This is a genomic window from Desulfovibrio sp. JC010, from assembly GCF_010470675.1.
Classification (GTDB): Bacteria; Desulfobacterota; Desulfovibrionia; order Desulfovibrionales; family Desulfovibrionaceae; genus Maridesulfovibrio.
Genome location: NZ_VOIQ01000015.1, coordinates 1 through 54,782 on the forward strand (window position 1 = coordinate 1; position 54,782 = coordinate 54,782).

Annotated in this window: 62 protein-coding genes and 1 tRNA gene (1 of these 63 running past the window's edge); 34 read left to right on the plus strand and 29 right to left on the minus strand. The window is 46.1% G+C overall.

Annotated features, from left to right (window positions below; genetic code table 11):
- The 5 genes from FMR86_RS15890 to FMR86_RS15910 form a co-directional block, all read right to left on the minus strand.
- The coding region (locus FMR86_RS15890) for an ATPase, T2SS/T4P/T4SS family (protein ID WP_203544941.1) at window positions 1-659 on the minus strand (659 nt) is incomplete at its 3' end.
- Window positions 659-1,072 carry a hypothetical protein gene (locus FMR86_RS15895; RefSeq protein ID WP_163352395.1) on the minus strand — a complete coding sequence of 138 codons (414 nt, stop codon included), beginning with the start codon at window positions 1,070-1,072 and terminating at the stop codon, window positions 659-661. The genes FMR86_RS15890 and FMR86_RS15895, both read right to left, overlap by 1 nt.
- A gap of 7 nt (window positions 1,073-1,079) precedes the next feature.
- Window positions 1,080-1,799: a P-loop NTPase gene (locus FMR86_RS15900; RefSeq protein WP_163352396.1), complete on the minus strand. Its 720-nt coding sequence runs from the start codon at window positions 1,797-1,799 to the stop codon at window positions 1,080-1,082.
- A 15-nt stretch (window positions 1,800-1,814) separates the two neighbouring features.
- Entirely contained in the window at window positions 1,815-2,003 is a 189-nt protein-coding gene (locus FMR86_RS20880) for a TraK family protein (protein ID WP_163352397.1), read from the minus strand.
- Between the two features lie 430 nt (window positions 2,004-2,433).
- On the minus strand, window positions 2,434-2,583 hold the full coding sequence (locus tag FMR86_RS15910; protein ID WP_163352398.1) for a hypothetical protein: 150 nt from the start codon (window positions 2,581-2,583) through the stop codon (window positions 2,434-2,436).
- A 470-nt stretch (window positions 2,584-3,053) separates the two neighbouring features.
- Here FMR86_RS15910 and FMR86_RS15915 point away from each other — a divergent pair, with 470 nt between their 5' ends.
- Window positions 3,054-3,794, plus strand: a complete 741-nt coding sequence (locus FMR86_RS15915) for an ABC transporter substrate-binding protein (protein ID WP_163352399.1) — start codon at window positions 3,054-3,056, stop codon at window positions 3,792-3,794.
- A 183-nt stretch (window positions 3,795-3,977) separates the two neighbouring features.
- On the opposite strand, the gene FMR86_RS15920 is transcribed toward FMR86_RS15915, so the two are convergent.
- The 5 genes from FMR86_RS15920 to FMR86_RS15940 form a co-directional block, all read right to left on the minus strand.
- Complete coding sequence (locus tag FMR86_RS15920) at window positions 3,978-4,493, minus strand: carboxymuconolactone decarboxylase family protein (protein ID WP_163352400.1); 516 nt, start codon at window positions 4,491-4,493, stop codon at window positions 3,978-3,980.
- Window positions 4,494-4,583: 90 nt separating this feature from the next.
- The gene (locus tag FMR86_RS15925) at window positions 4,584-5,189 is read right to left on the minus strand and encodes a LysE family translocator (protein WP_163352401.1); all 606 of its coding nucleotides are present in this window, start codon (window positions 5,187-5,189) and stop codon (window positions 4,584-4,586) included.
- A gap of 217 nt (window positions 5,190-5,406) precedes the next feature.
- Complete coding sequence (locus FMR86_RS15930; protein ID WP_203544943.1) at window positions 5,407-5,835, minus strand: DsrE family protein; 429 nt, start codon at window positions 5,833-5,835, stop codon at window positions 5,407-5,409.
- Window positions 5,836-5,993: 158 nt separating this feature from the next.
- Window positions 5,994-6,509, minus strand: coding sequence for a carboxymuconolactone decarboxylase family protein (locus tag FMR86_RS15935; protein WP_163352402.1), 516 nt, complete (start codon window positions 6,507-6,509; stop codon window positions 5,994-5,996).
- Between the two features lie 90 nt (window positions 6,510-6,599).
- Window positions 6,600-7,205, minus strand: coding sequence for a LysE family translocator (locus tag FMR86_RS15940; RefSeq protein ID WP_163352403.1), 606 nt, complete (start codon window positions 7,203-7,205; stop codon window positions 6,600-6,602).
- A gap of 100 nt (window positions 7,206-7,305) precedes the next feature.
- Here FMR86_RS15940 and FMR86_RS15945 point away from each other — a divergent pair, with 100 nt between their 5' ends.
- A complete protein-coding gene (locus FMR86_RS15945; protein ID WP_203544945.1) occupies window positions 7,306-8,241 on the plus strand; it encodes an AraC family transcriptional regulator in 936 nt (311 codons plus the stop codon).
- A gap of 23 nt (window positions 8,242-8,264) precedes the next feature.
- Here FMR86_RS15945 and FMR86_RS15950 read toward each other — a convergent pair whose 3' ends face one another.
- Window positions 8,265-8,585 carry a TraK family protein gene (locus FMR86_RS15950; protein WP_163352405.1) on the minus strand — a complete coding sequence of 107 codons (321 nt, stop codon included), beginning with the start codon at window positions 8,583-8,585 and terminating at the stop codon, window positions 8,265-8,267.
- Window positions 8,586-8,705: 120 nt separating this feature from the next.
- Here FMR86_RS15950 and FMR86_RS15955 point away from each other — a divergent pair, with 120 nt between their 5' ends.
- Both FMR86_RS15955 and FMR86_RS15960 read left to right on the plus strand, forming a co-directional pair.
- Entirely contained in the window at window positions 8,706-8,978 is a 273-nt protein-coding gene (locus FMR86_RS15955; protein ID WP_163352406.1) for a hypothetical protein, read from the plus strand.
- A gap of 123 nt (window positions 8,979-9,101) precedes the next feature.
- Window positions 9,102-9,371, plus strand: a complete 270-nt coding sequence (locus tag FMR86_RS15960; RefSeq protein ID WP_239057265.1) for a hypothetical protein — start codon at window positions 9,102-9,104, stop codon at window positions 9,369-9,371.
- Window positions 9,372-9,403: 32 nt separating this feature from the next.
- On the opposite strand, the gene FMR86_RS15965 is transcribed toward FMR86_RS15960, so the two are convergent.
- Window positions 9,404-9,892, minus strand: a complete 489-nt coding sequence (locus FMR86_RS15965) for a hypothetical protein (protein WP_163352407.1) — start codon at window positions 9,890-9,892, stop codon at window positions 9,404-9,406.
- Complete coding sequence (locus FMR86_RS15970; protein WP_163352408.1) at window positions 9,883-10,419, minus strand: AHH domain-containing protein; 537 nt, start codon at window positions 10,417-10,419, stop codon at window positions 9,883-9,885. Before FMR86_RS15970 ends, FMR86_RS15965 begins: the two co-directional genes overlap by 10 nt.
- 196 nt (window positions 10,420-10,615) lie before the next feature.
- Here FMR86_RS15970 and FMR86_RS15975 point away from each other — a divergent pair, with 196 nt between their 5' ends.
- Together FMR86_RS15975 and FMR86_RS15980 are read left to right on the plus strand one after the other, a co-directional pair.
- Complete coding sequence (locus tag FMR86_RS15975; RefSeq protein WP_163352409.1) at window positions 10,616-10,936, plus strand: helix-turn-helix domain-containing protein; 321 nt, start codon at window positions 10,616-10,618, stop codon at window positions 10,934-10,936.
- A gap of 32 nt (window positions 10,937-10,968) precedes the next feature.
- Entirely contained in the window at window positions 10,969-11,262 is a 294-nt protein-coding gene (locus FMR86_RS15980) for a helix-turn-helix domain-containing protein (RefSeq protein WP_163352410.1), read from the plus strand.
- A gap of 273 nt (window positions 11,263-11,535) precedes the next feature.
- Here FMR86_RS15980 and FMR86_RS15985 read toward each other — a convergent pair whose 3' ends face one another.
- Entirely contained in the window at window positions 11,536-12,300 is a 765-nt protein-coding gene (locus FMR86_RS15985; protein WP_163352411.1) for a FadR/GntR family transcriptional regulator, read from the minus strand.
- A gap of 101 nt (window positions 12,301-12,401) precedes the next feature.
- Between FMR86_RS15985 and FMR86_RS15990 the strand changes: the two genes are divergently transcribed.
- Window positions 12,402-12,821 carry a PPC domain-containing DNA-binding protein gene (locus FMR86_RS15990; protein WP_163352412.1) on the plus strand — a complete coding sequence of 140 codons (420 nt, stop codon included), beginning with the start codon at window positions 12,402-12,404 and terminating at the stop codon, window positions 12,819-12,821.
- 126 nt (window positions 12,822-12,947) lie between these two features.
- On the opposite strand, the gene FMR86_RS15995 is transcribed toward FMR86_RS15990, so the two are convergent.
- The 4 genes from FMR86_RS15995 to FMR86_RS20450 are packed head-to-tail and all read right to left on the minus strand — an operon-like array spanning window position 12,948 to window position 16,314.
- On the minus strand, window positions 12,948-14,165 hold the full coding sequence (locus FMR86_RS15995) for an ABC transporter permease (RefSeq protein ID WP_163352413.1): 1,218 nt from the start codon (window positions 14,163-14,165) through the stop codon (window positions 12,948-12,950).
- Window positions 14,166-14,187: 22 nt separating this feature from the next.
- Complete coding sequence (locus FMR86_RS16000; protein ID WP_163352414.1) at window positions 14,188-14,907, minus strand: ABC transporter ATP-binding protein; 720 nt, start codon at window positions 14,905-14,907, stop codon at window positions 14,188-14,190.
- 23 nt (window positions 14,908-14,930) lie between these two features.
- Window positions 14,931-16,004, minus strand: a complete 1,074-nt coding sequence (locus tag FMR86_RS16005) for an efflux RND transporter periplasmic adaptor subunit (RefSeq protein ID WP_203544947.1) — start codon at window positions 16,002-16,004, stop codon at window positions 14,931-14,933.
- A gap of 40 nt (window positions 16,005-16,044) precedes the next feature.
- Entirely contained in the window at window positions 16,045-16,314 is a 270-nt protein-coding gene (locus FMR86_RS20450) for a hypothetical protein (protein WP_203544949.1), read from the minus strand.
- Window positions 16,315-16,364: 50 nt separating this feature from the next.
- On the opposite strand from FMR86_RS20450, the gene FMR86_RS16010 reads away from it, so the two are divergent.
- From FMR86_RS16010 to FMR86_RS16020, 3 genes are all read left to right on the plus strand, one after another.
- A complete protein-coding gene (locus FMR86_RS16010) occupies window positions 16,365-17,039 on the plus strand; it encodes a response regulator transcription factor (protein WP_239057266.1) in 675 nt (224 codons plus the stop codon).
- Entirely contained in the window at window positions 17,036-18,514 is a 1,479-nt protein-coding gene (locus FMR86_RS16015; protein ID WP_163352415.1) for a cell wall metabolism sensor histidine kinase WalK, read from the plus strand. Before FMR86_RS16010 ends, FMR86_RS16015 begins: the two co-directional genes overlap by 4 nt.
- Before the next feature lie 102 nt (window positions 18,515-18,616).
- Window positions 18,617-19,126, plus strand: coding sequence for a hypothetical protein (locus tag FMR86_RS16020; RefSeq protein WP_163352416.1), 510 nt, complete (start codon window positions 18,617-18,619; stop codon window positions 19,124-19,126).
- A 68-nt stretch (window positions 19,127-19,194) separates the two neighbouring features.
- Here the strand turns inward: FMR86_RS16020 and FMR86_RS16025 are convergent, their stop codons facing one another.
- The 5 genes from FMR86_RS16025 to FMR86_RS16045 all read right to left on the minus strand — a co-directional run bounded on the left by FMR86_RS16025 (window position 19,195) and on the right by FMR86_RS16045 (window position 25,819).
- A complete protein-coding gene (locus tag FMR86_RS16025; RefSeq protein ID WP_163352417.1) occupies window positions 19,195-20,004 on the minus strand; it encodes a Dam family site-specific DNA-(adenine-N6)-methyltransferase in 810 nt (269 codons plus the stop codon).
- The gene (locus FMR86_RS16030) at window positions 19,967-22,342 is read right to left on the minus strand and encodes a DGQHR domain-containing protein (protein WP_163352418.1); all 2,376 of its coding nucleotides are present in this window, start codon (window positions 22,340-22,342) and stop codon (window positions 19,967-19,969) included. Before FMR86_RS16030 ends, FMR86_RS16025 begins: the two co-directional genes overlap by 38 nt.
- A 320-nt stretch (window positions 22,343-22,662) precedes the next feature.
- Complete coding sequence (locus tag FMR86_RS16035) at window positions 22,663-23,898, minus strand: Fic family protein (protein WP_163352419.1); 1,236 nt, start codon at window positions 23,896-23,898, stop codon at window positions 22,663-22,665.
- 331 nt (window positions 23,899-24,229) lie between these two features.
- On the minus strand, window positions 24,230-24,529 hold the full coding sequence (locus FMR86_RS16040) for a HigA family addiction module antitoxin (protein ID WP_163352420.1): 300 nt from the start codon (window positions 24,527-24,529) through the stop codon (window positions 24,230-24,232).
- A 30-nt stretch (window positions 24,530-24,559) separates the two neighbouring features.
- The gene (locus FMR86_RS16045) at window positions 24,560-25,819 is read right to left on the minus strand and encodes a site-specific integrase (RefSeq protein WP_163352421.1); all 1,260 of its coding nucleotides are present in this window, start codon (window positions 25,817-25,819) and stop codon (window positions 24,560-24,562) included.
- Window positions 25,820-25,917: 98 nt separating this feature from the next.
- On the opposite strand from FMR86_RS16045, the gene FMR86_RS16050 reads away from it, so the two are divergent.
- From FMR86_RS16050 to FMR86_RS16075, 6 genes are all read left to right on the plus strand, one after another.
- Window positions 25,918-25,991: transfer RNA gene (locus tag FMR86_RS16050), tRNA-Leu, on the plus strand.
- A gap of 240 nt (window positions 25,992-26,231) precedes the next feature.
- The gene (locus FMR86_RS16055) at window positions 26,232-27,281 is read left to right on the plus strand and encodes a hypothetical protein (protein WP_163352422.1); all 1,050 of its coding nucleotides are present in this window, start codon (window positions 26,232-26,234) and stop codon (window positions 27,279-27,281) included.
- Window positions 27,282-27,643: 362 nt separating this feature from the next.
- On the plus strand, window positions 27,644-27,853 hold the full coding sequence (locus tag FMR86_RS16060; RefSeq protein ID WP_163352423.1) for an AlpA family transcriptional regulator: 210 nt from the start codon (window positions 27,644-27,646) through the stop codon (window positions 27,851-27,853).
- Window positions 27,850-29,484: a YfjI family protein gene (locus tag FMR86_RS16065; protein WP_163352424.1), complete on the plus strand. Its 1,635-nt coding sequence runs from the start codon at window positions 27,850-27,852 to the stop codon at window positions 29,482-29,484. Before FMR86_RS16060 ends, FMR86_RS16065 begins: the two co-directional genes overlap by 4 nt.
- Complete coding sequence (gene mobC, locus FMR86_RS16070) at window positions 29,481-29,777, plus strand: MobC family plasmid mobilization relaxosome protein (RefSeq protein WP_163352425.1); 297 nt, start codon at window positions 29,481-29,483, stop codon at window positions 29,775-29,777. Before FMR86_RS16065 ends, mobC begins: the two co-directional genes overlap by 4 nt.
- Window positions 29,768-31,219, plus strand: a complete 1,452-nt coding sequence (locus FMR86_RS16075) for a relaxase/mobilization nuclease domain-containing protein (protein WP_163352426.1) — start codon at window positions 29,768-29,770, stop codon at window positions 31,217-31,219. Before mobC ends, FMR86_RS16075 begins: the two co-directional genes overlap by 10 nt.
- Before the next feature lie 95 nt (window positions 31,220-31,314).
- On the opposite strand, the gene FMR86_RS20760 is transcribed toward FMR86_RS16075, so the two are convergent.
- The 5 genes from FMR86_RS20760 to FMR86_RS16100 all read right to left on the minus strand — a co-directional run bounded on the left by FMR86_RS20760 (window position 31,315) and on the right by FMR86_RS16100 (window position 35,442).
- Window positions 31,315-32,082 (minus strand): HNH endonuclease, encoded by a 768-nt coding sequence (locus tag FMR86_RS20760; RefSeq protein WP_203544951.1) that lies wholly within the window; start codon window positions 32,080-32,082, stop codon window positions 31,315-31,317.
- Window positions 32,083-32,294: 212 nt separating this feature from the next.
- Window positions 32,295-33,002 (minus strand): PIN domain-containing protein, encoded by a 708-nt coding sequence (locus tag FMR86_RS16085; RefSeq protein ID WP_163352427.1) that lies wholly within the window; start codon window positions 33,000-33,002, stop codon window positions 32,295-32,297.
- On the minus strand, window positions 32,992-33,645 hold the full coding sequence (locus FMR86_RS16090; RefSeq protein WP_163352428.1) for a hypothetical protein: 654 nt from the start codon (window positions 33,643-33,645) through the stop codon (window positions 32,992-32,994). The genes FMR86_RS16085 and FMR86_RS16090 overlap by 11 nt, the downstream gene beginning before the upstream one ends.
- A gap of 214 nt (window positions 33,646-33,859) precedes the next feature.
- Complete coding sequence (locus FMR86_RS16095) at window positions 33,860-34,204, minus strand: hypothetical protein (RefSeq protein ID WP_163295305.1); 345 nt, start codon at window positions 34,202-34,204, stop codon at window positions 33,860-33,862.
- A 92-nt stretch (window positions 34,205-34,296) separates the two neighbouring features.
- The gene (locus tag FMR86_RS16100; RefSeq protein WP_163352429.1) at window positions 34,297-35,442 is read right to left on the minus strand and encodes a site-specific integrase; all 1,146 of its coding nucleotides are present in this window, start codon (window positions 35,440-35,442) and stop codon (window positions 34,297-34,299) included.
- A gap of 797 nt (window positions 35,443-36,239) precedes the next feature.
- On the opposite strand from FMR86_RS16100, the gene FMR86_RS16105 reads away from it, so the two are divergent.
- The 16 genes from FMR86_RS16105 (at window position 36,240) to FMR86_RS16180 (ending at window position 51,792) form a co-directional block, all read left to right on the plus strand.
- Window positions 36,240-37,496, plus strand: coding sequence for a [FeFe] hydrogenase, group A (locus FMR86_RS16105; protein WP_203544953.1), 1,257 nt, complete (start codon window positions 36,240-36,242; stop codon window positions 37,494-37,496).
- Window positions 37,497-37,508: 12 nt separating this feature from the next.
- A complete protein-coding gene (locus FMR86_RS16110; protein ID WP_163352431.1) occupies window positions 37,509-37,847 on the plus strand; it encodes an iron hydrogenase small subunit in 339 nt (112 codons plus the stop codon).
- 211 nt (window positions 37,848-38,058) lie between these two features.
- Window positions 38,059-38,301 (plus strand): TM1266 family iron-only hydrogenase system putative regulator, encoded by a 243-nt coding sequence (locus FMR86_RS16115; protein WP_163352432.1) that lies wholly within the window; start codon window positions 38,059-38,061, stop codon window positions 38,299-38,301.
- Between the two features lie 14 nt (window positions 38,302-38,315).
- Window positions 38,316-39,740, plus strand: coding sequence for a [FeFe] hydrogenase H-cluster radical SAM maturase HydG (gene hydG, locus FMR86_RS16120; RefSeq protein WP_163352433.1), 1,425 nt, complete (start codon window positions 38,316-38,318; stop codon window positions 39,738-39,740).
- A gap of 18 nt (window positions 39,741-39,758) precedes the next feature.
- Window positions 39,759-41,198: an aspartate ammonia-lyase gene (locus FMR86_RS16125; protein ID WP_163352434.1), complete on the plus strand. Its 1,440-nt coding sequence runs from the start codon at window positions 39,759-39,761 to the stop codon at window positions 41,196-41,198.
- Entirely contained in the window at window positions 41,195-41,773 is a 579-nt protein-coding gene (locus FMR86_RS16130; RefSeq protein WP_163352435.1) for a hypothetical protein, read from the plus strand. Before FMR86_RS16125 ends, FMR86_RS16130 begins: the two co-directional genes overlap by 4 nt.
- Window positions 41,773-42,780, plus strand: coding sequence for a [FeFe] hydrogenase H-cluster radical SAM maturase HydE (gene hydE, locus FMR86_RS16135; protein ID WP_163352436.1), 1,008 nt, complete (start codon window positions 41,773-41,775; stop codon window positions 42,778-42,780). The genes FMR86_RS16130 and hydE overlap by 1 nt, the downstream gene beginning before the upstream one ends.
- Window positions 42,770-43,972, plus strand: coding sequence for a [FeFe] hydrogenase H-cluster maturation GTPase HydF (hydF, locus tag FMR86_RS16140; RefSeq protein ID WP_163352437.1), 1,203 nt, complete (start codon window positions 42,770-42,772; stop codon window positions 43,970-43,972). Before hydE ends, hydF begins: the two co-directional genes overlap by 11 nt.
- 440 nt (window positions 43,973-44,412) lie before the next feature.
- Entirely contained in the window at window positions 44,413-45,630 is a 1,218-nt protein-coding gene (locus tag FMR86_RS16145; RefSeq protein WP_163352438.1) for a PAS domain S-box protein, read from the plus strand.
- A 324-nt stretch (window positions 45,631-45,954) separates the two neighbouring features.
- A complete protein-coding gene (locus tag FMR86_RS16150; RefSeq protein WP_163352439.1) occupies window positions 45,955-46,740 on the plus strand; it encodes an ABC transporter substrate-binding protein in 786 nt (261 codons plus the stop codon).
- 53 nt (window positions 46,741-46,793) lie between these two features.
- On the plus strand, window positions 46,794-47,450 hold the full coding sequence (locus FMR86_RS16155; RefSeq protein WP_163352440.1) for an amino acid ABC transporter permease: 657 nt from the start codon (window positions 46,794-46,796) through the stop codon (window positions 47,448-47,450).
- Between the two features lie 9 nt (window positions 47,451-47,459).
- Complete coding sequence (locus tag FMR86_RS16160; RefSeq protein ID WP_163352441.1) at window positions 47,460-48,191, plus strand: amino acid ABC transporter ATP-binding protein; 732 nt, start codon at window positions 47,460-47,462, stop codon at window positions 48,189-48,191.
- A gap of 15 nt (window positions 48,192-48,206) precedes the next feature.
- Entirely contained in the window at window positions 48,207-49,520 is a 1,314-nt protein-coding gene (gene ablA / locus FMR86_RS16165; protein WP_163352442.1) for a lysine 2,3-aminomutase, read from the plus strand.
- Window positions 49,510-50,349, plus strand: a complete 840-nt coding sequence (gene ablB, locus FMR86_RS16170) for a putative beta-lysine N-acetyltransferase (protein ID WP_163352443.1) — start codon at window positions 49,510-49,512, stop codon at window positions 50,347-50,349. The genes ablA and ablB overlap by 11 nt, the downstream gene beginning before the upstream one ends.
- 166 nt (window positions 50,350-50,515) lie before the next feature.
- Window positions 50,516-51,397, plus strand: a complete 882-nt coding sequence (locus FMR86_RS16175; protein WP_163352444.1) for a hypothetical protein — start codon at window positions 50,516-50,518, stop codon at window positions 51,395-51,397.
- Between the two features lie 104 nt (window positions 51,398-51,501).
- A complete protein-coding gene (locus tag FMR86_RS16180; RefSeq protein WP_163352445.1) occupies window positions 51,502-51,792 on the plus strand; it encodes a hypothetical protein in 291 nt (96 codons plus the stop codon).
- On the opposite strand, the gene FMR86_RS16185 is transcribed toward FMR86_RS16180, so the two are convergent.
- Window positions 51,789-53,084 carry a glycosyltransferase family 4 protein gene (locus FMR86_RS16185; protein WP_373682492.1) on the minus strand — a complete coding sequence of 432 codons (1,296 nt, stop codon included), beginning with the start codon at window positions 53,082-53,084 and terminating at the stop codon, window positions 51,789-51,791. The genes FMR86_RS16180 and FMR86_RS16185 overlap by 4 nt on opposite strands.
- 98 nt (window positions 53,085-53,182) lie before the next feature.
- On the opposite strand from FMR86_RS16185, the gene FMR86_RS16190 reads away from it, so the two are divergent.
- Entirely contained in the window at window positions 53,183-53,989 is an 807-nt protein-coding gene (locus FMR86_RS16190; RefSeq protein ID WP_163352446.1) for a protein phosphatase 2C domain-containing protein, read from the plus strand.
- A 166-nt stretch (window positions 53,990-54,155) separates the two neighbouring features.
- Window positions 54,156-54,782: the 5' portion of an ABC transporter substrate-binding protein gene (locus FMR86_RS16195; RefSeq protein ID WP_163352447.1), read on the plus strand. Its footprint extends 120 nt past the window's final position; 627 of the gene's 747 nt are visible here — the first part of the coding sequence; it begins with the start codon at window positions 54,156-54,158; the stop codon falls past the right edge of the window.

Below are 54,782 nucleotides of genomic sequence, written 5' to 3' on the forward strand. Positions count from 1 at the left end.
ACAAGTATCCGGTCCGGGCGAAGCCTCATTGTCGCCCGGACCAATGACTGGATGGAGGTGTACGGAGTGGTGTGCAGAAAAATTGAGTTGCGGGACTGGCTTTGCAACTCAGCAGTGTCTTCGATGATGACCAGCCGGTCGGCAGGGGAGACTTCCGAAATTGATTTGATAATGCCGTTGACCAGCGTGGTCTTGCCGGACCCGGTCCCACCGATGACGACAATATTTTTCTTGTCCTTCACGGCGGCCAGAGTCCCTTTCATGACTTCATGATTCATGACCCCGCTGACCACGTAGTCTTCCAGAGGAATGACCCGGCTGGCCTTTTTCCTGATGGTAAAAGAAGCACTGCGCACGACTGGCGGATACAAGCCTTCAAAGCGACTGCCGTTGAGCGGTTTTTCGGCGGGCAATTCACCCTCAATGATGGGATTTTTGTCGGTAACGGTTGTGTCCAGAGCACTGGCAACCAATGAAATGATCATGGCGGTCTGACTGGAAGCAAGAGCACCGGCAACCGCCATTTCCTCACCGAGTTTTTCAATCCAGAGCTTGCCGTCCGGGTTGACCATGATTTCAACTACTTTTTCATCTTCAAGAGCTGAAACAATGGTCGGTCCCATGTTGTGCAACAGGTTTCTGACAAGCCGCTCATCCATCACGAACCCCACACAATAACTGAGACTGAAACGGCAATGGACAGCCCGAAAAGAATCCCGGAGAAAATAGCCATGGCCCGGATTGAGCTGATAAAACGGCTCATTTGCTTTTCATGTTCGCTGATCTGGGCCAGACAATTGTCGATGTTGGCTTTGACCGCTTTGCTCAACAGGCTGTTGGTGGATTTACGCACCTCAGCAGCAAAAGAAGCAACATGGCCGGACATGTCAGCGGAAAGCTTTTGCTGATGGTCGGCCAGCAGCAATTCATACTCATTCAGGGCGGCGCGATGCATGGTCACAGCCATGAGAATGGGATCATTCTCATCAAGCAACACATCGTGCTTTTCAGCGATCAAATCGCGCACGCCCTGAATGGTGAGGGGGGCATTTTCAGAAATCTGCTCAGACATACCGCTATTAAAGTCCACTGTTTGAAAGTTCCTGCTGAATTTCTTTCCAGATCATCTTCAAACGCTGACGGGTCATGATCGGAAGCGTTGAGTCTTGCGCTTCTTCGAACGACATTTTTGCGGTGAGAAGATTTTCAAGATCCTTGCCGAAGGTTTCTTTTTTCTTCTGGGGGATACGGATTAGCGCGGCAATGCGGTGTGAGTTGTCTTTATAGACCTTGAACTCTTCAAAGCCCTTGTCCTTTGCGCTGATGGGGCCGAAGTAGTGATTAATCCAGACATAGATGGGAACATTGAAGGTTTTGAACAGTGAACCAAGGCCGCTAAGGGTGTCCGGCAAGGCCTGACCGCCAGTAATGACCGTATGCAGGTTGATTTGGATTTCTGACTCGGCGAGCATCTGAAAAACTTGATTTCCGTCAAGGTAGCTCGCTAGAGGGACAAAAGTGGCCGCACCGTTATCAATGACCATGTCCGCTTCATCGGGAAGGGCCAGCATGAGTTCAACGAGTTTATCGAATCTTCTGGGATCAATGTCGTTATCTTTCATGATGTCCAGCGTAGTGACGTCAAAACTATTGTAACCGGCAAATGTAGCATTCACTGGATCTGTGTCCACACAGGATATTTCTTTCCCGGATTCCTGAAGATACTGGGTAAGCAGACTGGCTATAAAGCTTTTGCCTACACCGCCCTTGCCTTGCATGATCATGTTGATTGTCGCCATGGTTTCCCTTTGTTTTTAGCTGTTGGTTTCATTGGTTTTAGTTCGGTGATAGCGACAGTATGTTGGATAGGACATGGTTATTTTTTCTTCCTTTATCAGTGTCTTATAGATCATTTTTTTGTTGAATCCTTTCTCGTGAAGTCTGTTTATTACGCCCAAGTTGGCAATGAATTCGATTTTTGCGAAACCTTTATTTTTGTTCATCTGGTTCCTCCAATAGAAGCATCAGAGCTAATTTCCTTTTTGATTCAGGAAGCCCTTTCACAATTGCATTTCGGAAAGGGCGGTATCCCGAATATCCAAGAGCCTTTGCGGCCTTTTCATACGAGCTGAATTTCTCGCGTAGTTTTTTGGCTATGTATTCGTCGCTTATTGGCATGACTTCTTGCTATGCTAATTTAGCATTTTGTGTCAATGCTAAATTAGCAACAGTATTGGATCGGTTTTTGTCACAAGAACTAACTTGTGCCCAACTGGAAACGGGGGAGTTTGAAATAAAAAACACCGCCTAGTCGTGCGGACTAGACGGTGCTTTTTTCGACGTTTCAAGCGTAATTAGAGGTAGAAATAGAAATATTGGATGTGTTGTGATTTGGGATGTCTAAGTATGGCGGATTAGTTAAGGTGTTGTTTATTAATCAGAAGTGTCGTCTATCTTTTCTGTTGCCTTTTGGATTTCTTTGCCGAGAAGATATAGTAACAGACCCGTCTCCTCATTAACTATTTTTGATAAAAAGTTTATGGTTGCTGCGATATTATAGAGGGTTGATATTTCCTTTGTCATTAAGTTCTCCAGACTTAGGTTGTAAGTTGTTTTTGTTTTTATAATTATTCAAATTGATGCTAAAATAGCAAGGTGCTGTTTGTTTGAGATATGGAAATAAATTCAAAAAGTAAACAGTAAATTGTATATTGATTGTTTTTAATTTCTATAATTTAGTCGTTAATGAGTGTTTTGTTATCGCAAAACTGGTTGGTGTTTTCGTAAGTTAACAACCATTGCTTCTATCTCAATCGGCAATGGTTGTTACTCAGTCAAAGTCAATATCCCCGTCATAGCCAGAAAATCGATGCGAGAGGCTGTTGAATGGGTTGCTTTGGGCGTTGTTGCTAAATCTAATTCTTCGTTAGTCTAAGGATGACGGCGACGGAGGCCTTTTAATAATTCTGTATACGAAATGTTTGGGAAAATTTTTAAAACAACAGTACTAATTTATTCCTAAATAAACTATACTCTTGAATAAGGAGAGAATAATGAGATTAATATATACTATTATCACTACAATTTTTTTTGTTTTAGTTAATATCAATGTTCACGCTCAGTCTCTTGATCAAACAGTTTTTATGACAGAATTGCTTCCCCCATATAACTACATAAAAGATAACGCATTACAGGGTACTCATGTCGATATACTTTTAGAAGCTCTTGCAGCGGTCAATGTTCACAAAACATCATCTGATATAAAAATATACCCGTGGGCTAGAGCATATAAAAAATTAATTTCGACACCCAATACATGTACCTTAAGCACAATACGAAGTCCTAAAAGGGAAAAAGTCTTTAAGTGGGCTGGCCCTATAGGTGCTCACACATGTTCATTTATTAAAAAAACTAAGAATTACAATGTTAATACATATGCCGAGATAAAAAGAAATATAGTAGGAACAATAAGGGACAGTGTTGCAGAAGAATCAGCAACTCGCCACGGATACAGGGTAGATCAATCATCAACATTAGAACAGTTGGTTAAAAAAATTGAGCGAAACAGAATCAGCGTGATTTTCAGTAATGCCGATGCAGTGTTTGCGATGATGTCAAAGTTGGGCATAAATAAAGATGACTACATTGTTCTTCGGACACTTAACGTTGGGGAAATATATTTTGCCTGCAATATTCACACTGACGACTCTGTTATAAAAGAACTCCAGAAGGGGATTGATTTAATTCGTGCGCAAGGGATCATTGATAAAATCATAAATGGTAAAAATAAGTAGATTTCAAATATATCAAATTTAAAGCATTTTGTTTTTCTTGAATTTTTTCTGTTTTAGTATGTTTCAAAAGTTCAAGTTTCCATATTGTTTAGGATGTGGTTAATGACTATGCGAATCCCCTCCTTGCTTTAAGCTCAGAGGGGATCTGCGGGCTTGAGCTATGCTCAGAGGTGAAGCATAGAACTATATAGAAAAGGTCTTTGTCAGAACTTCGGTAGCACCAACAGACGCAGCGTGATAAACAGCATCGACAAGGTCAGATTCTTTCCAGCCTTCAGCTTTAATAGCTTCCAGTGTTTCTGCGTCAATTTCTTCCGGTCTGGTTACTGCCAGCTTCGCAAAATCCAGCAATGCGCGTTCATTGGGGGCAAAATTGCTTTTCAGGGGATCGGTTGCAAGTGTTTTAAGCTCTTCAGTATCCACTCCCATAGCCATGAGCAGTTTCTCATTGAAATCAATGCAAGCCTGATATCCTTTGAGGCTGGCTATTATGTAGCGGATTGCAGCGGGAATATAAGGTTCAAAGCTCTCGTGTGCGCCGAAGTAACTCATGGTTCCTGCCAGTTTCTCAAAAAGTCCTTCGCTGCCAGACATGACAAGCATCGGGGCCGGGATTTCGATTGTTTCTGGGATTCGTGAATAAAAATCCTTAACCAGACCTGTTGCATTTTCACGGGTGAGATGATCAATTATCAACATTAGAGACTCCTTTTGAATTTACAAATTATACTTGTAACCTATTGAAGTGTTTATATAATGATATAAACAAATCATCTTAAATATTTAAATTTATAAGTTTATAAGCATCGGTGCCATTGATGCGACTAACAACAATGCCATGCTTACGTTGAACACAACAATGCGTTTACCTTTTGAGAGATATTTACGTAGTGCCGAACCTGATAGTGCCCAAGCACTGATCGAAGGAAGAATAGTGATTGCCAAAAGTGGAATCATCATAACCAGACTGATTAAAAAATTATCTGGCGTGGTGTAGGTCGCGGTCACTATGAGTGCAACAGCCCATGCTTTAGGGTTCAGCAGTTGCAAAAGCGCACCCTGAATCATGCAGATAGGCTTATCCATTTTTTCGTTTTCGTCCGTGCCGAGAGATCTGCTTTTGGCGATTTGAAAAGCAAGCCACAGCACATAAATCCCGCATGCTATGCGCAGCAGGTCGTAGATAGTAGGGTTTTGCTCAAGAATTTGGTTTAAGCCAAGGCCAACGCAGAGCACCATTATCAAAAAACCTAAGCATATACCCAGAAGTAATGGGATAGTTCGGACAAAACCGAAATTCGCACCCGAAGCCATTAACAGGAAATTGCCTGGTCCGGGGGAAATTGCCGTTACAAAGGCAAAGCCGATGAGGGCAATTGCTGTTTCGAAAGTCATATTCTCCTCCTGAAATTTGAGGATATGTTGACCTATCCAGTGATTTAAACAATGCTCATTCGTCTACATTCTCTATCCAATCGTCCAGTTAGATTTTATTAATGAGTAAAATTAATGTCTTCTGAAAAGTTATAAGGCTTTTTCTAACGCATAAAAAACGCGCCCCGGATTTCTGTCCGAGGCGCGGTGAATTTGTAAGTAAATTGCTGGCAGTAGGCTAGAAGGTCACCACACTCCATCCTTTATCTTTCAGAGCCTGAGTAAGCGGCTGGGCCATGTAGTCCACTTCCAGTCCCATTTTTGCCAATTTGTCGGACACGCCGTATCCGTCAGAGCACCACTTGCAGACGAGAATTTTGATACCCATGTCCTGAAGTTTTTTTACAAAGCCTTGAAGCTCGGCATCTTCGGAGAGGAGTTTTGTTGACGCTCCCCACACCAGAACGCTGATGTCCGCGAACATCCCGTGCTCCTTGGCTACCATGGGGTAGGGCAGAGCGATTTTTTGAGCAACTTCTTTATCTCCGGAGCTCCATACCACCATCAGTTTACCGTCGGCTTTGGCTGCATGTGCATTAACGCTGCCCAGAGTGCCGGACAGAAAAACAGCAGCGACGAGCGCAATTATGGTTATCATTTTTTTCATAGTAAAATCCTTCCTTTGTTAAAGGTTAAGTTATGAACATTTTTCGGGCCAATCTGAATGAATAATTTTAAATGCTGAAAACTGTCGCCAGTTTGCTGCACAATTTAACGGGCAGGTGCCCGGATGTCTTTTAAGGAGTAGTGCGGTGTAATTTGGGATTAAACAGAGAAAGTGTCTGTCATGGCTTGGGTGACACTCACGGCCCCAGCCTGATAAACAGCATCAACAAGGTCAGACTCTTTCCAGCCTTCAGCCTTGAGGGCTTCAATAGTATCCTTGTTGATTTTTTCAGGAGCAATTGCGGCTGTCTTTGCAAAAGCCAGCAATGCCCGCTCTTTGGGAGCGAAATCAGTTTTCAGAGGATCTGTTGCGAGATTTGCAAGCTCATCAGCATCAACTCCCATAGCCCGGAGCAACTGGCCGTTGAAGTCAATACAGGCCGGATAATTTTTATGGCAGGCAACCATGTAGCGAATAGCTGCCGGAAGATGAGGTTCGAAGCTTTCATGAGTGGCGAAGTATCCCATGGTACCGGCCAGCTTTTCAAAAAGACCTCCGCTGGCAGACATGACAAGCATTGGGGCCGGGATTTCAATTGCTTCGGGAATTCGGGAGTAAAAATCTTTAACCATACCTGTTGCATTTTCACGTGTGAGATGATCGATCATTAGCATTAGAGACTCCTATTGGATTTACAAATTAGACTTGTCGTCTGTTAAAGTGTTTAAGAATAACCCAAATGAATCGGGTCAAGTACATCTTGCCTAAATATTTAAAAGCATTGATCCCATTGATACGACTAACAGCAATGCCATACTTGTGTTAAAAACAGTGATCCAATTGCCTTTTGAAAGACATTTACGCAGTGCTGAACCGGAAATAGCCCAGACACTGACTGACGGAATAATCGTCATTGCGAAAAGCGGAAGCAAAAGAATCAGACTCGGTATATAATTTGTAGGTGTAGTGTAAGTAGCTGTAATGATCAGAGACACAGTCCATGCCTTAGGATTTAGAAATTGCAATAGTGCGCCTTGAATCAGGCCAATAGGTTTGGCCATGTCTTCATCCTTTTCCGCGCCAAGTGATTTGCTGCGAGCAATTTGAAAAGCGAGCCACAGTACATAAATCCCACACGCCATGCGCAGCAGATCATAAATGGCAGGATATTGTTCTAGGATTTGACTCAAGCCGAGTCCTACACAGAACACCATTGTTACAGCACCGATGCATAGCCCGATAATTAAGGGCAGAGTTCGAGCGAAACCAAAGTTGGCCCCGGAGGTCATTAATAAAAAGTTGCCCGGGCCGGGTGATATTGCCATTGCAAAGGCAAAACTGATGAAAGCAACAGCAGTTTCGTAGGTCATATTTTCCTCCTGAAATTTGAAGTTATGTTGACTGACCCTGCAATTTTCGCAATGCTCATTCGTCTACATTTATTACCCAACAGTCCAGCGAGGTTTGTTTATGAGTAAAATTGATGTTCTTTCAGAGGTGTTTTCGACCTTAAGAATAAAAAGTGAACTATATTTTCGTGCGCATATGAATGGCCCTTTTTCAGTAAGCGTTCCTCAAGAACAGCGACGAATCAGATTTCATCTGGTTCTTCATGGAACTTGCTGGATAGAAACCGCAGGGGAGCAACCTTATTTTTTGCAGGAGGGAGATATTGCTTTGGTGCCCAATGGCAGCAGTCAGGTTTTATCCCTTGAGCCGGGGCTGCCTCATGTCGGGCTCGACAAGGCCATTGAGAGTGGGGTTTTGAAAGACGGTATGTTGACTTATGGCGATGGGCCAGAAAGGACCGTTATTCTATGTGGTTACTGTCGATTTGATGAAGACCTTGATCATCCAGCCGTTGGCGATTTGCCTTCGTTGATCTGCTTACGAAATGCAGATTTGGGGGGAGAGCCATGGGTTGCTGCTACTTTGAAACTTCTAGTCTTTGAAGCCAATCTAAATGCTCAGGGGACAACAGCGATTTTAAGTAGGTTGATTGAAATTGTGGTGATTCAAGCTACCCGACGTTTGAGTACGAGAAGTGAAACTGACGAAAGAGGGTTCATTGCAGCACTACGGGATTCGAACTTGTCTCGTGCGTTACAAGAGATCCACAGTTCGCCAGAGAAAAACTGGCGTGTCGGTGATTTGGCGGTACTGACTGGAATGTCCAGAGCTGGCTTTGCTGATCGATTCACAGCTGTTGTTGGGGTTCCACCTATTGAGTATCTGACCAATTGGAGATTGATGAGGGCACGTTTTTTTCTGTCTGAAACAAATCTAACCCTCGATGAGATTGCCGAGCGATGTGGCTATGCTTCTTTGCCATCATTTTCCCGCCGTTTTAAGAAATCTTTTGGAACAGGTCCGGGAGCCTATAGGAGAATGGCTGTCACAAATTAGAAGATGCAATTTGTTTGAGTCTTTCAGCCGATTAGCTCATCAAAGTCTTCTTTGGTAACAACGTTGTTATGCGAAAATTCTAAGTTAGACTTGGAATTTTTAGGTCGTTTGTTGGCAATTGGCTTTTTTGCCCGGTTTTGGGCTGTGAGTTTGCCTGTTGAGTTGAAACGGCAGAAGTGGCGATAGCTCATGGAGATATATCCCTTTTCGTAAAGAAGCTCGTAAGTGTCTTTTTTAGAATATCCTTGGTCGAAGAGGTCGGCGATTCTGTGTAGATTGGCTTTGTATTCGACCTGATGGCTTTTCCGTCTACTGGTGTCGGTGTTTATCTCGATATTTTTCATGATGAAAAAGTTTTTTTGGGTTGTGTGTTTTTTTACAGGGGCTGTCTATGCTAAAATAGCATTTAGTGTCAATGCTATTTTAGTATGTTCTTTTGAGACGTTTTGATATAATGTGATATTATGAAAAATTACGAATATGAATTTGAAAGGACTTTGGTCGCAGAGATAGTTGAGTGTTATCAGGCGCAGGGTATAGCGCACACCGAGTTTGCTAGGATGATGTATGGTGACACCAAGACTGCTCCAAGTAAATGGTGGAAAATACGCGAAGTTTCACCTACTGGGAAGCTGCAAGGAATGCCTGTTTCTGAGGCAGTTAAAGCTGCTGTAGTTCTAAATATTGATGTCGCCAGTCTTTTCTTTAGGGTTCAGGAAAAAATGCGGTCTTTGTAGGTCATTTGCTCTTTTGGGAGTTATGCTAGCAGTTTATATATATGTTCTATTTTAGCTTGACTTTTGCTAATTTAGCATTAGGTTTTGTGCCTGAAAATGCTAACTACAAATTGGAGCAAATATATGATTGATTGGAACCGTCCCCTTACAGAAAATGAAACCGTATTTAAGGCAATGCTGGTTGAGGCGTTGCCCCCTATTATTGCCAGAAAAGATGTGGCTAAATACACAGGCGGCTGGCTGTCTCCTAAGACTTTGAGGAATGACGACAGTAGAATGACCGGGCCGAGGCATCGTTATGAAAGCGGCCGCAAGGTTCTTTATCGCAGGGACGATTTAGTGGAATACGGAATTAGGAGATTTGGCGTTCTGGAAAAGGAATGCATGATTTAATGAAGGGATTAGCGACAGGTAAAATATGTACATTAAAATATGATGAAGTTGGACTTGGGATAGACAAATTTATCCTCATGCAAATCGCCTTGCCAGCCACAAACCCAATGCCCAGCTTCATAAATTTTGAGCTGATTTGTAAAGAAATTAAGCTCTGCTTTTTCACTCAGTGATTCGCCAACAGCACCAACGTGAGGCAGGAGAAGTATAAAGTCGTCAATGTCTTGCTGGCAGCGCGAGAGCAGTTTTTGTGCTTCAGAAGATTTACTAATATTTCTAGCTAAAGAGTCCTTACATTCTGAAAAGCATCTGACCCATTCCTGTTTACTCTGGCGCGGGATGTTGTTTCTAAATGCCTCCCACGCGACAGAATGGGCCTCTTCAAATTCCTTTGACTTCCAAAACCTTACAGCCTGCTTTAATGAAGTTGCATTCGCATAAAGGCTGTTTGGTTGGCCTAAATTTACAAACCAATGCGTATTCTCGATTGTCTCCAAGACAGCTTGGCAATTTAACACCATGGATCTTTAGCTCCATATTTTTCATGCAGTGGCTCTCCGTCCTCAAGCCGCTTACGAAATTTAGACTGAATATCTGATACCAGCTTTCGTGTTTTAGAAACAGACGCACCCGGCGGGATCTTGTCAAGTTCTCTCTTTACAGCAGCAGTATATAATGGATGGCCTCCTCGGTGAAGGGGCAAAACAGGATCAACTCCCGGTTTTGTGGGGAGCGCGATTCCATTTGCAGCTTCGTCCATATCCATGCCTATTTTTTTTAATGCCCTATGATTTCTGAGCTGGAGGGGGATTATATGATGGGCAGCATAGTTTTTCAGTGAATCGCAGCCAATTCTATGCCGCAGAACAGAGCTTGATCCGCCAATTGTTTTTCCGAATCCTTGGGTCTTTGATTTTATCCCGAATTGTACCGCATGTTCATATTTTGAAACAGGCTGCTGAGTTATATCTGGGTTGGATGATAAGCTATCAGCATTTGAATTCTCAACTGAGCCTCTCCCAGTCAAAAGCAGCACGAGAACTGCCATGACGAAACATAAAATTTTATTCCGAGCAAAAGTCATAAAATCACACTCTGCTGCTATATTTGGGGAAATATACGCACCACAAAATGATTAAATCAAGCCAAAACTAACGCCACAACATGATTTTTGTAGAGATATTCATATTTCAGTTAGTTCTTAAGGTGCGGCAGAATTTGTCATAATTTACCGAGAGGTAAATATGGCTAAAAGTTCAAAGCAACTCGGGCAGAGAATTCGAGAACTCAGAAAACAAAAAGGACTGACCCAAGAACAATTGGGTGAATCCTCCGGTGTTGGAGCAAAATATATCAGTCAGGTTGAACGGACCGGAGCGAATGTCACTTTGAGTCTGGCTGAGAGCATTGCAGAAGGTCTTGAGGTTGATTTGAAGGATTTGTTCGACTTCAACCACAATGTAGAAGATACTGTGCTTCGTAGTGAGCTTATTTCCATGCTCGAATCCGCTGAAGGTGAGGATCTCCAGACTTTACACCGCGTTATCCGCGCAATTCTCGTTTAATCATTCGTATATGGCTGAAATTTCAATGCTAGTTGGCAAAAGAATTGCGCAAGAAAAAGGGTCTGACACAGGCCCAGCTAGGCAGCGAAGCTGATATGAATGATAAATATATCAGTGAAATAGAAAGAGGTTCGAGCAAGCTTACTGTCAATGCTTTAAATAAGATTGCCCTTGCTTTGAAAGTCTCTGCCAAGGATATTCTTGACTTCGACACAACCACGCCGACTCGAAAGGAACTTGAAGAAGATTTGGCGTGGATGATTCAGAAAACAAGCGATGAGCAGGTCGTATTTCTCCATAAGCTTGTTTCTGAGATATTGAAATAGACAGTAAGCAACAAGGCTTTGTTACTTACTCGACAAGTGCGAACAAGACTAGGATGAGAATATCCATATAAGTATTTCCAGTTCCGAAGCATGATCATAAAGGGAGCGTCAGCAGTGACGTTCCCTTTCTTTTTTTGAAGCCAATCAAATTGAAACATCAAAACGGAATCGTTGTCGGAAGCCGGAGATAGAACGGGTAATCAGCAGAAAGTTGTTCAAGTCAGCAGGGTAATGGGGGGGGCTGAAATTTGTAAGTGCAGACACGCTCCTGAACTATGGTTGCAGCAAAGCGTCAGCCAGTTTTTTACCAGCGGATTCTATATGTGAACGCATGGCGGACTGAGCTGCCTCAGTGTCATGCGTTTCTATTGCTTTCAAAATAAGTTCGTGGTCTTCAGCGACTTGCTCAAATCCCCATTCATATTTGGCTTTTTGCTCCATCCATAAGCTGATAGGCTGACGAATTTCCGCATAGAACCTTATCAGCACACTATTGTGGCATGCATGGGCTACTGCCCCGTGGAATGCTAAATCCGCTTCTATTAGTTTCTGTCTGTTTTTTGTTTTCAGGAAGGAATTATGCTGTCTCCTGATATCTTCAATGTCTGCGGAGTCAGCTCTTTGCGCTGCAAGCATGGCGATGCTCTGCTCAAGCTCAGTACGGGCCTCAACCAACTCATTGATTTTATCTTGCCCAATGGTGATCAGGGACAAGCCTACCGACTTGGGCTGAACTACTTCTGTTGAATCAACAACACGGGTTCCGTCACCGGGACGTACAGAAAGTATCCCGATCAATTCAAGTGCTCCCACTGCCTCACGGATAGAGCTTCTGCCCACACCGAATATTTCCATGAGTACTGGCTCCGGTGGGAGTTTTTCTCCGGGCGGCAGTTCTCCGCTTGCAATCATTGAAATTAAATTTTCGACAACCTGATCACTTAGACGCTTTCGTTGGATTTTCGGCAGGGGCTGTTTCATGAGGGTTGTTTTATGGAAAATCCTGCGGATGCACAAGAGCAGGTTGTTTGTTGACATGAAATCATGGGATGTATATCACTGGTCTAAACATCAGATGTTATGATGTTAGAGTGTGACGTCATTTGTGATTGAAAATTGATAAACAGCGGAGAATGGTTATGGAGTATAAAGATTATGGTTCCAAGGTACTGGTAAGATTGGACCCCGGAGAAGAGATTGTTGCCGGACTTAACGATGTCTGCGAAAAACTCGATATTAAATTGGGTTGTGTATCCGGCATAGGCGCAGTCAATCAGGCTACAGTCGGTTTATTCAACCCTGCGACAAAAGAGTATTTCTCGACAACTCTGGAAAAGGATTTCGAGATTACCAATTTAACAGGCAATGTTTCTCGAATGAACGGTGAGGTGTACTTGCACCTGCACGTAACTCTGGCAGATGTGGAGCATAACGCATTTGGCGGTCATCTCAACTCCGCAGTGGTCAGTGCTACTGCTGAAATATGGATGGATGTTGTTGTCGGGGAAGTGGATAGAGAATTAAGCAAAAAAATTGGACTGAATTTGTTGAAGTTTTAGCTGTAGCTAAATTTGATCGTAAGAATTCAAAAATGATCTCAAAGAATGGCTTTGAAGAAGAGGGAGCGTCATCTGTGACGTTCCCTTTTTAGGTGTTTAGGGCTGAGGCTATTATTTTCGCAGCCCCTAATCATACCGCATAGCATCAATAGGATTAAGCATGGATGCTTTCCGAGCCGGATAGTAGCCGAAAAATATCCCCACAGCCATGGTGAAGAGAATGCTGACCAGTATCATGACAGGCTCAAAAACGACCTGAATGCCGAGGGCTGTCCCCAATCCCGTGGCAATGCCGAATCCGCTTGCAATACCGAGAATTCCCCCGGCAAGACTCAGGATCACGGCTTCTGTCAGGAACTGCATCAGTATATCGGAACTCCGTGCGCCGAGGGCGATGAGAATGCCTACTTCACGGGTTCGTTCAGTGACTGAAACCAGCATGATGTTCATGACCCCGATACCCCCGACCAGCAGGGAAACCCCGGCAACAGCACCGAGCAGCATGGTCAGGGTGGTTGTAACCTGTGTCGCCATGCTTACGATCTCGGTCTGGTTGCGGATTTCAAAATCATCTTCTTCAGCGGAAGTCAGGCGGTGGGTCTTGCGCAGTATGGCTTTTATCTCACTCTGGGCCAAGTCTATTAACGATTCCGATACGGCACTGGCCATGATGTCATGGACTGTTTCACCGTCGCCCATGCGGTAAAGGGCGGTCGTTGAGGGTACAAAAATTATGTCATCCTGATCATTGCCCATGGCGGACTGTCCTTTTTCGGCAAGGACTCCCACAATATCGAAAGGGATATTGCCGATACGAATTCTCGCACCGACCGGATTCTGATCTGCAAAAAGTTCGTCCACAACGGTTTGCCCAAGTACTGCGACTTTTGCTTTCACACGTATGTCTCTGGGAGTGAAAAATGAGCCCTGAGATATTTCGTAATTGCGGATCAACGGGTAGTCGATTCCCACACCCTCAATGGTGGTGTTCCAATTTTCGCCTTCGGCAATTACCTGTCCTGAAACCCGGATCACCGGGGAAACATATTCAACATTTGGCGCATGTCGGGAAATGGCTTTTATGTCATCCATATCAAGGCAGCTCCTGCTTCCGGCTCCGCCCTTTACGCCGTGATTTTGCGTACTTCCCGGCTTGACCATGATCAGGTTGGTGCCGAGATTTGATATTTTGCTTTTGATCTCCGCCTGTGAGCCTTTTCCCAGAGCCACAAGGGCAATTACCGATGCCAGACCGATGATGATCCCCAGCATGGTCAACAGGCTGCGCATTCTGTTGCGGGTGATGCTTCTAAGCGCAACAATTATGAATTGTCGTAATCTCATTTGTTAATCCGTTTCCAGCGATTCATGTGGAACCCAAGGGCTTTGTCTGCCTTGGCTTGGCAATCTTGTATTGATTGATGATCCGTCCATCTCTGACATCCACAACATGCTTGGCGTGTTCGGCAACATCCATCTCATGGGTGACAATGATAATGGTGATGCCGTCCGCATTGAGCTGTTGAAACAGGGAGAGGATGTCTTCAGTGGTCCGGCTGTCCAGATTCCCGGTGGGTTCATCCGCCAGAATGATGGCCGGTCTAGTGACTAATGCCCGTGCAATGGCAACCCGTTGCTGCTGGCCCCCGGAAAGCTGGTTGGGTTCATGGTGCATGCGTTCGCCAAGACCGACCATCTCCAGAGTCTGTTCCGCCTTCCGGGCCGGATTTTCAACAGCCTTGCCCCGGCGGTAAATAAGGGGCAGCTGCACATTTTCCAGCGCACTGGTTCTGGGAAGCAGGTTGAATCCCTGAAATACAAAACCGATTCTCTGGTTACGAATGTCAGCCAATGCGTTCTTATCAAGGTCCCCGACGTTCACACCTTCCAGCAGGTATTCGCCTGAATCGGCCTGATCCAGACATCCGAGGATATTCATCAGGGTGGATTTTCCCGATCCTGACGTTCCGATGATGGCAACAAAGTCACCTTGGGGAACGGTCAGGTTGATGCCGTCCAGTGCCCGGACCGTTTCCCCGCCCAGATGAAAAGTTTTGCGTATATTTTTAAGTTGGATAATTCCCATTGAATACTCCCGTAAAATGCAAGTTAAATTCTCGGACCGCCCTGTGGTCCACCGGGCATGATCTTTGACAGAACACTCCCCGAACTCTTGCTTTTATGGGCAGCCCTGCCGATGATCACCGGAACACCGGGAACAAGGCCTGTGTTTTTTATCACCGTTCCCGTATTGCTGCTGATGCCCGTGCTGACCGGAATCCATTTTGGTTTTCCTCCCTCAAGAATATAAATACAGGGGGTGTCTGCATGAGGATGGTCATCGAGCTTAAAACTCAGGGCGGCGCTCGGCACCACCAATTCGTTCGTTGCTTTTTCCACTAAAAAATCAGCAGTGGCGGTCATTCCGGGCAGCAGTTTTCCTTCCTTATTGGGGGCATCGACAATGACAGTATAGGTGACCACGTCGGAGGTTTCGGTGGGATTCAACTGAATTCTGCTCACGGTTCCATTAAAGACTGCATCGGGATAGGATTGCACAGTGAATCTGACTTGCTGCCCTTTTTTGACCAGTCCGATATCACTCTCATCCACATTAGCTTCAATTTCCATATCGGAGAGGTCTTCGGCGATGATGAAAAGGGTCGGTGTGCTGTAGTTGGCGGCCACAGTCTGTCCCACCTCGATGTTCCGTTCGAGGATGACGCCGTCAATGGGTGATTTGATCTGGGCATTTTTGAGATTTGTTTCAGCACTCATGAGAGCTGCTCTGGCTGAGAGGAGTTGTGCTTTTGTTGTTTTCTTTTCTGTTTCGTAAGCCAGCAATTCCTTGGGGGAGAGATGACCTATCTGTGCTAAAGGTGTATCTTGTTTGCGCCCTCCCTTGATCTTCCGATAAAGTTCTTCGGCTTTGAAAACTGAATCTTCGCTGGTGTCTACCGCCATGGCCTTTTTGTGCAGGGCTTCAGCTTTAAGAATATCTGCTTTGGCTGTGTCCACGGATGCCTGAAACAGGTCCAGATCAAGCTCCGCCAATATTTGCCCTTTCTCCACTCGGTCATTGTAATCGACCAGCACTTTCTTGATAGTGCCTGAGACCTGTGTTCCCACCTCAACCGTTCCCACGGCTTGAATGGTTCCCGTACATGAGATGGTGTTTTCCATGTCACCCCTTCTGAGTTTTTCAGTGCGAAAAGCTGACAATTCAGGCTGACCTTGAGCTGAAAGTTCTGACCAATACTTCTGTCCAAACTGGCAGACATAAACAACCCCGCTGATTATGAGCAGAAATTTTAATATCTGTATTCCCGCTTTGAGTGTCTTTTTCATAAACATTATATTTTTGGACGGCATAGCGTACCTCTTTGCGTAATTGATGACTCGTCTTTTGGTTTCCGGTGTTGACAGCGTCTGCAGATTCAGAAGAACCTGTGAAGATGAATTCCAGATGAACAAAAAATATATTTCTGTTCATTTTCTATTCATTTTTTTGCAATACCGTGTCTTCATAGTTTACGCGGAGGTATGATGAGAATTCTTGTTGTCGATGATGACGTAAAATTATGTGAAGTCCTTAAGCGCGGGCTGGAAGAAAACGCATATGCTGTGGACTGCGTGCATGACGGAGACAGCGGTGTTAATTATGCTGAAACAGATTCTTATGACCTGATCATTCTGGACATCATGCTGCCGGGCAAAGACGGTTTATCCATTTGCCAAGAACTGCGTTCAAAAAAGATAGGCACGCCCATTATCATGCTGACCGCCAGAGATACTGTTGAAGACAGGGTCAGGGGGCTTGATACCGGAGCAGACGATTATTTGATCAAGCCCTTTGCTTTTACCGAACTTCTGGCCCGTATGCGGGCTTTGCTGCGCCGGGACAGTCCGTCTAAATCACCGGAACTGGCTGCGGGGGAACTGGTCATCAACACCAACACCCGTGAAGTATATTGGAAAAAAAGCCTGATTCATCTGACCACAAAAGAGTATACCATTCTTGAATATCTGATGCGCAATCAAGGTGCAGTTGTAACCCGCACCATGATTGAATCCCATGCGTGGGATTATGATTTGGACAGCATTTCGAATCTGGTGGATGTCTACATCCGCAGGATAAGGCAGAAAATCGACCCGGAACAGGGCAAACAGATTATCCGCACCGTCAGGGGGGCAGGATATAAGCTGGCAGTGCAATGAATTTCATAAATACTATCAGATTTAAATTTAACCTCTGGTATCTTTCCATCCTCAGTCTTCTGCTGATATTTTTGGGCTGCGGCATATATTTCGCGTTATCTGAAACTTTGCATCAGAGTCTTGATGATTCCCTTAAAGCCAGAGGTAAGCAACTCGCTGAGTTTCACGGCATAATCTCGATTATTGCCAGTGGAACTTTTGAGGAGGAAGCCGGAGAACTGGTTTCCATCTACTTTTACGAAAACGGTGAGTTGCACCATATCTCTCACAAAGGGCATGAATTCCCGGTGAGAAAAAAAATGATAGATCAAGCCCTTGCAGGCAACAATGCGTTTTCGACGGTCCATTACCAGAAGAATGAAGGATTAAGGATTTATGCAACCCATTATACAATTGCTGATCCGGCCATTAAACTGGGACGTCGGCCCGCAATAAAAAACGATGGTCAGCTAAAAAAAAGGGGGCAGAATTCATCAAAAGGCACACAGGATACATGGAAAGTGGGAGTTGATTCTGCTGCTCTGGTCATTGCCCGACCTATAAAATCTATAGGTACAGCACTGGATCAATTACTGTACATTCTCCTCGCCGCTATTCCGCTGACCATTGCCATTTCAGGAATTGGAGGCGTTTTCCTTTCGCGTAAGGCATTTAATCCCGTTGAGGAAATCACCAGAACTGCTCTGGATATAGGTGAACATGACCTAAGCCGTAGAATTCCGGTGGAGACAAATGATGAGCTTGGTCATTTGTCCGAGGTTCTTAATGGAATGATCGGCAGGATAGAGCGGGCCTTTCAGCGGCAAAAAGAATTTACTGCTGACGCATCACATGAACTAAGGGCTCCGCTGGCTGTTATCCGTGCAGAAGCGACCCTGACTCTGGAAAAGGAAAGAGATTCCGCAGAGTACCGCAAATCCCTTGAAATGATTGCTTTGGAGTCGGATAAAATGTCTGTGGTGATCAATCAGTTGCTGACTCTTGCTCGGGCTGATGCAGGCAAGGACTCCCTTAAATTTGAATCAATCCATATGGCTGAATTCATAACCTCCGTATGTGATGACATTGAAGTGCTCTGCCGGGAGAAAGGATTGATTCTGGAGCTGTGTTCTTTAGACAATGTGCTTGTCCATGGAGACCGGGAAAGTCTGCGCAGGCTCTTGGTTAACCTTTTAGGCAATGCCATCAAATATACCAACAGCGGCGGGGTCATCTATGTCGGACTGGAGCAAATTGAAGACTCGGCAGTAATCTCAGTCAGAGATACCGGGATCGGCATTCCTCCTGAAGATCTGCCTTATGTTTTTGAACGGTTTTACCGTGTTGATAAAGCCCGTTCCAGACATGTGGGAGGCAGCGGCTTGGGATTATCCATCTGTAAGCAGATTGCAGCTGCCCATAACGGGGAAATTGAAGTGGAAAGCTGTTTGGGGATCGGGAGTAATTTTTATGTGCGGATTCCTGTTGGGGAGTGATAGGAGACTCGTTGCTAGTATAGTTTGTATATTCAAACAGGCTTTTAAAGTGTAAGAACTTCGATTTGACTTGAATCTATGAAATAGCAGGCAGTAGAAAATATGATAGAAGATTTTCATTGTACCCATTCATCGTTCAGAGAAAATATCCTTGAACACATGCTTATAGGCGAAGTTACCAGAACCCTATGGAAGAGGGGATACCCAGCAACTGAAGTCATGAGAACAGAAGTCGATGCAATGGGATACGATATTGTGTTCTCAGTCAATGGTTATACTCGGTTTGTTCAACTCAAGGCTAGAAAAGCTGGGGCTAGAGGAACTTCTTTGTCTGTAAATAGAAGTCTGGAGAATAAGCACGGCGGTTGCGTCATCGTGATTCTTTGCGATGAAGTTGATTTAGCATTGAAAGGATTTCGCTGGTTCGGGAATAGACCGGATGAAAAGATGACAGAGTTGCCTGATAAAGTAGCAAAACGTCCTACAGCAAACAGCCAAGGTGTTAAACCAGAATTGAAATCCAAGTGTTTGATGAATTGGGGATTATTTCAGCCAATAGCAGATGTAGAAGAATTGGTTGATGTTATGTTTCCTGATTTGGTTTTGACTTGATCTGACAGACTACATGCAAGCTATAATGCTGCATTCTATAATCAATATTATTAGGGAGACCAACAAAGTTATTGTGTGAAGTTAATCCGATACATAGCTTCAGTTGTCTTTTTCCGTTTGTCAGCCTTACCTGCAAGTACACTGTATCGAGAGAGCTGTTTATATTCCCCTATGTCGTCATAAAGGTCATGAATAGATTTATGGTCAGCATTGCAAATAACAATGTAGGCTCCTCGATTGGCCGCTCTTATTATTGCATTGTGTAGTCTGACTTGGTCTGCCCAGCTAAATATACTTTCATTATATTTGATAAAGTTGTTGTTATTGTGTTTGACTGTGTATGGAGGATCGACAAAAACGAAGTCATCTTGACCGGCTTCGTCAATGGTGTTTTCAAAATCTGAACAGCGAATTTCTGAATTTTGAAGTACTGTGGATGCTCCAATGAAGTCATCTGTATCAAGGATTACTTTATCTTTTGTTCCAATTGGGACATTGAATTCTCCCTTCTTGTTGACTCTGTATAGTCCATTCCAACATGTCCTGTTCAGATACAAGAAACGAGCCGCTCTCTCCAGTGGTGTGTCATAGGTGGTTGCTCGTTGGATATAATAGTATTCTTTTGTATGCTGCTGTTGATGCGTTCCCATCATTCTGCTCAAATGGTCGGGGAAATCACGTAGTACGCTATAGAATTCTATGAGATCAGAGTTTATATCAGATATGATAGATTGCACTGGTGAAAGTTGAAAATATATAGCAGCTCCTCCGAGGAAAGGCTCAATAAATCGTTGATATGTTGGTGGCGGATTAAGCTGGTCTTGAGAAATCAGCCAGCGTTTACCGCCTGCCCATTTTAAAAAGGGAACTATCGGCATAACCTTTCCATTCAGCTGTTGCAGTTTTCAGCCGGGAGTAAAATTCTTGTTTTAACCATTCTATAAAAGCGTAATTCTCTTCGGAATAAACTCTTAAGCTACTTTTATGTCCGGGAGTTCTTCTTAGCTCATTGAACGATATTAGCCAGTTTAAATAATACTTTTTACCTTTTTGCTCATCAGGCATCTGGATGTTGAAAACAGACTCAAAATGAGGCCAGTTGTTTTTCTGTTTTGCTATGTCTTTAAGGTCAACTAGGTCTAAATAGGCTTCCTTTGGGAGTTGATCCTGTGGACCATAGTCTTGCTGCTTTTTATACGCCTTTTCTTTTGCTCTACGGCTGTCAATGCCTTCTGCCCAATATGCTTTTTCGCCAGAAGCTAATTCTTTTTCACCATATACACGTTTAAGGTTCGCTATGACGTAATCCGTTATGTCTTCGGTTAACTTGATGATGTCCAAGTGAGCAGCTTCTGCACGCCCATCTTTTTTTTGTTGGAGGTAGTCTCTAAAATCTTCGGAGCCAAAGTCTTCATATTCACTCGCCATCAATTCGCACAACCGCCAGAAGTATTCCTTAACCCCTCCCTCACCAAATTTCCTTGAGAAGTCGTCCTTAATTTGTTCGTCAGTAGCCGTCTTAATGTATTCTCGAATTGTTTTGGTCGACTCAATGAGGATGGTTGCTATCTCATCTGGAGGTAAGGAGTCAAATTCAATTTCATCTTTAAATCCCCGATAACGAATAATTTCGTCAATCAAAAGCAGGTGTGCTCTGATTCCGGGGTTTACGGCAATGTAAGAAGGTGGCTCGTTGGCCCAGCGGTCAGGGTGAGCATTGCAAACTTCCTCGAAATAGAGATTGAGAATTTGCGTGGCTTTTTTGAATGTTTCGTTGTCTACTCCAGCCGCAAGGGGGCCGGGCACAAGTACATTGTGGACTACTTTTCCAACGAGACCAGAGCGAGTCAGTCCATTAACAAATTCAGGTATGGTAAGGTTTCTGTTGCCCCCTCCTGTCACACCCTCAATTTTAAATCGGTTGAAAAATACACTCGACGGATCTGAGTTTAGTATTTTTACAATACCCGAGGATAGCGCAGAGATTCTTTCTTTAGGGACGGCTGAGTCAATTTTGAGATCAGATAGCAAACTAACCAGAATACTTTTGGGAACGCTTTTTTGTTTGTTATTGATTGTGATAAAGAGGTCAGCTTCTTTGTGTGTTGATAGCTTTTCGAAAGCCAAAACAAAAAGACTTTGATCCAAATATTCATCGTCAAGATAAGAATAACCATATAATCTATGCTGGCCGTCAATGATCCAAGCACTTCGATATTTTTTGGGCAGTGTAATCCAGCCAAACTTGATGTTTGGATCTGTGTTTTGCTTGCTTGAAATAGCGTCCCAGCGTGGTGATTCGATCAGGTTTACTAATATATTGGTTGGGAAGTATCCGCCTTTTTCAATGTATTTGCCAATCTCCTTGATGCGACTTGGAGTGATCATTCTTTGATATGCGGGCCGTCCGTCAGGGTGGTTCAGGGCTTGGTGGTTTACGAAGGCAATTTTTAACAAGGCTCTTGGAGTGCAAACGAAACTGTAAAAGGTCTCGCCTCCAATTTTGCCTTTGATGGCAGGGAGAACAACGTTGTCTAAGCCATGAATTTTTTGCCCTTTCAAGAACTCGGAAAGAATTTGATATTTTCCTGCTGGGCCCATGTGTTTCAAAAAGGCTTCAAAATAATCAAGTTCGTTTTCAGTAACGATAATAATGTTGCCAGATGTTGCCCGTTCAATATCCGGCTTAGACCATATAATGTTATTGGTGATATACATCCATATGATTTTTAAAGCTGGTTTACGCCCATATTTGCTATGTAGAGCGTTCCGAATTGGCTGTTGTAGATAAATGCTCTCATGAATATCTTTTTGAAGAGTTCGGCGTCCACGTTTTTTTTTGGATTTGCATTCAACGATTACAACCGTTTCATCATCTTTGGCAAAGACGTCAATTTGTTTTTTGCCGATTGACCCATCTTCTCTTTCGTAACTGATTACGAATCGATCATCATTTAGTATGGGATAGCCCATTTTATAAAATAAGGTCCATGCACGATCTTCAAGTAAGACATCATGTCTTTTGTCTTTTTTGATTCGGTATGTGTTTTTATTTGTTCGCTGGATTTCCCAGTCTTTTTCAAGTCGGCCTTCCAGTTCATGTTTTTTTATAGTCTCTGAATGGTATTTCAGCTTTTTCCTTTTATAAGCTGTGATCCGTTCACTTTTTTTCTCAAGCAGGGGGGATAAATCAATTTTGGGTGCTTTAATGGGCATAATCAACTCTCTGAGATTTATAGATAGTCTTATCTAAGAGGCTGGATACACGAAAAATATCATAAAATCTAGGTAGCCCTGACGAGTGCCTTGTACGAATTTTTAGATGGCATCCTAAAAAGCAAAAAAGGAATGGCATTTTGCTATATGAATGCAGGCAATATTAGAACCGCCTACATTCCTAGGCTAATTTCCATCAGTCCTATACAAAACACCCCGCCGAAGCAGGGTGTTTTTGTTGGATTAAAGACGCAGTAATATCATTGGAATAACCGAGAGGGATTTCATCTACGTTCTGTACTCAAAAAATAGGTGCATTTTTATCTTTTAGCAATCATATCAATATAGTCTTTGCCGATGACACTTGGATTGTATATGTCCGGGAAGTAGTACGGCAATGCTTTGGACGGCAGTGCTACTTGTAAAGGTGACTTTGGCGTGGCAGATGTGAGTAAGCCTTCGTCAATGAGTTCTTTAACAATCTTTCGAGCTGTTGATGTCGCTTTGTTAAGGATAGTGCCAGCCTCACCCCTTTTAACCTTTCCTTGCATAAATACAGCACGTAGCAGGCGGGCTGAATCTGGATGCAGTTTTCCGCCACGCTTTAAAGAATTGACTTCAACAAACCACTCAATACGCCGCTCAATCGTTTCAAGCGAAAGCAGGTTGCTCATAAAGCCGATCTGATCAAGACATACTTCAAACATAAATTCTACAAAATCAGCAAGAAGCTCGCTTGCGCTATGAGTAGCCTTTTCCCCTTCCGGCGCAGGGTCGCATGAAAACAGATTGATCATGTATTCTTCTTTGTTTCTGGACAATCCACGCGACAGTGACCACAGGTTTGATTTATTAATATCGCACCGGGCCATATAAAGAGTTGAAAACAAGCGTGACACGCGGCCATTTCCATCCCTGAACGGATGTAACCATGTCAGGCGGTGATGGGAGGCGGCCATGGCTATAATCCTCTCATCACCAAAATATTGCTGCTGGTTATAGTCATCTGAAAATTGTTGCAGAGCTACATTCAAATTTTCAGGATTAGGTCCGATCGAGCCACCTGTTGCGACGTTTGGCCCGACCGAAATAAGTCTGTCTCGAAATTCTCCCGGCAGCACGGGAATATCTGTAAAACCATCTTTTTCATGAGTATAAAGATGGTCTGGCGACAAGTGGCTGTAAAATCTGGTATGAATCAGCCTCAGCAGGTCTTGGCTGGCGATATTTTTTACAGTGCCATTTTCAATATCGTTCATTAGTTCCATTTCTGCCAGAACGTGTGCAGCACATAAGTCTTGTGCGTATCTTTTTTCAGAATCAGCATCAAAACGTTTGTCCATGGCATCTTCAATATCACGGAGAGTCGATTTGTGACCTTCAATGAGGTTGCTGTAGTAACTATTGATTAGCCGAAGATGATCTCCAATTACTTTAGCTGTGTCTGCTGCCACCCGGCCTTCAAGAGAAGCCGATGAGGCGATAACTTCCTGAGCCATATCTTTTAAAGGCCCAATGTCTTTTCGGTCAGGAATTACTATCGGCCAAAAGGTCATATTTTCTCCAATTTTGAGCGGTTTGGATAGCGATCTTTTAAGGTTTGTAACTATTTAATTACACAATATTTTGTGTCTTTTCAATGTTGCTGATTTTTCAAAAAATGAGCGGTTTGAATAGCGATCATTTTGCCCAAGGAAATTCTGCGTGTTAATCAACAACCGATAGAACTATTTTTAGCTATATTTGTAGAAAAAACGAGCGTTTTAAATAGCGATCTTTTGATGTGTGTAACCTATTGATATAGCGATATCTTGGTTATGGATTAGAGCCTCTGACTTTATCTTTTTGAGCGGTTTGCATAGCGATTTTCAAGCAGAAAAATAAAGGTTATGCAATCGGTGAATCAGCACGCACAGAAATGACCCCAGACAAATCAATCTGACTGCGAATCTTCCCCAGATCATAGTTGGCCTGCATAGCCAGCCAGCTTTCCGGGGTGCGTCCGAGTACTTTTGAAAGTCGTAGGGCCATCTCAGGAGAGACCGCGCTTTTGGCGTTCAGGACACGGGCGAGAGTGGACGGAGCCACGCCGAGCATAATTGCCAGCTTGCGGCAGCTTAAATTATATTCTTCCATATACACAGAGCTGATAAGCTCACCGGGATGCGGGGGATTGTTCATAGGCATTAATGATAATCCTCGTAGTTTAAATGGTGATTAATCCATAGTCAGCAGGTCCACAGCCCCCTGCGAATAATCAGGGCTGAGGTGGGCGTAGCGCATGGTCATGTTGATGGTCTTATGGCGCATCAAAGTCTTGATTCTGTAAATGTCCACTCCGGCAATAGCCAGCCAAGAGGCGAAAGTATGGCGCAGGGAATGGAATACGATTCGCTGGCTCTTGGCGGTAGCGAATTTATTCAGTTTCAATTCGTCGGCAATGATCTTGAATTGCTTTGAAAGGTTCTCTTTCTTTTTGCCCCCGGAGAGGGGAGGGAAGATCAGCGCATCGTCGGATGCTTCCCTGCGGCGCATGAGTACATCAAGGGCCACTGAGTTGAGAGGAATAGTCCCGCCCGGCTTTTGGTTGTTACTGATGAGTCTCACTGTCAGTGATTTTCCATAGAAGTTGACATCATGCCATTCAGCACGTTGAATTTCGCCAAGCCTCAGTCCTGTGTGCAGGGATAGCAGCATTGCATCATGCAGATCCTGCCAGCTTTGACGCCAGAGATCCCTTTCAGATTTTTCAGCTTTCTTCAGTGTCGCAGACATTAAGAGTTTGGCTTCTTCTTTGGTGAGGAAACGTTCTCTTTGGTTCTTGTTGCCGATCTGGGGCAGTTCTATGTGGTCGATGGGGGATTGCCCTGAAAAAATCACGACGTCTTTAACAATCGTTGATGCTGCACGATTAAATACAGATCGTATAATCGCCATGTGGTGAAGCACGGTCGCCTCAGCCAGCTTAGCGTCGTAGAGCGAATCCATGAATTCCTGAAGGAGGTCTGGAGTAATCGCAGACAGGGGAAATCCGCCAAGAAATGGATGAATGCGCTTGTCGGCTCTTTTTACATCATCCGTCCATGTCTTTCTTTTTTTGCGGTCACGTTTCCACGGAATATAGTATTGCTCGAAGAATTCTTGGAAGGTTATTTCTTTGATCTGCTCTTTGGCTTCGAGAGCTGCGGCCTCAGCTTTTTTTCTGGCATGATGTTCTTTGAGTGCGGCAAATGTGTTGGGATCTTCCCCTGACTTATAATTCTGCTGAAGCTTGTGTCTGAGGTCGGCGATTTCGGCTACTTTCCAACCTTCTGAGGACCATCCGATACCTTCTTCTAAGGTCTTGCCTTGGCGGTACCAGCGAACCGAGAAATATTTGTCAGGATTCCCTTTGTATTTTCGAGTCGCATGTTCATAATATCGGACGCCTCTGGTGCTGTTAATTTTTTTCCATTCGGTGGTATTACGTGCTTTCATCTCTCCCGGTATACTCCCGGTTTTCGCCTTTTACAAGGGACTCCGAGGGATACTTGGGATTGCGTAAGGTGTTGAAATTGTTTACTCAGGGACGTCGGGGGACATTGAAAAAAAGTTGAAAAATGGACTCTTAATCCGTTGGTTCAAGGTTCAAGTCCTTGGTGGCCTACCACAGTAAATACAGGGTGTTAGACGTTTAGTCTAGCACCCTTTTACTTTTTCAAAATCCGCCTTCCCCATACTCTTCCCCATAAAATCGAAAAAAGTGAAAAGAGTCTGATTAAGCTCAAATTTTCCCACTTTTCGTTCCCCATGTTGATTCTCGAATATTTCCCTTATTTGCCTCGTGATTTGTAAATAAAATATAGCTCGGTTAAAATGGACTAGTCTAGATAAAAATATGGAGCCAAGCATGAGTGATATCCAAAATGAGAAAAATATAAAATCGGAAATTGAAAGCTCTGTTCAAGATCAGGCTGGAGGCAAGGAACCGGATGAAAAGAAGGAGGAAAAGCCCATACCTCCTTTCGTTACTTCCTGCCTGAAACTGAAACGTGGGCTGCTGGATAAAGCTGTCAGTATCTTCCTTTTACTGATCGGGATTTATTTGGGATGCCTGATTTTCATCGTCCTGCCGACAAAGCCGGAAATAGGGATTCTGCTCAGAACTTTTGGCATGACCCTTTTTGTTGGGCTGTTTCTATGGCTGATGAAGCGTTTGGTTGTCTTTTGGGTCAAAGATGGGACGTCGCTTTTTAAGGCCGGGGTTGAGAATAGAATATCTGCCGCTGATCTGCGCAAACGGTGGGATCGGGAAGTTGGTCACGATTTTTTGAATGTAATTTTTGAAACCAGACTTAAAGTTTTCCTCCGTTCTGAAAGGAATCCTGAACGGGCCCTGATTGCAAGAAGTTTCTATTCTCAGTTCATGCCGGACAAAGAGCGCATAGCCATACTTTTCAATGAAGGCTGCTTTTTTGATCTGGATGAAGTCCATAGAGCGGAAGAAGCCTGCCCCAGACTGAAGCCCGTTGATTATGCAAGTATTGAAGCTCTCAGATCAAAAGTCGATGAATTGCAAAATGAGCTGGAAATGGAGTTGAGACTGAAGGCTGAATTGCCGGAGGTCAATGTTGAGGCTTTTGATCTAAAGATTAAAGAGCTGGAAAAAGAACTGGAAGATGCGCGAACCCTGAAGGCCAGATTGACGAAGTCTGAGAAAAAGCTGGAGGGCGCACGTAAAGAAGGATTCTTCTTCGCCAATATGATCCTTGAAATGGTCGCTGACCCGACAGCGAAAAAGCAGTTCCCGCACAAAGAATATAAAGCCATCGCTGATAAAGTCATAACCAAGGACTACATCCAGAAACTGGAAATGGTCAGACCAGCCAATTCTGTTATCGAAGAATTTCGGGAAAACCTTCCTGCCGAGTTCAGGCACGAGGGCAATAAACCAAAATAAAAACCACGGGACAAAATGGACAATATGGACAAAATTCGATTTCTGTCCATTTTGTCCATATTGTCCGGGTTAATTCAATTCTCTTTTTCCTCCCTTCAGACCGCCTTTTCGAGTTTTAATCCTGCCTAGAAACAACTTCTGTTTATCAATTTCAGACTTTTTTCAGAATTTGAACCTTTCTAAATTCAATTTTCATTACCTGCTGATAATATTGATATTTTACCATCAGGTTCTGTCGTGTTCTCACAGAACTTTGTGGTCCCAGCACACAATTTGTTCCCTTCCTGATGGTTTTGCGGGCCAGTTAAACGTGGTTGCCTTGCGTCGAAGAAAAAACACCTCCAACCAACAAGGAGAAATTGATGCAAGGGCTATTAAGCACAAAAGAAGCTGCTGAAAAATTGGGACTCAGTCCCGGAACTCTTGAAGTATGGCGTTGTCTGGGAAAAGGACCGCGCTATATCAAAATCGGCAGGCGCGTGGGGTACGATTTAAAAGATCTGGATGCCTACGTGGAATCCTGCAAGGTCGTGCCGCTTGATGAAATGTCTGACCTGCCGAGGAACAGATGAGCGCATCCGGCACAGACATCCTATCTCTGTTCGGAAACAAGGCCCCTGTACCATTGGGGCCGAAGTTTCCGCCGTCCTTATTCTCTGTTCAACTGCCCCCGGTGCTGGCTGATTACTGCTTTGAGCTGAGCGAATCGCTACAGGTGCCCTACGAGGTTGTGCTCTGCAATCTCTTTGGCGTCCTATCAACCGTAGCGCAGCGAAGGTTCCATGTGCGGATTAAAGAAGGTTACGAGGAATCTTTGAACCTGTACCTGCTCTCGCCGCTGCCGCCCGGAGAACGAAAAAGCGCGGTGACTCATGCTGCGCGAAGGCCGCTCAACGGCTGGGAAAAGGAGCAGGAGAAGATCATCGAACCGCAGGCGCAGCAGGCGCGTTCAAAACGTCTGACCCTTGAACGGGCCATCGAGCACCGCCGTAACTTGGCAGCCAAGGCCAAGAATTCCGAAAGCCGGGACAGCATCCTGCAAGAGATCCGCGAACTGGAAGACGAAATGCCGGAAATGGTCACCGTCCCGCGTCTGCTGGCCGATGACATCACCCCGGAATGTCTGGCCCTGCTCATGGAGCAGCAGAACGAATGCATGTCCATCATTGAGCCTGAAGGCGGGATCTTCGGAACTTTTGCAGGTCGCTACAGCCGCATGCCTAACCTTGATCTGATCTTGAAATCCTTCAGCGGTGAGCCGTGCCGGGTGGATCGTAAACACGGTCAGTCCATCGGGTTGAATCATCCCTTGCTGACCATCTGCGTGACTCCCCAGCCGGACGTTTTGCGGGGCATGGCTGAGAACCCTGAATTTCGGGGGCGCGGTTTCTTGGCCCGCTTCCTGTTTTTCTTCGGGCAAAGCAGGCTGGGGTTTCGAGTGGCCGAGCCTCCTCAGATTTCGTCACAGGCGGAACGCGCTTTCCTTGGGCGAATCGAACTTCTGCTTTCCCTGAGAAGCAATCCTGAAATGAATGAGAGCGGCCAAGCCTTATTGCTCAGTGCCGGGGCTTATGAATCGTGGAAGAATTTCTTCCTGCTCATTGAAGGAGAATTGCGACCGGGGAGCAGTCTGGAAAATATGACCGATTGGGCGGGCAAGGTTCCGGGACAGGTTGCCCGTCTGGCCGGGTTGCTGCATCTGGTTTCGGCGCAACAGGTTGAATCGAAGATTGAGCAGTCGATCATGGTCTCCGCAACTGAACTGGGTAAGAAGCTCGTTCACCATGCCCGCTACGCATTTCACGACATGGGTTGTGATGAGCTGACTTCCTGCGCGCAAGCAATTTTGAAATGGATCACTGACCGGAAAATTGAGCTGTTCACAGGCCGGGAATGTCAGCGTGCGATCAGGGGACGCTTCCCGAAAAAGAGTCAGGTCGAGCAGGGGCTGAACATGCTTTTGGAGTACGGATATATCGTTGCGGTCCCGGTTCAATCGTCCGGTCCGGGGCGGCCTCCGAGTCCGAATTATCGGGTGCATCCGGCTGTACATGGTTCGGAATCAGTCCCGTCATCGAATCTTAGCCAGCCTACCCACTGTGACACTGTGCGCTGCGCTACAGATGTCCCCGTGGGGGCTGGCGAGGGAGGCCGGCCTCCCTTCGATCCCTCCTTTAACGGCAGGGAAGAGGTGGGCGTATGAGCGCATCCCGCACAGCTTGGTTGAACGTCCGGGTCACGGTTGATGAGAAAAATAGTGTTGTGGAAGAAGCCGCAAATCGGGGCATGACCATGGGCGATTTCATGCGTCAGCTTCTGGGCAAAAGACGGGTCCGCAAAACCAGACGCGAGCGCGAAAAGTTGCTCCAGCTTGCCCGCATCGGGAATAATCTGAATCAGCTCGCCCGCTGGGCAAATACATATAAAAGCGGTGCCGATTCCGTGCTTATTCTGGCCGAACTGGCCGCCATTGAGAGGGAACTGAAATGTATATGAAGGTTTTCGCTCATGGCCGGGGCAACGGTGCCAAGGCTATCAACTATGTAATTGATCCCCTTCGTAAGGGCCGTGAAAAATCACCGCCGCAGGTTTTGCGCGGTGACCCTGAAGCCGTGCAGCGGGTGATCGGTTCAACTGACCGGGTCTGGAAATACACTTCCGGGGTGCTTTCATGGGCTCCGCAGGACAAGGTTTCCCCGCAGCTTGAAAAGGAAGTCATGGATGACTTTGAGCGAGTTGCTTTTGCTGGCCTTGAGCCGGATCAATATTCGATCCTTTGGGTGCGGCATAGTCATGCCGGACATCATGAGATGCATTTCATCATCCCGCGCACGGAGCTGCGCAGTGACAAGGCCATGAATCCCTGCCCGCCTAATTGGCATAAGCAATATGACGTCTGGCGTGACCTTTGGAATGAACGGAAGCAGTGGGCAAGGCCGGACGAGCTGAAGCGGTCCCGGCTGCTGCAACTGGGCAAGGACATTCATTCACCCAAGGGCAAACAACTGCACGATTTCAGGAAAACCGTAACTGACTTCCTCGCTCAAGGCATAGCTGACGGTCTGCACAAGGACCGTGCAGACCTCATCAAGGCTTTGGAGGAGGTCGGGCTTTCCGTGGTCCGGCAGGGCAAGAAATACATCACTTTGGAGTTGCCCGAAGACAAAAAACGAGTCCGATTGAAAGGAGGAATATATGAATTATCTTGGAGAGTTGAGCGAGAAATTGCAAAAGCGGATGAGCTCGCAGTCTCAGGAAGTGGAGCAGATCGCCAGCAGCGCATTGCAGGACTTGAGCGGGAACTTGCTGAAATTCGCCGAAAGCGAGCTGAATTCCATCACAGCCGATATGGACGACCACATCCAGAAGCTACGCAAAAAGCAGTCCGCGATTTCGGCCAGCTACTGGAAACAAAACATCTTGGCGAATCTCATCTCCGCATTGCTGCTGCTCATAGTCGCGGTCTGCATAACCGGATTTTACGGCTGGAGAATCAAAGAAAGCCACGCGGAGCTGGCAAGGATCAGCGCACAGATAGAGAGCCAGAAGAAGAAAATAAGCGTGTTCACCAAATGGGGAATCGAAGCGCACCAGAGCAAAACCCAGCGGTATCTGGCCTTTCCCACAGGAACCCAGCTGGAAATAAGAGAGACCAAGGGCGGCCAGCCAGCCGTTTTATTGCGGAGATAGATCATGAACGAATTATTGAAGAGCTTATCGGAGGCCCTAGCCCGAATGGAACAGGAGCAGTCCCGTCGCCTGAAAGGGCAGGACCTGAAAATCGCCCGGCAAAGCAGCCGCATCGCGGAGCTGGAAAAGGAAGTCCAAGGCTGCCGGGACTTACAGAGCGAATTGGAAGATGTTTTGCGGAAGCTTACGAGGTTGCGCGAGTGAGGGGGAAGCGAATAACGTTATCTCGTACTGGAATTGCTAGGTGATTTTAAAATGTTTAATAAGGTTAGCTCAATTATGGGCTAACAGCTAACCTTATGCTTTTGTTGAGCTATATAAGCTATGTGAACTATGAGCAGAGTTAAATTTTATTTTTTCCACAGAAAGAAATCTCTTCCCTGTGATATTTAACGTGGTTATTGCATATGGTATGCAATAATTTTAGCGTTTTTCCATCAAGAGGGTCGTTTTTGATCGCTGATTTAATTCTGTAGTTGTTTTTGCTGCCTTCTAGCCATAATACACCATGATCAAATTGTTTGTGGTGGTTAGGACAAAGAATTATCATATTCGAATTGTTGTCAGGTCCATTAGCATGTTCTCCAAGAGGTTTTATGTGTGCAGCCTCCGAATAGTATGTGCCCTCAGATACTTTTAGTTGAATACCGCAGAACATACATTTGTCGTGGTATTGGTGTTTTAGGGCACTAACTATCTGTTGATTTCTGGCTTGGGCATTCACTTGCGAGATTCGTCTGCCGACGCTTCCATCTGGTTCTTCATGGGTAATCTCGATAATAGTAGGTTTTTCTTGTAAGTTTTCATAAATACGGAAGGCTCTTCTGTCTTTTGGATGTTCCCCCAAATTGCATGAAACTATTAGTCTTCCTGAATAGTTATTTAATGCCTCGATCTCTTGGTAGGAATATTTGTATATAGTCCTTCCTGTTTCCTTTCGTTCTTCAACAGGGGGCCACTGCATCTCAAAGACTCCAGCAAATAGCCAATTGTTTTTTTGGGCAAGCCTAATCAAGGAAATAATAAATTTAACATCTTGTGTTATATTTCTTGTGTTTGTTTGGCGCGCTTGCCAGTCTCCAAATTTTCTTGGATTTTCGGGGTTGAACACATCTAATGGATTTTGTTCACCTGTTTTTTCGTCTTTGTCAGAGCGGGCAAAATGGATTCTTGTTTTTTTTGAGGTCTAGTGAAGGAAATTTTTGTTTGATTAATGTGATTAACGATGTCTTATGGTAATGTTTTTGAGATAAATTCATTTTTAAATTCTCCAATTTTGCCAATTAACCAGAGATTTTGTCATATTTCGTGGAGCAATATCCCTCAGATAGAATGGTGCGCCCACGACCAATCTGTACACAATTTTATATCTAACACGTCAATTTCTTCTTTAATTTTTTGTTTTGGTTGATTGCTATCGCAAAAATCTTTTGTATTTGATGTATGAAAAATCAAATTTTTGTTGAATCCATTTTTTCTTAATTGGCGTGATAATTCGAGGCAATGCTCGTAAATAATGCAGTCTTTAATGCTACCTTTTCGAGATGGTGGCAAATTTTGCGCAACTCTAAAGCTTGCCTTTACAATAAGGCTATCAACTTGATAAATATGAATACTATTACTTAAAATTTTATCACAAGTAGGCTTTAGAATATTTTCAATATTATTCAATATATCTATCGTGTCCAATGGAACCGAGGGAGATCCTGGAGAAAGCAAGGCATTTAAAACATGTATGTTTTGACCTAAAGTTTTTATATGTTTTGAAAGTTCATCTTTTGTTTTAGCTACATTGTCTTGGTACTCTAACGGAACATTAGGAAGTAATATTATTTGAATATTATTGTTTAATGCTAAATCTATAGTCTTTTGCGCAGATGTTAAATACGAACTTGCTCTTGTTGGTTCATCGATACGAAAAGGAAGCCTAATAATGTCTAAGATTGCGCAGGTATCTAAGAATAGCACAGGAACAGGAGTGCTAAGCAATAAGGATACTGTTTCATCAATGCTGAGCAGATTATACGTCATGGCTATGTTCTACATAATATTTTAGAAGATCTATTCCTGTTTCGTATTCAATTGCTAGGTTTGAAGCTATGTCGTTTGGCCAATCCTCTTCCTCAATCAGCCAGCGTTCAAGGCGATCTGTGCTAAGATTTTCATTATTTCGGACAATAGAAATAATAAATGCAAACCATCTTTTCTGGTCTAGAGGATGTGACGATCCTGTTGATTTATTAGCGGCACGAGAGAACTTTAATATTTTATCGTAGCTGGCTGGGGAAATCCAATTGTCCATGCTTTGGGTGTCAGATGTTAGTTTAGTTTTGATAGCTTTTTGTTCACATAGACCTTGTATGTTTTCTTTATAAAAATCTGACAAAATATTATTGTATTCATTGGTCGATAGCTTGCCAATTTTCTTTGGCACAACGTTGCTTGCGTAAATAATATTTTCATCTTTTCTTGCGAAAACAATTACAGCAGCTTTGTTTGGAAGTTCATTGTCGTTTGAGAAAAAATATGCATGTTCGTTTAAGTCTTTTTTGAATTCTTTTTCTTTCTCTTTTTCTCGTACCCAACCGTTTTGTAGATTGATTTCCACTTCATGGAAAAAGTCATCTGTGGAGTTTTCAGTGATATGTATATAAAGCTCTTTGAAGACTTTCATATTTGCTCCTCTAATTATGGAGATACAATTAATATTAAACATATGATGTATATCAAATATGATTGTCGAAGTCTAATTTAGAGTCTTATACTTTGTGGGTGTTTTTTTGTTCGATTGGATGAAGTCCCAAAAAAATCCCCCGCAGAGCATGAGCCTTGCGGGGGATTTACGTGCATTTTATCAATTATTCCAAAGCATGAAGCTGAATCGGATTTTAACCCAGCAACTTGACCAAAGCAGCAACCGTGGCCGCCTGAACCATGAGCATTCCAGCCATCCATTTGATGGTTTCAGATTTGGCGGCTTGAACTTCAGCCCTGATCTTGTTTTCCAAATTGGATTCAATGTTTTCCACTTTGGTTTCAAGCCGGGTCATATCAGCCTTCAAGTTGCCCTCTACTTTATAAAGGTCAGCTCTGGTGACAAGTTCCTTTTTAGCTTCTTCAAGTTCTTGCTTGGATTTTTCTTCGTGCTTTTCAAGAACGTGGGCAATAACCTCTGCGGCTTCTTCTCCCACAGCTTTTTCAAGCTTTTTGGCATCATCAAAAAGTAAAACCATTTCAGTCTCCTTATATATGAACTTTAACCACGATTGCAGGGCAGGTCAACGTGGGGGATTTTAATTTTTGGCAGCTTGAGTGGAAGACCCGCTCAAGCCGTAGTTTTCTTCTTCTGCATAGCCTTATACATATCCCCGGCAACCTCGCTGGCCCGCTGCATGGCGTCATCACGCAGATGGGCATATCTTTGAACCATGGCGGGGCTTTTGTGGGTGAGCAGCTTTTGCAGGGTGTACATATCCACCTGCCCGGAGCTGGCGAGGGTAGAGGCGAAGACATGCCGTAAGCCGTGCATGGGGCGGAAGTCTTTGGGCAGCCCCGCATTGGTGCGGATACGCTCAAGAGGTTCGCGCATGTCTTTAACGTGTCCTTCAAATCTACCGGGGAATATCCATTCGGAGTTGCCGGTTCTGGTCTGCTGATCTTCCAGAACATTTCTGGCCGGGGTGTTTATGGGGATACGCTGATCAATTCCGCCCTTTGGATCACGGATCAAAATGAAACCGCGCTCGAAATCAATATCCTGCCATTGCAGCCTGTAAATTTCGCCTTTGCGCATGCCTGTGTACAGGGCCATGAGCATGAGGCTGCCTGCTGACTTATTCGGTTCGTTCTCAATCGCTTCTAGAAGTCTTGCCAGTTGTTTGCCGGTCAGGTCTTCGGTTTTAGTGTTGTTGAGCTTTGGCATTTCAAAATGAAGCCGACCGGAATTGATAGGTTCGCAGAGTCCACGCTTGGCTGCGAAATTCAGGATACGTTTCAGCAGGACCAAGCCCTGTTTGACTGTGCCGGGAGCAAGGCCGCGATCCTGAAGTTTGCGGCGGAGGTTGTCCACATCCAGCGTGGTGATTTCTTCGGGCAGCTTGTTGCCAAAATCCTTGAGCAGGTAACTGCGCCAGCGGTTGCGGTCGTCTTTTATACTCTTGTTTTCCTGCTTGGCGTCATAAAAGGCTTCCCAGAGTCTGCTGACGTTCTTCTGGGCGCGTTTGGTGCGGACTTTCTCTCTACGTTCTTCATTGGAGTCGACTCTGCCTTCAATGCGCAGCACTCGTAGTCGATTGGCTTTGGCTGGTGTCATGCGGTCCTGATGCTGGCGACCGGCTTTCTCTTCGATGGATTTTCCGTTCTTATAATAACGGATGTAGTAGATTCTCTCATTTGCCCCGGTTGTGGGGTTGGTGCTGGTGATGTAAAACACGCCTTTGTATGCGGTTTTATTTCTTTTTTTGGCAGCCATGACCTTACCTTTTTTACCTGTTTGTGGGGAAGAGCAATTTTTGCTCGAATTTCCCATAATTCATCCGTGGGATTCCGCAGGGGTGGGGCGTGTATTCCCCATGCTATTCCCCATAAAAATCCCTAAATAAGGTAATTTTTGCTTAAATCATATAAGGTAGGTTAAAGAGTGTTGTTCTTTGAATTAAACAACTTATGGCTTCGTTAAGGCGGGATAAATTCGGCAGACCGGTACTCTTAATCCGTTGGTTCAAGGTTCAAGTCCTTGGTGGCCTACCACAGTAAATACAGGGTGTTAGACGTTTAGTCTAGCACCCTTTTACTTTATGTGAAAGATAACCGTCCTGAACATCATGTTCGGGACGTTTTTTTTGTATTTTCTCAATTTATTGTGATGCATATTACTCTGGGTTGCTCATGAAGGTTTGCGGTTGTTTAATCAGTTTGCTTGCTATTGTGCTGCTCATTCATTTGCTGATAAATCCTTCTCTTTTCCATCACGATTTTAAATTTTTCATAAAGTAATTAGTGGGCTATGTAGGTCTACCCAAATATTATTGCATGTTTTTGGATTTATTTTGTCAGGAGCAGTCTGCTTTTGGATGATTCATTGACATGCATATTGAAAGTGTAATAGTGCATTTCTAGTGTTACGTTTTTAATATTTGTATTTGGTGTGTTTGATGTTTTGTTAACTAATTTTAACAAAGGAGGCCATGCATGTCAGGATGTGCGCCTAAGTCCCCGCCTGCCGGGGCGGCTGCGGTTCAGCCTGCTGTGAATGAAAATGCCAAACGAATGGAGGGTGTTGAGTACAGTCTTTACGCTCCTCCTGTTGGAGTGGATTCAGATACTGTCCAGTTTGTGCGGGTGGATGAAGCTAAATGTGAGGGCTGCGGTGCGTGCGAGGAGTACTGCGCCAGCGGTGCTATTCAGTCCATCAATGATGACGGCATCCACCGCATTGTTGATCCTGTCGCCTGTATGAACTGCGGTCAGTGTCTTACCAACTGTCCGTACGGTGCCATTTACGAGGGTGTTTCTTTCGTGGATGAGCTTGCGGCCAAGCTTAAGGACCCGGATACCGTTGTTGTATCCATGCCTGCTCCGGCTGTTCGTTACGGTCTGGGTGAATGTTTCGGTGCTGCCACCGGGACCTATGTCGGCGGCAAGATGCATGCGGCCCTGCGTAAACTTGGATTCGACTACATCTGGGATAACGAGTTCACTGCTGACGTAACCATCATGGAAGAAGGCACCGAGCTTCTCAACAGGGTGAAGAGTCAGGGTTCCAAAGACGCCATGCCTTTGCCGCAGTTTACTTCCTGTTGTCCGGGCTGGGTAAAGTTTGCGGAAACCTTTTATCCCGACCTGATTCCTAACCTGTCCACCTGTAAATCACCTATCGGTATGCTTGGTCCCTTGGCTAAAACATACGGTGCAAAGGAAACAAAGACAGACGGTAAAAAGATTTACACTGTTTCCATTATGCCCTGTATCGCCAAGAAGTACGAAGGTGTGCGCGGTGAGCTTGATGACGGCGGATTTGACCGTGACATTGACGCCACTATCAACACCCGTGAGCTTGCTTACATGATCAAGGCTGCCGGTATTGATTTCAACAGCCTGCCTGACGAAGATCCTGATCCGGTCCTTGGTGAATCCACCGGTGCGGCTACCATCTTCGGTAACAGCGGCGGGGTAATGGAAGCGGCCCTCAGGCTTGCTTACGAAGTTCTTTCCGGTACCAAGCTTGCCAACCCTGATATCAAGGTTGTTCGTACCCACGAGGGTATAAACACTGCTGATGTTGAGGTTCCCAACTTTGGAACCGTGAAAGTAGCCGTTGCCAGCGGTCTGGATAATGCAGCCAAGCTTTGCGAAGAAGTGCGCGCAGGTAAATCTCCTTATCATTTTATTGAGATTATGACCTGTCCCGGCGGTTGCGTTAACGGTGGCGGACAGCCCCTTGATCCTGAAATCCGGGCATCCCTGTTCAGGTCTACTGTGGCTCAGATCAACAAGCGGTTCAGAGCCCGCAAAATCAAGGCATAAGGAGAAACTGATATGAAATTAAGCAGACGCAGTTTCATCAAGGCCGCAGGTGCTGTGGCCGGTTATGCGGTTCTGGGTGTGAATATCGCTAAAGAGGCAGCAGCAGAAGTCATGGACTTTGTTGCCCGCCGCCAGAACTCCGTTTATGCGGCTGATGCGAATAAAAAGATCTACAAGTACAGAAAATCACAGGATAACCCCATGATCGTAAAAATCTACGATCCTAAAACCGGTTTCCTGCATGACGGTCCTTGCGGACATGAATCCCACCATCTGCTGCATACGCATTATTATGATCGCAGCAAAAAGCTTAATGCTTTGAAAGAAAAAGGCATCGAGCTGAATCTCTAAGAAAAATATGCATGCGTCAGCCTGAGGTGAGGATTCATCTGGCCCAAGGGTAGGCGCAGGTTTCGGAGGCTGTTGTGAAACAGCCAGTGTCTTTCTTACCGGCAAATTACCGAGGAAAAGGGTCCGTCCTGACTTCCTGCAGGGGTTTCCCCGGCAAGCTCCGGAAGCTGTCAGCTGCTTCTTTACTTCGACCATTGCGGAGCCTTTTTAAATGGATAAGCGTTTGGGAATTATAGGAATAACCATCAAAGACAGATATAAATCAGCACCGAAGGTCAACCGGACCTTGAGTGAACATGGAGAAATTATTGTAGGGCGCATGGGACTTCCTTTCCGCGAAAAGGGCGTGAATGTCATCGGTATAATTATCGAGGCAACCACGGACGAGGTCGGGGCATTAACCGGGCAACTGGGCATGCTTCAAGGTGTAAAAGTCAAATCACTTCTCGTGTAGGAAAGGATACAATCATGAATAAGAATGCCACCCTTGGAACCGGTCTTGAACCATTTATCGATGAAGAGCTTATCTGGTCGGAAATTGAAAAAGCCACCGACCCGGAACCATCACTTGTCCGCGACATCATAGCAAAAGCCAAAGAGAGAAAAGGTCTTTCTCCCTTTGAGGCGGCGGTTTTGCTGAAGAATACGGACAAAGAGTTGGATAATGAAATTTTCGAAGCAGCCATTGAAGTAAAAAAGGGAATTTACGGAAACAGGCTGGTTCTTTTTGCCCCTCTGTACATTTCTAACGAATGCGTAAACCAGTGTGCGTACTGTGGTTTCAACGCCACCAACAATGATCTTCAGCGTCGGACCCTCAGTGCCGAGGAAATTCATAAGGAAGTGGAGGTTCTTGAAGATCAAGGCCACAAGCGTCTGTTGCTGGTTTACGGCGAGCATCCCAAATACGATGCCGACTGGATTGCGCAGAGCGTACGGGATGTTTATTCCGTAACTTCCCGCAAAAGCGGTGAAATCCGCAGGGTCAACATCAACTGTGCGCCGCTGGATGTTGAAGGGTTCAGGAAACTGCACGAGGTGGGTATCGGAACCTACCAGTGTTTTCACGAAACCTACCATCGGGAAACCTACAAGAAATACCACCTCGCCGGACGCAAAACCGATTACAACTGGCGTCTTTATGCCATGCACCGGGCCATGGAAGCCGGGATCGATGATGTGGGTATGGGCGCGCTTTTCGGCCTTTTTGATCCGGTGTTCGAGGTCATGGGGCTTCTTTACCATGCCAGGCAGCTTGAGATTGACCACGGCGTAGGGCCGCACACCATTTCTTTTCCCCGCATTGAACCTGCCCAGAATTCGGAGCTGGCATTTAATCCTCCTTACCTTTCTTCGGATCATAATTTTAAAAAGATTGTGGCAACACTTCGTCTGACCGTGCCTTACACCGGTTTGATCCTTACTACCCGTGAAAATGCACAGTTCCGCAAGGAGCTTGTTGAGGTCGGTGTTTCCCAGATGTCCGCCGGATCAAGAACCTACCCCGGTGCCTATAGCGATCCCGAATATGACCGTCCTGATGTGCAGCAGTTCTGCATCGGCGACAGCCGTTCCCTTGATGAAACCATTCGTTCCATTGTCGGCGAGCATGGCTATGTTCCTTCATGGTGTACTGCCTGTTACCGTCTTGGACGTACCGGAGAGCATTTCATGGAACTTGCCAAGACCGGATTTATCCAGAAATTCTGCCTGCCCAACGGATTGCTGACTTTTAAGGAGTACCTTGAGGATTACGCATCCGAGGAAACCAAAAGAGTCGGTGAAGAGTTGATCAGGAATGAATTGGAAACCTATGCCGATCCTGATCGCCGCAAGCTGCTCACTGACCGCCTTAGCCGTATGGAAAAAGGCGAGCGCGACCTCTATATATAATTAGAATCCGGAGGAAATATGTCTGAACCCGGAAGCAACGCTTTCCGAATTGAGAAAGACGGGCTGGGTGAAATGGAGCTCCCGGCCGGAGCGTATTACGGCATCCATACCCGGCGGGCCATGCTTAATTTCCCGCTATCGGATTCACGAATCCATGAGCGGTTTATCTGTGCATTTGGGCAGGTGAAAGAGGCATGTGCTGCTGTAAACATGAAGCTCGGGTTTATGGATGACAGGATCGGAAGGGCGGTTCTAACGGCATGCAGAGATGTTTCCTCCGGGAAATTTAACAGCAGCATAGTGGGTGATCCCTATCAGGGCGGTGCCGGGACTTCCACCAATATGAATTTTAATGAAGTCATCGCCAACAGGTCCGTTGAAATTCTGGGTGGTGAGCTTGGTGATTACGGGCTGGTCCATCCTGTTGACCATGTGAACATGCATCAGTCCACCAATGATGTTTATCCCACGGCCTTGAAAGTGGCAGTCCTTGCCCTGCTTGTTGATCTGGAAAAAGAGGTCGCAAAGCTGCAGGAGGAATTGCAGCAAAAAGAAGATGAATTTTCACGGGTGGTCAAAGTGGGGCGGACGCAGCTGATGGACGCTGTGCCCATGACCATGGGTATGACTTTCGGAGCTTTTGCCGATGCTGTAGCCCGTGACCGCTGGCGCATTTTTAAGTGCCGGGAGAGGATCAAAAAGGTCAATCTTGGCGGTACAGCTGTGGGTACGGGGCTTGGTGCTCCGCGTGACTACATTCTTCAGGTTGCCGGGGAACTTAAGAATATATGCGGCCTGCCTGTCTCAAGGGCGGAAAATCTCATTGATGCCACCCAGAATTCCGATTCTTTTGTGGAAGTTTCCGGCATGCTCAAGTCCTACGCAGCAAATCTGATGAAGATTTCAAACGATTTGCGTTTGCTGGGCAGCGGTCCGGCTGCCGGGCTTGCAGAGATCAGACTGCCTGCCCGCCAGTGCGGTTCATCCATCATGGCCGGGAAGATCAATCCGGTCATACCTGAATCCGTAGCGCAGGTGGCTTTGCAGGTTATGGGCAATGATCAGACCATCACCCTTGCGGCTTCCATGGCCCAGCTGGAACTTAATCAGTTTATGCCGCTGCTGGCGCATAATCTGCTTAGTTCTTTGAGTCTGCTGCTGAATGTAACCCGGAGTTTTACACGCAATTGTGTGCAGGGGATTACTGCTGCCGAGGACCGTTGCCGCGAGCACGTTGAATCAAGTTATGCGCTGGGAACCGTTCTGGTTCCTGTTCTGGGATATGATTCCGTGGAGAAGCTTGTGGTCAGTTGCCGAAAATCCGGGCGTTCTTTGCGTGAGGAGATTATTTATCAGGGGATTGCCGGGGCTGATGAGGTTGATGAACTTTTGTCGCCGCAGAGGCTTTGCAAGCAGGGCTTCACTCCGGACGAAGTGAAGGGGGTACGTAAGATATGAAGCTTGTTTGCGGTGTAGGGGAACTGGGTATTCCGGCAATGCTTGCTAAAGCAGAGCACAGAATTGTCTTTCATGCAGCGGTTTACGGTCCTTTTTTAAAATCAAAACCTCACATTCAGGGGTTGGAAAAGGCATTGTCGCGGCCCGGTTTCAGTCGTCTTGATGTCATTGCCGTGCAGTCCGCTGATGAGAATCGATGGACTGATCCGTTCCTGAATGCTCTTCGTTTCGGCATTTCCCGGCAGTCTGTTGCGGATGAGCTTGATTATTCAAGGAGTTTTTTGGGCGAACTCGCAGGCCGTTATCCCGACAAAGTAAATGTTTATCCTGCCGGAAATTTACCCTGCCTGCCGCTGGTCATCGTCGATGATACCATTTGTTTCGGACAGTATGCCCATGCCTGTTTTCATGCTCCGGAGGGGTTCTGGGGCTGCGTGGAGGCTGATGTGGAAGCCCTTTTCAGCTGGGCGGAATCCGGGCGTGTGCCGCCGGGAGCCAATGCAGATGAAGTTGCCGCTTTCAGGCTGGTAAGCGAATGTTCAAGGGCCATGAAGTGCAGTGCAGGGAGTTGCTGATGGCTGTGCTCGGACGCGATGACATCATTCATTATCTTACTGGCGGCAATGACGATGAGCTGTATTCAATGGCCGATGTCCAGAGGAAACATAATTTTGGGCGTGAAGTGTACTTACGGGCTATAGTCGAGTTCTCCAATATTTGTAATAAAAAATGTAATTACTGTGGGTTACGTGCTCCCAATTCAAAGGTCAGCCGTTATCGTATGGACGTTGAAGCCATTATTGAATCCGCATGTCTGGCTGCTGAAGCAGGGGCGCGGACCATCGTGCTGCAATCCGGGGACGATTTCAGTTATTCCCCTGCGCAGGTTGAGGAGATCATCCTCGGAATCAAAGAAGCGCATGATGTGGCGCTGACCCTTTCGCTGGGGGATCGAACTGCAGCTGAGTATAAGCACTGGTTCAATTGCGGGGCTGACCGCTGTTTGCTCAAGCTGGAAACGACCGATCCTGATATTTATAAAAGAATAAGGTGCGGCGAGGATTTTCATGAGCGCATGGAACTGCTGGGTTCCCTGCAGGATGTCGGCTATGAGGTCGGTTCCGGTATCATCATTGGTCTGCCTGATTATAGCGTGGAGCAGCTTGCGGATGATCTGCTTTTTCTTACTGATCTTGAGCTGGATATGATTGCGGCAGGGCCGTTTATTCCTCATCCTGACACTCCTTTTTCTTTTGCTGATACCGGAGACATCGACCTTTCTTTCAGGTTTACTGCTCTTGCCCGGTTGCTGAATCCTTTTTCAAATATTCCCGCAACCTCAGCCCTTGATTCGTTTGACTCAGAGGGCAGGAAGAAAGGTTTGCAGCGTGGTTGCAACGTTATCATGCCGTCGGTGACTCCTACTGCCAGACGAAAGGATTACAATATTTATCCCGGGAAAAATGCTGTTTCTGTTGATGTTGCAGATACTATTTACCAAGCCGATGAACTAATCCGCGCATTGGGGTTTGTCCCTTCAGTTTCCAAAGGTTCTTCAAGGAGAATGAAAAATGTCCAATAATGCTCCCCGCGGTGTGCGGCTGGTGATAACTCTTCTTGGCAGGCGCAATGCCGGTAAATCTTCATTAATCAACGCCATTGCCGGACAGGATGTGGCAATTGTTTCCGATCTGCCCGGAACCACAACTGACCCGGTGGCAAAACAGTATGAGTTGCTTCCGCTCGGCCCGGTGACTTTCTACGATACCGCCGGACTTGATGACAGCGGGGAGGTGGGCGAGCTGCGCATAAAAGCCACCAACAAGGTCATGATGCGCACGGACCTCGCTTTAATCGTTGTGGGCGAAGAAGGACTGACCGATTATGAAGTGGAGTTGATCAATAAAGTATCTGAATTGGAGATTCCGTATCTGGTGGCCTTCAATAAAAACGATTTTTGTGAGCCTCTTGAGGCTGATATGGATTACTGCCGTCAGCGCGGGATTCCGTTCTATAAGACTTCAGTGCTGGAAGCCTGCTCTATCGATGAACTCAAGGAAGCGATCATCACGCTGGCCCCGGAGGAAATGAAACGCGATCCGGTGCTTGCCGGGGATTTGTTCAGTGAAGGGGACTGGGTTGTCTGCGTGGTGCCCATTGACCTTGCCGCCCCCAAGGGCAGGCTGATCCTGCCGCAGGTGCAGGTCCTGCGTGAGATTCTTGATTGTGATGCTGTTGGGGTAACAGTCAAAGAGCGTGAGATTGAGGAAACGTTATCATCCATGAAGCGCAATCCGGCCTTGGTCATAACCGATTCTCAGGTTGTGATGAGTGTTGCCGGGGATGTGCCGGATGATATTCCGCTGACCACTTTTTCAACCCTGTTCGCCCGTTACAAGGGTGATTTGTCCAGCCTTGTGGAGGGTGTAGAGGCTATTGACTCCTTGCAGGATGGAGATACCGTGCTGATGGGTGAAGCATGTTCGCACCATCCTGTTGCCGATGATATTGGAAAGGTCAAGATTCCGCGCTGGATTCGTCAGTATACAGGCAAAGACATCAACTTTGTCATGTATTCCGGGCACGATTTTCCTGAAGATCTGGAACGTTTTAAGCTGGTCATTCATTGCGGTGGTTGCATGCTCAACCGCAGTGAGATGCTGCGGCGCATCAAGGAGTGTCAGCGCAGCGGAGTTCCGGTGACTAATTACGGTGTGGCAATATCCAAAGTTCAGGGAGTTCTTGACCGGGTCATCAGTCCTTTTAATCTGTAGAACTCTTTCAATAAATTAAGGCCAGCGTCCGTCTTTCAGTTTTGAAATGGACGCTGGCCTTTTTGTATCCCCACGGGCCTGACAGCTGTGACAGGGTGCCGTCCGGCCCGCGTTCGAGTCAGAGTGGATTATTTCCGAGTCGCCGTGGGATCGAAAAACTTTTTGCCCGAGGATGGAGGTAGATCTTCTTGGATTGATTCAAGAAGCCGAAAAGCGCACTGAGCAGTAGCGGCTTCCCGGACAGGGGCTGTTTTTCTTGAGCTTTTTATATGTGAGTTCGTGTTACGAGTCAAGAAAAGATATTACCAATGTTCTATTAAATTAAAAAATGTCTGAACAGCTGAGGGCCGTTTGGGGCTGCTGAAATACGCATTTGAACTAACCCTGATTGATTGTTATTAGATGATTCTCCACTTAATCATCAAGCACAGGAACTCCCCGTGAGCTCACATACAGACGACAGTTTTGACCGTCTCCCCGAACCTATTTCCGAAGTTTTTGAATCTTTTTCAGATTTTATCCTTTTTACTGATGATGGCGGGCACATCTGTTCGGCCAGCGGGCCTGCTGCGGAGTTTTTTGGCGGGCCCTTGGATGGGCGGTGTATCTGGAATCTTCTGGGGGTTGATGCATCGGGTATTGATGGATTTTTAAGAGCTTATCCTGCGGGGGGCGTGCATGAAATTCCTTATGGGGATAGCGGCGGTAGCTATTCCCTGCGTTTGATTCCGTTAAGCGGCCCGTATTGTTCAGAGGGCTATGTTGCTGTTGTTACCAATAATGCTCCTTTTGTGGAACTTCATGAGAGCTACGAGGAGCGAATTGAAGATAATATTGCCGCTCTTGATGACAGTGTCGCCCTTTTTAATGCCCTTTTCGAAGCAGCGCAGGATCCGACCATTCTGGCTGATTCATCCTTCAGAATATTAACTTCCAATCCTTCGGCAGAGCGTCTTTTCGGGCGCAGCACCACTCTTTCCGGCAATAGCTGCCTGAGCCTTTTCAATGCTGAGTCTTCCAAAGTGGTGCGTGATCATTTTGAGACCTGCACCACTGAAATTCCGGTTCCATTTGATGAATTGCTCACTGCGCGCAACAGCTCAGGCAAGGAGATTCCCATCGAGCTGATGATGCACAAAGTGCGGCTGCAATCCGATACGGTGTTTCATGTCGGTTTGCGGGACATGACCGATATTCAAAGGCTTGAGACCGGGCTGGAAGAAACCCGCGAGCAGGTAGACGGCATGAATGTGGCATTGCGTACCGTTATTGAGTCTGTCGAGGAAGAGAAGAAGGACATGCATGAGGATTTTGCTCTGCAGGTCCGGGAACAGATCATGCCCGCCCTTGACCGTATGATTAAAGAGCCTGTCCCTCAGATGCGCAGGAGCTTCGGGCGTTTTATCAAGGAACGACTCTCTGCATTGGCCGGGGAGACTGGAGACCATTTTGAAGATCTGCTGCTGAAACTTACCCCCCGCGAAGTGGAAATATGCCGCTATATCGAGGCCGGAAAAGGCACCGAACATATAGGTGAGCTTCTCTCGATAACCGCTGATACCGTTCGTACCCACCGTAAAAATATTCGCCGCAAGCTCGGCCTGCAAGGAAAGAAGACTTCACTGATTTCTTTTCTCAAACATCAGGCCGGTTCATAGTCTTAATGGGTATATCCTGTACCCAGTTTGTACCCAATAGATCGCCTTGTGGGTAGAAGGTATGTCTGTATTGTCCGGAACAACGACTGGATCAATCTATTTACTTTTTTACCTGTCTGCATACAAATGAAGCCTGACGACATAGCAAACGACAATTTGCGTAATGCAATTGTAACTATTGTTTTATCTTTTGTTGCATTGTTTGTCTTGCTCGGTTTTTCGTATGTACATCGCAGCGAGGTTCAAAAAGCTGCTTCACCACCTTATATAATGATATATAAGAGCGTGTATCCTCATAATTAGTTCATATATTCAGGAGAAAACATGAGACGTTTTACTACCTTATACCTTGCGGTGATCATGCTGTTGATCGCTGTGTTTTTGACCGCTTGCGCCCAGCAGGAAAAGACCGGCCTTGAGAAGGTTAAAGAAGCTGGAGAAGTGAGCTTCGCCATGAGCGGCGGCTATCCTCCGTTCAACTATTTCAACAAGCAGAATGAACTGGTCGGTTTTGATGTTGATGTGGCCAAAGAGGTTGCCAAGCGGTTGGGCGTGAAGCTGAAACCCGTGACCACTGAGTGGAGCGGTATTATCGAAGGGCTGCGGTCCGGTATTTACAATGGCATCCTCGGAAGTATGGCTGCCACAGAGCAGCGTAAAAAGGTCGTGGACTTCTCCACACCATATTACTACTCCGGCGCGCAGATGTTTGTCCGTGCGGATGCTCCTTTTAAGTCCGTTGGCGAACTGAAAGCAAAGCCTGTCGGGCTGGTTACCGGAACCACTTTTGAGCAGGACGCCAAGGATCTTGGGGTCACTGATATTCGTCTTTACAAGGACGATACTCATACTCTTACCGAACTTTCCGGCGGCGTAATTGGGGGCGTTATCACTGACCGTGTTGTGGGTGTGAATGCCATGAACAGCGGTAAATTCGAGGTAAAACCTCTCGGTTCTCCGTTGCGCAAGGAAGATATCGCGGTGGCTTTTCGCAAGGAAGACAAAACTCTTACGGATGAAGTGAACAAGATACTTAAGCAGATGCATGAAGACGGCACTCTTACTGAATTGAGTAAGAAGTGGCTGAAGGTAGATATTACTAAGAAATAGATGAAGGGTAAGGGGGCAAAAAGCCTCCTTTCTTATTTGAGCAAGGAACTAAGATGTATTTCGATTTTACTAGCCTGCCGGAGTATATTCCATATTTTCTCCCGGCAGCATGGATGACCCTGGAGATTACCGTGCTCGGTATTCTGCTGGGGCTTGTCCTCGGTCTCATTACTGTATTCATGCGCATTTCGGATAAGCGGGTACTTAATCTTCCGGCTCATGCATACATCTATTTAATACGCGGAACTCCGCTTCTGTTGCAGCTGTTGTTTATTTATTTCGGTATGCGCAGCCTTGTGGGACTTTCCGCTCTTCCGGCTGCTGTACTGGCTTTGGGAATTCATAACGGAGCCTATATTGCCGAGATTTTCAGGGGTGCTATTGCATCCATTTCTTCCGGTCAGATGGAGGCTGCGCGCAGTATCGGGATGAGCTATCCGCGTGCAATGCTCAGGATTGTTCTGCCGCAGGCCTTTAAGCGTGCGGTTCCGGCTTTGGGAAATCAGTTTATCATTGCTTTGAAGGATTCGTCCCTTGCCAGCACAATCACCATCAATGAATTGCTGCTCAAATCGCAGCAACTGGCTTCTTCCAACTTCATGATGATGGAGATGCTGACCATAGCCGGAGTGTTTTACCTGATTTATACCGGTGCATTTACATTTCTTTTTCATGCAATCGAAAGAAAGCTCGATACGAGCAGGGCCTAAGGAGAAATCATGCAGGATACTATCAGTATAGAAAACGTCCACAAATGGTTCGACACCAATCACGTGCTCAAAGGAGTAGATCTCAATGTGGGTAACTCGGATGTGGTCGTGGTTATCGGTGCCAGCGGTTCCGGCAAATCTACGTTGCTCAGGTGTGTAAACCGTCTTGAGGCATACACCAAGGGCGAAATCTGCATCAACGGGGATAAGGTCCCAAGTGATGAAAAGGAAATCAATTCCATGCGCAGCCGGGTGGGAATGGTCTTTCAGCATTTTAATCTTTTTCCGCATATGAGCGTGCTGGGTAACGTCACCGAAGGTCCTACACAGGTCCGGAAGATGCCTAAAAAGGATGCTGTGGAACTGGGCATGTCTTTTCTGGATAAAGTCGGCATGGCTGAGAAGGCTGATGCATACCCGGAAACATTATCCGGCGGCCAGAAGCAGCGGGTCGCAATAGCCCGTGCCTTGGCCATGGAGCCGGAAGTGATGCTTTTTGATGAGCCTACTTCTGCCCTCGACCCGGAACTGGTCGGCGAGGTGCTTACTGTCATGCGTGATCTTGCTGACGACGGTATGACCATGATGGTCGTGACTCATGAAATGAATTTTGCAAATGAGGTGGCGGATTCCGTGGCCTTCATGGATCAGGGCGTAATTCTGGAACAGGATAGCCCGTCCCGCCTGTTTTCTGCTCCGGGAGAGCAGCGGACTCAGGAATTCCTCTCTCAAATATTATAAAAACTACAGGACATTATGACTGTTTACACAGAGCGTCAGGAAGCTTTGGCATGTGTTATTGATGACGATTCTTCAAGGTCTGACTGGACTGACTGGAAGTGGCATATTCGCAACACAATCAGGACGGTTTCCGGTTTTGAAAAAGTTCTCGGCGTAAAATTCAGCGACAGTGAGCGCAAAAAGCATGAAATGACCCTGCGCAAATTTCCGCTGGCTATTACCCCTTACTACCTATCACTTATTGATGTGCAGGACTTTGAAAATGATCCCGTTTTCCTGCAATCTTTTCCCAGCCCCGAAGAATTGAAGATCGAACGTTGCGATATGACCGATCCGCTGCATGAGGATGCGGACAGTCCGGTTCCCGGTTTGACCCATCGTTACCCGGACCGGGTGCTGTTTCATATCAGCAATCTTTGCTCCATGTATTGCCGGCACTGCACCCGCAAGCGCAAGGTCGGAGATCAGGATTCCATTCCGTCCCGCAGCCAGTTGGAGCAGGGCATTGAGTATATCCGCAACACCCCGCAGGTGCGGGACGTGCTGCTTTCCGGCGGTGATCCGTTCATGCTTTCCGATGAGAAACTGGATTGGATTCTGACTCAGCTAGGCAAGATTGAGCATGTGGAGGTCATCCGCATCGGGACCCGCATGCCGGTGGTCCTGCCTTACCGCATCACCGACAAGCTGGTGGATATGCTTAAGAAGCATCATCCGCTCTGGATCAACACCCATTTCAACCATCCCCGCGAGGTTACTGATTCATCGCGCCGGGCATTAGCCAAGCTGGCAGATGCCGGGATTCCTCTCGGCAACCAGAGTGTGCTGCTGGCGGGGATCAACGATTGCCCGCGTTTGATCAAGACTTTGAACCAGAAGCTGGTCAAAAACCGGGTCCGTCCATACTACCTCTACCAGTGCGACCTTTCCGAGGGTTTGAGCCATTTTCGTACACCCGTGGGCAAGGGCATTGAGATTCTTGAAAGTCTGCGCGGGCATACCAGCGGTTTTGCCGTGCCCACATATGTGGTGGATGCTCCGGGCGGGGGCGGCAAGATTCCGGTCATGCCCAACTATATTGTTTCATGGGCGACCAACAAGGTTGTGCTGCGAAATTATGAAGGCGTGATCACCACCTACACCGAGCCGGATTCTTACGATTGCAACTATTGCGACCGCGATTGCGCCAATTGCAATCTGCAGCTCAAGGAAGATGGGGCTGAGGAAAAAGCTATCGGCATTGAAAAGCTCATCTCGGATTGGGATGATACCTTAAGCCTGACCCCGGAAGACAATGAAAGGGCGGAGCGCAATTCGCATGTCGCATGATTCGATCATAAATATCGGTCGAAGCCGGGTGCAGATCGGCCCGCATAATGACCGCATTTATCTGATGTCGCTGGTTCCTGATGATTGCGATGAAATAAATCTGGTTGATGTGTTGATTAATGCCGCCGTGCGCGAGGATTTATCCAAGATATTCGCCAAGGTTCCGGCAGCGTACATGATTCCTTTTCTTTCCAGCGGTTTTGAGAAAGAGGCCGAAATCCCGGGCATGTTCGGGGAAGATGACGGTGCTTTCTTAAGTTTCTATCTTGCTCCGTGGCGTAAAGTTCAGGATGACCGGGAAGAGCTTGAGCGCGTTCTTTCCGTGGCTGAAAGCAAGAAAGGCAAGGGTAACGGTTCGTCCCTTTCAAACGGCCTGCAACTGCGCAGGCTGGGGCCGGATGATGCGTCCCCGCTGGCCCGGCTTTACGGTCAGACCTTTCAGACCTACCCCTTTCCCATCACCGATCCTGATTTTATCCAACAGGAAATGAGCGAGGGCACTTGTTTTATGGGCGTTTATGACGGGAAAAATCTTGTGGGGGCTGCTTCAGCAGAAGTGGCGGCCGACGGGAACAGTGCGGAGATGACCGACTTCGCTGTTAATCCTGATTATCGCAAATCAGGGATTGCCGGGGCACTGCTATCTGCCCTTGAAAAAGATTGCTTTAAGTCCGGAATCAGATGCTTTTTCACTATCGCCCGGGCCTGTTCTTATGGAATTAATTCCCTCTTCGCCAAGGGAGATTACGAATTTTCAGGACAACTGCCCAATAATACCAATATCAGCGGGCGGCTTGAGTCCATGAATGTGTGGTGTAAGAGTTTGTAGGATTTGCGGGAAAGGTTTGAAGATTGAAAACCGGTCCGGGTGTGATGCCCGGACCGGTTTTTTTATCTGAGATGGAAATATAATGGGAAGAGGACTCATAAATATTGTGGTGTGTTTATTTTAGGTATATTAGTAGTGATTGGTGAAACATTCAAGGGAGTTCTCAGTGTATATCGTCACAAATAAAAAAGAAATACTCAGAGTTATAAAAAAGTTTCGTAGAAACGTTGTGGAAGTCGGCACTATTTATCCTTCTGTAAAGCTCGGTTGGCCAAGTGGTTCAACTGAGGTGGAACTTCTAGCGTTACAAAATCTTAATATTTGGTCTTTAATCGCAACAAGCCATGATGATGAGAAAATTTTTACAGGATTTGGAATTGGTGCAGTATCTGAAAATAGTATGAATGGCATGACCGTACAGATTACAATGTCGCTTAAGGGACATTTTCGATCTCAGGGGAATATACTTAAAGATGGAAGTGAGTACTATATTGCCCATACCGGCTTTACCAATAAGGGTTTTGGAGACAAGGTTCAGTTAGCCAACAGTTCATTTGATAAAACCGAATATTTTACTCCCGGAGGTAGGGCGCGGGAGCTCTTTTGCATCGCAAAACTTTTGGATAAAAGTGGTGCTACGCATATTTCTGAGTTAGCCAATATTGCTCGTTATGTCCGCGAAATTGGTCGCTTAAAGGGGAAGATTGATACTGAATCGATTGAAAACGTAAGCATCCTTCAGGATGAGGAAGGTGGTAAAACGCTTTCTGATGGCTGGGTGTATAAAAGGAGTCCCAAGTTAGTTAAGGAAAGGAAAAGACGGGATAAATATACCTGTGTCATTTGCAATTTTCATTATGATGATAAAATAGTGCATGTGCATCATCTGAATCCTATCGGCAATCGCAAGGAAGCATCTCTAACAGACATCAAAGAGCTGGTTACCCTGTGTCCGAATTGTCATGCCTTAGCCCACCAGTGTATGCGTGAGGGGCTCGTGGGCTGGAAAGAAATAGAGAACGAGATTAGAATGTTCTATTCCGTTTAAGGGTGTCCCCACAAGTTCCATTCCGCTAGCAAGCCCCCCCATATTGTCCCCGCGCCATAATTATGCTTAATAAGACAGCATATTTTAATTTCAAGGAGTTCAAAATGGATATAGTTCACGACATCGATGTGCCCTGCATGGCGGAAGGAATCGGGCAGGGAATGCTGACTACCAAGCATTCTGATGGTGCGCTGGGAAAACCTGTGTTTGTTGCTGACGGTTCCGATAAAGCATACGGCCCTACAGAAGTTGATGCCCTCCAGCCTATTGAAGGACATGATTACTCCGAAGATCAGCTGGAATATGTGCGCTGCCACGGGTTGCAGATTATGGGCGACCGGGCATGGTATATGGACGGCTGGGCACCGAGCAAGCATGTCTGCAAGGGACACTAGGCTCTGCTGATTGCCTGCTGGTATACTTCTGTGATTCTGTTGAAAATATTGGCCCATGTGTAGGGGGCTGTCAGCCGGGCGATGGCTGCCGGATCGATGGTTTCTCCTGATTGTACGGCTTGAATGCTTTCGGCTAGTGCCTTCTGCAGCCGTTCATCAAGCAGGGGACCGTCATCGGGGTGTGGTGCGTCTATTGTCTGCAGTTCCGGCAGATTGATCATGTGGACCATTTCTGCGGAATCGGTGGAGAAAAGTTCTTTCACGCCGGGCAGGTCCGTGGTCACGACCCGGCAACCGCAGGCTAGGGCTTCCAGCAGGACCAGCGGGAGTCCTTCAAAGAATGAGGGCAGGATGAAAATCTGCGACCTGCGCATCAGCTTACCAAGCTCCTGATGCGGCAGGATTCCGTGGATTGTGACCTTCTCGCCCAGTGCGGCGGCAAGTTCCAGACATTCCTGCTTTTCCGGGCCGCTTCCGCCGCCCACCAGATGCAGATGAAAGGGCAGATGCTTCAGCTTTGCCAGATTGCGCAGCATCCACGGTACGCCCTTGGCCCGGTTGATTTTCCCGGCGTAAAGGATGTTTATTTTGTCCTGCTCTGTTTCCGGTTTGGTCTGATTTGTAAAAAAGCACTGCTGATTGAATCCGCCGCTTATGGTTGCTACGCGTTCTTCCGGCAGGTTGAGCAGCTCCATAATTTCCTGTTTCTGCTGTTCAAAAAGGGCAATAATCCTGTCGATTCCGGATAGGTCCGTCAGCAGTGAATTTCCCAGTTCCGGGCAGAGATGATGCTGCCGCAAGCAGGTGCCGTGGCAGGTTGTCACCAGCGGCAGGTCCGGGGCTGTCCTTCTGGCTGCTGCTGTGGCCATCCACAGGTGGTTGGAGTGGATGAGTTGCGGCGAAAACCTTTCAATTGCCTGCTTGATTACTCCCTCAAAAACCTTCATGTAGGCGTCGATATCATCTTTTGTTAAGTGGGCGCAGACCGTGCTGGGGTAGGGCATTACATTACTCATGCCCACTACCTTGAAGCTCAGGTCCCGGTCTTCGAAGCGGACAAAAAGGCAGTGGTCCGGTTTGATTATTTTGGCAAGCGGTGTGTCTTCCAGCGTGAAATTTTTGGGCACCCCGGCCACAAGAAACGGCTCAAAACCTCGGTTGCGGCTCTGACGGATCATTTCCTGTACATATTTGCCGCTTCCGGTTGCATCGGGTATCTGACTCAAAAGATGAAGGATTTTCATGCGTAAAATATAGGCGGATTCAAACATCCGGTCAATTAATCTTAGCACAACGCATTATGTTCCATAGGTATTCCTGATTGGAGTCAGATGGGCCGATCATTCATATCTATTGGATGTGCCGGGGGAATTTTTGTTATTGGTAAATAATGCAAGTCGAGTCACTCATAGAGCATGGCACCGGAGTCATTAACGAAGATTTTCTCGTGGTCGAGGACAATCTGTTCGGGGTTTTTGACGGTGCTACCAGCCTGACTGCCGAAACATACGAAAACGGTTATACCGGAGGTTTTCTGGCCTCCAAACTGGCCGGGGAAGAGTTTCGTAAGAACAACGGAACCATGCAGGAACTGGCTAAGCGGGCCAACATGACCATCCGGCAGGAAATGGCCGAACGTAACGTTAATCTGGGCAGCAAAAAGAATCTCTGGTCCACAAGTGCGGCGATTGTTCGCGTTAATGACGGCATGCTGGAATGGGCGCAGATAGGGGATTGCCGGATTGTCTGTGTGTACGAGAACGGCGATTTTGAATTCCTCGCAAAATGGGTTGAGCAGGATACGGAAACCCTGAGCATATGGAAGGAAGTGGGGGAGTCCACTGATAAGCCCATCGGCGTGGCTCTGCATGACCAGATTGCGAAAGTCCGTGCGCGCATGAATCTGGACTATGGTGTTTTCAACGGTGAACCCGAAGCAATAAATTTTCTGAATACCGGAACCCGTGATCTTACCGGGGTGCGCAACATTCTTTTATTTACCGACGGTCTGCTCCTGCCCAACGAAAAACCTTGGGAAGAACGGGACTACAGTGAGCAGCTGAACCTTTTCCGTCGGAACGGGATCAAAGGGCTTCGTGATCATATCCGCAGCATTGAGAGTACTGACCTGCGCTGCTGCGCTTACCCCCGCTTTAAAACCCACGATGATATCGCAGCTGTGGCCATCGGCTTTTAATTATTTTATTTTCAGACTCTGATTCAAATAAGACCTGCAGCATTAAGCTGCGGGTCTTTTTTTACTGTAATATTGTGGACACCTCTCTTTGGATTGTTGCCTGCTCAAAATTTGTATATGCTAAAATGTAAATATTTAATTGTGAGCAGGAAAAGGAAGCCACAAGATGAAAAAAGTTCTGGCCGCATGTGTTGCGGTGATGTTTCTGGTTGTTTCTCCGGTCTGTGCTGATGAAACTTTGTCTGTGCTGACTGAGGAGTGGCCGCCGTACAATTATACAGAAAACGGTAAGTTGACAGGTATTAGTACTGATTTGGTCCGCCAGACTCTCAGTCGGGCGGGGTATAAATTCAAAATTAATATTAAACCGTGGAAAAGGGCGTATAATGAGGCATTGAAGGTCCGCAATACCCTTTTATATACTACCAGTAGAACTGAAGCGCGGGAGAAATTATTCAAATGGGTAGGCCCGTTGTATCCAAGGCGGATTGTTCTATTTCGCCTGAAGAAAAATAACACCGTCATAATTAATGATTTTGAAGAGTTGAGGAAATATAAGATAGGTGTGCTGAGGGGCGGCTCTGTTGAAGAATATTTAATGTCCAGAGGCTTTAAGCTAAATGATAATTTAGATCAGGCAGCAGACGGTAAGCAGAATATTTTGAAGTTGTTTTCTAACAGGATTGATTTGATTCCCGGGTCAGAAATGAGCATGGCTCACAGGTTGCAACAGACACCATATGAATTCAGCAGGTTGGAAGTTGCTTATGTTCTGATCGATAAGGGCGGTTAT

What these genes read in the sequence shown, in the direction of transcription:
- FMR86_RS16055 (WP_163352422.1), top strand. Translation starts at nt 26,232, where the DNA reads ATGAGTGATATCCAAAATGAGAAAAATATAAAATCGGAAATTGAAAGC.
- FMR86_RS15930 (WP_203544943.1), bottom strand. Translation starts at nt 5,835, where the DNA reads ATGAAAAAAATGATAACCATAATTGCGCTCGTCGCTGCTGTTTTTCTG.
- FMR86_RS15945 (WP_203544945.1), top strand. Translation starts at nt 7,306, where the DNA reads ATGAGTAAAATTGATGTTCTTTCAGAGGTGTTTTCGACCTTAAGAATA.
- FMR86_RS16060 (WP_163352423.1), top strand. Translation starts at nt 27,644, where the DNA reads ATGCAAGGGCTATTAAGCACAAAAGAAGCTGCTGAAAAATTGGGACTC.
- FMR86_RS16155 (WP_163352440.1), top strand. Translation starts at nt 46,794, where the DNA reads ATGTATTTCGATTTTACTAGCCTGCCGGAGTATATTCCATATTTTCTC.
- FMR86_RS15915 (WP_163352399.1), top strand. Translation starts at nt 3,054, where the DNA reads ATGAGATTAATATATACTATTATCACTACAATTTTTTTTGTTTTAGTT.
- FMR86_RS15900 (WP_163352396.1), bottom strand. Translation starts at nt 1,799, where the DNA reads ATGGCGACAATCAACATGATCATGCAAGGCAAGGGCGGTGTAGGCAAA.
- FMR86_RS16000 (WP_163352414.1), bottom strand. Translation starts at nt 14,907, where the DNA reads ATGGGAATTATCCAACTTAAAAATATACGCAAAACTTTTCATCTGGGC.
- FMR86_RS16075 (WP_163352426.1), top strand. Translation starts at nt 29,768, where the DNA reads ATGTATATGAAGGTTTTCGCTCATGGCCGGGGCAACGGTGCCAAGGCT.
- FMR86_RS15975 (WP_163352409.1), top strand. Translation starts at nt 10,616, where the DNA reads ATGGCTAAAAGTTCAAAGCAACTCGGGCAGAGAATTCGAGAACTCAGA.
- FMR86_RS16160 (WP_163352441.1), top strand. Translation starts at nt 47,460, where the DNA reads ATGCAGGATACTATCAGTATAGAAAACGTCCACAAATGGTTCGACACC.
- FMR86_RS15950 (WP_163352405.1), bottom strand. Translation starts at nt 8,585, where the DNA reads ATGAAAAATATCGAGATAAACACCGACACCAGTAGACGGAAAAGCCAT.
- FMR86_RS16105 (WP_203544953.1), top strand. Translation starts at nt 36,240, where the DNA reads ATGGAGGGTGTTGAGTACAGTCTTTACGCTCCTCCTGTTGGAGTGGAT.
- hydE (WP_163352436.1), top strand. Translation starts at nt 41,773, where the DNA reads ATGGCTGTGCTCGGACGCGATGACATCATTCATTATCTTACTGGCGGC.
- FMR86_RS15970 (WP_163352408.1), bottom strand. Translation starts at nt 10,419, where the DNA reads ATGGCAGTTCTCGTGCTGCTTTTGACTGGGAGAGGCTCAGTTGAGAAT.
- FMR86_RS16115 (WP_163352432.1), top strand. Translation starts at nt 38,059, where the DNA reads ATGGATAAGCGTTTGGGAATTATAGGAATAACCATCAAAGACAGATAT.
- FMR86_RS16045 (WP_163352421.1), bottom strand. Translation starts at nt 25,819, where the DNA reads ATGAAAGCACGTAATACCACCGAATGGAAAAAAATTAACAGCACCAGA.
- hydG (WP_163352433.1), top strand. Translation starts at nt 38,316, where the DNA reads ATGAATAAGAATGCCACCCTTGGAACCGGTCTTGAACCATTTATCGAT.
- FMR86_RS15965 (WP_163352407.1), bottom strand. Translation starts at nt 9,892, where the DNA reads ATGGTGTTAAATTGCCAAGCTGTCTTGGAGACAATCGAGAATACGCAT.
- FMR86_RS16110 (WP_163352431.1), top strand. Translation starts at nt 37,509, where the DNA reads ATGAAATTAAGCAGACGCAGTTTCATCAAGGCCGCAGGTGCTGTGGCC.
- FMR86_RS20880 (WP_163352397.1), bottom strand. Translation starts at nt 2,003, where the DNA reads ATGAACAAAAATAAAGGTTTCGCAAAAATCGAATTCATTGCCAACTTG.
- FMR86_RS16025 (WP_163352417.1), bottom strand. Translation starts at nt 20,004, where the DNA reads ATGCCGATAGTTCCCTTTTTAAAATGGGCAGGCGGTAAACGCTGGCTG.
- FMR86_RS16035 (WP_163352419.1), bottom strand. Translation starts at nt 23,898, where the DNA reads ATGACCTTTTGGCCGATAGTAATTCCTGACCGAAAAGACATTGGGCCT.
- FMR86_RS16020 (WP_163352416.1), top strand. Translation starts at nt 18,617, where the DNA reads ATGATAGAAGATTTTCATTGTACCCATTCATCGTTCAGAGAAAATATC.
- FMR86_RS16150 (WP_163352439.1), top strand. Translation starts at nt 45,955, where the DNA reads ATGAGACGTTTTACTACCTTATACCTTGCGGTGATCATGCTGTTGATC.
- FMR86_RS16040 (WP_163352420.1), bottom strand. Translation starts at nt 24,529, where the DNA reads ATGCCTATGAACAATCCCCCGCATCCCGGTGAGCTTATCAGCTCTGTG.
- mobC (WP_163352425.1), top strand. Translation starts at nt 29,481, where the DNA reads ATGAGCGCATCCCGCACAGCTTGGTTGAACGTCCGGGTCACGGTTGAT.
- FMR86_RS15935 (WP_163352402.1), bottom strand. Translation starts at nt 6,509, where the DNA reads ATGCTAATGATCGATCATCTCACACGTGAAAATGCAACAGGTATGGTT.
- FMR86_RS15925 (WP_163352401.1), bottom strand. Translation starts at nt 5,189, where the DNA reads ATGACTTTCGAAACAGCAATTGCCCTCATCGGCTTTGCCTTTGTAACG.
- FMR86_RS16005 (WP_203544947.1), bottom strand. Translation starts at nt 16,004, where the DNA reads ATGGAAAACACCATCTCATGTACGGGAACCATTCAAGCCGTGGGAACG.
- FMR86_RS15960 (WP_239057265.1), top strand. Translation starts at nt 9,102, where the DNA reads ATGATTGATTGGAACCGTCCCCTTACAGAAAATGAAACCGTATTTAAG.
- FMR86_RS15955 (WP_163352406.1), top strand. Translation starts at nt 8,706, where the DNA reads ATGAAAAATTACGAATATGAATTTGAAAGGACTTTGGTCGCAGAGATA.
- FMR86_RS15910 (WP_163352398.1), bottom strand. Translation starts at nt 2,583, where the DNA reads ATGACAAAGGAAATATCAACCCTCTATAATATCGCAGCAACCATAAAC.
- FMR86_RS15895 (WP_163352395.1), bottom strand. Translation starts at nt 1,072, where the DNA reads ATGTCTGAGCAGATTTCTGAAAATGCCCCCCTCACCATTCAGGGCGTG.
- FMR86_RS16125 (WP_163352434.1), top strand. Translation starts at nt 39,759, where the DNA reads ATGTCTGAACCCGGAAGCAACGCTTTCCGAATTGAGAAAGACGGGCTG.
- hydF (WP_163352437.1), top strand. Translation starts at nt 42,770, where the DNA reads ATGTCCAATAATGCTCCCCGCGGTGTGCGGCTGGTGATAACTCTTCTT.
- FMR86_RS15990 (WP_163352412.1), top strand. Translation starts at nt 12,402, where the DNA reads ATGGAGTATAAAGATTATGGTTCCAAGGTACTGGTAAGATTGGACCCC.
- FMR86_RS20450 (WP_203544949.1), bottom strand. Translation starts at nt 16,314, where the DNA reads ATGAACAGAAATATATTTTTTGTTCATCTGGAATTCATCTTCACAGGT.
- ablB (WP_163352443.1), top strand. Translation starts at nt 49,510, where the DNA reads ATGTCGCATGATTCGATCATAAATATCGGTCGAAGCCGGGTGCAGATC.
- FMR86_RS16010 (WP_239057266.1), top strand. Translation starts at nt 16,365, where the DNA reads ATGATGAGAATTCTTGTTGTCGATGATGACGTAAAATTATGTGAAGTC.
- FMR86_RS16090 (WP_163352428.1), bottom strand. Translation starts at nt 33,645, where the DNA reads ATGAAAGTCTTCAAAGAGCTTTATATACATATCACTGAAAACTCCACA.
- FMR86_RS16130 (WP_163352435.1), top strand. Translation starts at nt 41,195, where the DNA reads ATGAAGCTTGTTTGCGGTGTAGGGGAACTGGGTATTCCGGCAATGCTT.
- FMR86_RS16100 (WP_163352429.1), bottom strand. Translation starts at nt 35,442, where the DNA reads ATGGCTGCCAAAAAAAGAAATAAAACCGCATACAAAGGCGTGTTTTAC.
- FMR86_RS16030 (WP_163352418.1), bottom strand. Translation starts at nt 22,342, where the DNA reads ATGCCCATTAAAGCACCCAAAATTGATTTATCCCCCCTGCTTGAGAAA.
- FMR86_RS15940 (WP_163352403.1), bottom strand. Translation starts at nt 7,205, where the DNA reads ATGACCTACGAAACTGCTGTTGCTTTCATCAGTTTTGCCTTTGCAATG.
- FMR86_RS16190 (WP_163352446.1), top strand. Translation starts at nt 53,183, where the DNA reads ATGCAAGTCGAGTCACTCATAGAGCATGGCACCGGAGTCATTAACGAA.
- FMR86_RS15995 (WP_163352413.1), bottom strand. Translation starts at nt 14,165, where the DNA reads ATGAGATTACGACAATTCATAATTGTTGCGCTTAGAAGCATCACCCGC.
- FMR86_RS16065 (WP_163352424.1), top strand. Translation starts at nt 27,850, where the DNA reads ATGAGCGCATCCGGCACAGACATCCTATCTCTGTTCGGAAACAAGGCC.
- FMR86_RS15920 (WP_163352400.1), bottom strand. Translation starts at nt 4,493, where the DNA reads ATGTTGATAATTGATCATCTCACCCGTGAAAATGCAACAGGTCTGGTT.
- ablA (WP_163352442.1), top strand. Translation starts at nt 48,207, where the DNA reads ATGACTGTTTACACAGAGCGTCAGGAAGCTTTGGCATGTGTTATTGAT.
- FMR86_RS16085 (WP_163352427.1), bottom strand. Translation starts at nt 33,002, where the DNA reads ATGACGTATAATCTGCTCAGCATTGATGAAACAGTATCCTTATTGCTT.
- FMR86_RS16095 (WP_163295305.1), bottom strand. Translation starts at nt 34,204, where the DNA reads ATGGTTTTACTTTTTGATGATGCCAAAAAGCTTGAAAAAGCTGTGGGA.
- FMR86_RS16180 (WP_163352445.1), top strand. Translation starts at nt 51,502, where the DNA reads ATGGATATAGTTCACGACATCGATGTGCCCTGCATGGCGGAAGGAATC.
- FMR86_RS15985 (WP_163352411.1), bottom strand. Translation starts at nt 12,300, where the DNA reads ATGTCAACAAACAACCTGCTCTTGTGCATCCGCAGGATTTTCCATAAA.
- FMR86_RS16015 (WP_163352415.1), top strand. Translation starts at nt 17,036, where the DNA reads ATGAATTTCATAAATACTATCAGATTTAAATTTAACCTCTGGTATCTT.